Origin of the sequence: Ruminococcus albus 7 = DSM 20455, assembly GCF_000179635.2 — a bacterium.
GTDB lineage: Bacteria > Bacillota > Clostridia > Oscillospirales > Ruminococcaceae > Hominimerdicola > Hominimerdicola alba.
On record NC_014833.1, the window covers coordinates 939042 to 996712 of the forward strand.

The 57671-nt window shown below is 43.8% G+C and carries 40 protein-coding genes (2 of these 40 cut by a window edge); 29 read left to right on the forward strand and 11 right to left on the reverse strand.

All coding sequences use genetic code 11. The features are described from left to right. The 3 genes from RUMAL_RS04310 to RUMAL_RS04320 form a co-directional block, all read left to right on the forward strand. Positions 1 to 462, forward strand: the 3' portion of a protein-coding gene (locus RUMAL_RS04310; RefSeq protein ID WP_013497548.1) for an AraC family transcriptional regulator. 324 nt of this gene lie to the left of the window's left edge; the window shows 462 of its 786 coding nt (coding positions 325–786); its start codon lies off the left edge, out of view; its stop codon occupies positions 460 to 462. Positions 463 to 470: 8 nt separating this feature from the next. Further along, positions 471 to 2315, forward strand: a complete 1845-nt coding sequence (locus RUMAL_RS04315) for a GGDEF domain-containing protein (protein ID WP_013497549.1) — start codon at positions 471 to 473, stop codon at positions 2313 to 2315. Positions 2316 to 2589: 274 nt separating this feature from the next. Further along, positions 2590 to 4182, forward strand: coding sequence for a glycoside hydrolase family 43 protein (locus tag RUMAL_RS04320; RefSeq protein WP_013497550.1), 1593 nt, complete (start codon positions 2590 to 2592; stop codon positions 4180 to 4182). A 448-nt stretch (positions 4183 to 4630) separates the two neighbouring features. Here RUMAL_RS04320 and RUMAL_RS04325 read toward each other — a convergent pair whose 3' ends face one another. The 4 genes from RUMAL_RS04325 to RUMAL_RS04340 form a co-directional block, all read right to left on the reverse strand. Beyond that, positions 4631 to 6070, reverse strand: coding sequence for an MATE family efflux transporter (locus tag RUMAL_RS04325; RefSeq protein ID WP_013497551.1), 1440 nt, complete (start codon positions 6068 to 6070; stop codon positions 4631 to 4633). Positions 6071 to 6156: 86 nt separating this feature from the next. Beyond that, positions 6157 to 6396, reverse strand: a complete 240-nt coding sequence (locus RUMAL_RS04330) for a hypothetical protein (protein WP_013497552.1) — start codon at positions 6394 to 6396, stop codon at positions 6157 to 6159. 126 nt (positions 6397 to 6522) lie between these two features. After that, positions 6523 to 6957, reverse strand: a complete 435-nt coding sequence (locus tag RUMAL_RS04335; RefSeq protein WP_242837769.1) for a hypothetical protein — start codon at positions 6955 to 6957, stop codon at positions 6523 to 6525. A 159-nt stretch (positions 6958 to 7116) separates the two neighbouring features. Then, the gene (locus RUMAL_RS04340) at positions 7117 to 7992 is read right to left on the reverse strand and encodes an IS1595 family transposase (RefSeq protein WP_013483548.1); all 876 of its coding nucleotides are present in this window, start codon (positions 7990 to 7992) and stop codon (positions 7117 to 7119) included. A 167-nt stretch (positions 7993 to 8159) separates the two neighbouring features. On the opposite strand from RUMAL_RS04340, the gene RUMAL_RS22370 reads away from it, so the two are divergent. Both RUMAL_RS22370 and RUMAL_RS04350 read left to right on the forward strand, forming a co-directional pair. Beyond that, complete coding sequence (locus RUMAL_RS22370) at positions 8160 to 9062, forward strand: hypothetical protein (protein WP_242843402.1); 903 nt, start codon at positions 8160 to 8162, stop codon at positions 9060 to 9062. Between the two features lie 172 nt (positions 9063 to 9234). Then, the gene (locus tag RUMAL_RS04350) at positions 9235 to 10806 is read left to right on the forward strand and encodes a WG repeat-containing protein (protein ID WP_013497555.1); all 1572 of its coding nucleotides are present in this window, start codon (positions 9235 to 9237) and stop codon (positions 10804 to 10806) included. Positions 10807 to 10860: 54 nt separating this feature from the next. Here the strand turns inward: RUMAL_RS04350 and RUMAL_RS21660 are convergent, their stop codons facing one another. Together RUMAL_RS21660 and RUMAL_RS04360 are read right to left on the reverse strand one after the other, a co-directional pair. Next, positions 10861 to 11655, reverse strand: a complete 795-nt coding sequence (locus RUMAL_RS21660; RefSeq protein WP_013497556.1) for a ubiquitin-like protein — start codon at positions 11653 to 11655, stop codon at positions 10861 to 10863. Between the two features lie 145 nt (positions 11656 to 11800). Next, on the reverse strand, positions 11801 to 12961 hold the full coding sequence (locus RUMAL_RS04360; protein WP_013497557.1) for a 4-O-beta-D-mannosyl-D-glucose phosphorylase: 1161 nt from the start codon (positions 12959 to 12961) through the stop codon (positions 11801 to 11803). Between the two features lie 982 nt (positions 12962 to 13943). On the opposite strand from RUMAL_RS04360, the gene RUMAL_RS21665 reads away from it, so the two are divergent. Continuing rightward, positions 13944 to 14090: a hypothetical protein gene (locus RUMAL_RS21665; RefSeq protein WP_013497558.1), complete on the forward strand. Its 147-nt coding sequence runs from the start codon at positions 13944 to 13946 to the stop codon at positions 14088 to 14090. Next, on the forward strand, positions 14077 to 15777 hold the full coding sequence (locus RUMAL_RS04365) for an RNA polymerase sigma factor (protein ID WP_013497559.1): 1701 nt from the start codon (positions 14077 to 14079) through the stop codon (positions 15775 to 15777). Before RUMAL_RS21665 ends, RUMAL_RS04365 begins: the two co-directional genes overlap by 14 nt. 33 nt (positions 15778 to 15810) lie before the next feature. Here the strand turns inward: RUMAL_RS04365 and RUMAL_RS04370 are convergent, their stop codons facing one another. After that, complete coding sequence (locus tag RUMAL_RS04370) at positions 15811 to 16344, reverse strand: TetR/AcrR family transcriptional regulator (RefSeq protein WP_013497560.1); 534 nt, start codon at positions 16342 to 16344, stop codon at positions 15811 to 15813. 139 nt (positions 16345 to 16483) lie between these two features. Here RUMAL_RS04370 and RUMAL_RS04375 point away from each other — a divergent pair, with 139 nt between their 5' ends. The 4 genes from RUMAL_RS04375 to RUMAL_RS04390 all read left to right on the forward strand — a co-directional run bounded on the left by RUMAL_RS04375 (position 16484) and on the right by RUMAL_RS04390 (position 20165). Continuing rightward, positions 16484 to 17218 carry a DNA/RNA nuclease SfsA gene (locus tag RUMAL_RS04375; protein WP_013497561.1) on the forward strand — a complete coding sequence of 245 codons (735 nt, stop codon included), beginning with the start codon at positions 16484 to 16486 and terminating at the stop codon, positions 17216 to 17218. Between the two features lie 8 nt (positions 17219 to 17226). Next, on the forward strand, positions 17227 to 17556 hold the full coding sequence (locus RUMAL_RS04380) for a cupin domain-containing protein (protein ID WP_013497562.1): 330 nt from the start codon (positions 17227 to 17229) through the stop codon (positions 17554 to 17556). Between the two features lie 190 nt (positions 17557 to 17746). After that, a complete protein-coding gene (locus tag RUMAL_RS04385; RefSeq protein WP_013497563.1) occupies positions 17747 to 18070 on the forward strand; it encodes a hypothetical protein in 324 nt (107 codons plus the stop codon). A 310-nt stretch (positions 18071 to 18380) separates the two neighbouring features. After that, positions 18381 to 20165: a hypothetical protein gene (locus RUMAL_RS04390; RefSeq protein ID WP_013497564.1), complete on the forward strand. Its 1785-nt coding sequence runs from the start codon at positions 18381 to 18383 to the stop codon at positions 20163 to 20165. A gap of 16 nt (positions 20166 to 20181) precedes the next feature. Here RUMAL_RS04390 and RUMAL_RS04395 read toward each other — a convergent pair whose 3' ends face one another. From RUMAL_RS04395 to RUMAL_RS04405, 3 genes are read right to left on the reverse strand one after another with little or no spacing between them, the layout of a single operon-like run. Next, positions 20182 to 20685, reverse strand: coding sequence for a signal peptidase II (locus RUMAL_RS04395; protein ID WP_013497565.1), 504 nt, complete (start codon positions 20683 to 20685; stop codon positions 20182 to 20184). Position 20686: 1 nt separating this feature from the next. After that, entirely contained in the window at positions 20687 to 20878 is a 192-nt protein-coding gene (locus tag RUMAL_RS04400; RefSeq protein ID WP_013497566.1) for a hypothetical protein, read from the reverse strand. 28 nt (positions 20879 to 20906) lie between these two features. After that, complete coding sequence (locus RUMAL_RS04405) at positions 20907 to 21800, reverse strand: helix-turn-helix domain-containing protein (protein ID WP_013497567.1); 894 nt, start codon at positions 21798 to 21800, stop codon at positions 20907 to 20909. Between the two features lie 246 nt (positions 21801 to 22046). Between RUMAL_RS04405 and RUMAL_RS04410 the strand changes: the two genes are divergently transcribed. Further along, positions 22047 to 23774, forward strand: coding sequence for a glycosyl hydrolase (locus RUMAL_RS04410; protein ID WP_013497568.1), 1728 nt, complete (start codon positions 22047 to 22049; stop codon positions 23772 to 23774). 183 nt (positions 23775 to 23957) lie between these two features. Here RUMAL_RS04410 and RUMAL_RS04415 read toward each other — a convergent pair whose 3' ends face one another. Next, entirely contained in the window at positions 23958 to 25472 is a 1515-nt protein-coding gene (locus RUMAL_RS04415; RefSeq protein ID WP_013497569.1) for a WG repeat-containing protein, read from the reverse strand. A 624-nt stretch (positions 25473 to 26096) separates the two neighbouring features. Between RUMAL_RS04415 and RUMAL_RS04420 the strand changes: the two genes are divergently transcribed. The 17 genes from RUMAL_RS04420 to RUMAL_RS04500 form a co-directional block, all read left to right on the forward strand. After that, positions 26097 to 26867 (forward strand): thioesterase II family protein, encoded by a 771-nt coding sequence (locus RUMAL_RS04420; protein WP_013497570.1) that lies wholly within the window; start codon positions 26097 to 26099, stop codon positions 26865 to 26867. Then, positions 26848 to 27789, forward strand: coding sequence for an ABC transporter ATP-binding protein (locus tag RUMAL_RS04425; RefSeq protein WP_013497571.1), 942 nt, complete (start codon positions 26848 to 26850; stop codon positions 27787 to 27789). The genes RUMAL_RS04420 and RUMAL_RS04425 overlap by 20 nt, the downstream gene beginning before the upstream one ends. Positions 27790 to 27804: 15 nt before the next feature. Then, the gene (locus tag RUMAL_RS04430) at positions 27805 to 28947 is read left to right on the forward strand and encodes an ABC transporter permease (RefSeq protein ID WP_013497572.1); all 1143 of its coding nucleotides are present in this window, start codon (positions 27805 to 27807) and stop codon (positions 28945 to 28947) included. After that, the gene (locus RUMAL_RS04435; protein WP_013497573.1) at positions 28944 to 29972 is read left to right on the forward strand and encodes an ABC transporter permease; all 1029 of its coding nucleotides are present in this window, start codon (positions 28944 to 28946) and stop codon (positions 29970 to 29972) included. Before RUMAL_RS04430 ends, RUMAL_RS04435 begins: the two co-directional genes overlap by 4 nt. A gap of 43 nt (positions 29973 to 30015) precedes the next feature. Then, complete coding sequence (locus RUMAL_RS04440) at positions 30016 to 31593, forward strand: (2,3-dihydroxybenzoyl)adenylate synthase (RefSeq protein ID WP_013497574.1); 1578 nt, start codon at positions 30016 to 30018, stop codon at positions 31591 to 31593. Next, positions 31580 to 39226, forward strand: a complete 7647-nt coding sequence (locus RUMAL_RS04445; protein ID WP_013497575.1) for a non-ribosomal peptide synthetase — start codon at positions 31580 to 31582, stop codon at positions 39224 to 39226. The genes RUMAL_RS04440 and RUMAL_RS04445 overlap by 14 nt, the downstream gene beginning before the upstream one ends. Before the next feature lie 94 nt (positions 39227 to 39320). Continuing rightward, positions 39321 to 39935, forward strand: coding sequence for an MptD family putative ECF transporter S component (locus RUMAL_RS04450; protein WP_013497576.1), 615 nt, complete (start codon positions 39321 to 39323; stop codon positions 39933 to 39935). Between the two features lie 3 nt (positions 39936 to 39938). Beyond that, on the forward strand, positions 39939 to 40640 hold the full coding sequence (locus tag RUMAL_RS04455; RefSeq protein WP_013497577.1) for an energy-coupling factor transporter transmembrane component T family protein: 702 nt from the start codon (positions 39939 to 39941) through the stop codon (positions 40638 to 40640). Between the two features lie 2 nt (positions 40641 to 40642). Next, entirely contained in the window at positions 40643 to 42091 is a 1449-nt protein-coding gene (locus RUMAL_RS04460; RefSeq protein WP_013497578.1) for an ABC transporter ATP-binding protein, read from the forward strand. Positions 42092 to 42134: 43 nt separating this feature from the next. Further along, positions 42135 to 42890, forward strand: coding sequence for a thioesterase II family protein (locus RUMAL_RS04465; RefSeq protein WP_161635452.1), 756 nt, complete (start codon positions 42135 to 42137; stop codon positions 42888 to 42890). Positions 42891 to 42923: 33 nt separating this feature from the next. After that, entirely contained in the window at positions 42924 to 46361 is a 3438-nt protein-coding gene (locus RUMAL_RS20570; protein ID WP_013497580.1) for a beta-ketoacyl synthase N-terminal-like domain-containing protein, read from the forward strand. Between the two features lie 12 nt (positions 46362 to 46373). Then, positions 46374 to 48086, forward strand: coding sequence for a condensation domain-containing protein (locus tag RUMAL_RS04475; RefSeq protein WP_013497581.1), 1713 nt, complete (start codon positions 46374 to 46376; stop codon positions 48084 to 48086). Between the two features lie 50 nt (positions 48087 to 48136). Beyond that, positions 48137 to 51898, forward strand: a complete 3762-nt coding sequence (locus RUMAL_RS04480; RefSeq protein WP_013497582.1) for a condensation domain-containing protein — start codon at positions 48137 to 48139, stop codon at positions 51896 to 51898. A gap of 27 nt (positions 51899 to 51925) precedes the next feature. Beyond that, positions 51926 to 55243, forward strand: a complete 3318-nt coding sequence (locus RUMAL_RS04485; RefSeq protein ID WP_013497583.1) for an AMP-binding protein — start codon at positions 51926 to 51928, stop codon at positions 55241 to 55243. Then, complete coding sequence (locus RUMAL_RS04490; protein ID WP_013497584.1) at positions 55233 to 56807, forward strand: condensation domain-containing protein; 1575 nt, start codon at positions 55233 to 55235, stop codon at positions 56805 to 56807. The genes RUMAL_RS04485 and RUMAL_RS04490 overlap by 11 nt, the downstream gene beginning before the upstream one ends. Positions 56808 to 56863: 56 nt before the next feature. Continuing rightward, on the forward strand, positions 56864 to 57622 hold the full coding sequence (locus tag RUMAL_RS04495) for a thioesterase II family protein (RefSeq protein ID WP_013497585.1): 759 nt from the start codon (positions 56864 to 56866) through the stop codon (positions 57620 to 57622). After that, a protein-coding gene (locus RUMAL_RS04500; protein ID WP_013497586.1) for a non-ribosomal peptide synthetase crosses the window boundary here: on the forward strand, positions 57612 to 57671 show its beginning. The gene runs 2382 nt beyond the window's last position; only the first 60 of its 2442 coding nucleotides appear in the window; it begins with the start codon at positions 57612 to 57614; its stop codon lies beyond the right edge, outside the window. The genes RUMAL_RS04495 and RUMAL_RS04500 overlap by 11 nt, the downstream gene beginning before the upstream one ends.

The following is a 57671-nucleotide window of genomic DNA, read 5'->3' on the forward strand; positions in this document are numbered from 1 at the left end:
ACTGTCAGGGCGATTTCCTTTGAGCATTATTCAATTGAAGAAGGGCATGAGCTGATAGAGGAGCATTTGTTTGAAATACTTATGATAAGGCTCGGCAGAGCAGTGCGGCGAAGCTCTCTAACTGATGTGTCACATTTAGATAAGGTTTCGGCGCTTTTAAAGATCAGGAATATGATATATGCTGTTCCTAATGAGATACTTGATGTGAACAAATTATCTGAGATGGCGGGAATGAGCCGTTCGGGGTTTCAGCATCTGTATAAGAAGGTATTCGGTATAAGTGTATCGGCTGATGTGATCAACGCACGTATGAAGCTTGCACGTGAACTTCTTGTTTCTGCTAATATGTCAATACGGGAGACAGCGCAGAAATGCGGTTATGCAGATGAATACAGCTTTATGAAAAGGTTCAGGAAATACTATGGCATAACTCCTACACAGATGAAAGAAAAGCTGACATAGAGGTATATATGAAAGGTACGATAGGAATATTTATCCCGACTATGCATAGGACGGGCAGACACAGATATATAAGATATTTATCAGACGAGCTGGCATCAGCAGGGTATAAGACCTTCTGCTTCTCATCGTATTCCGACCTGTTCTGGCATGATGTATCAAAAAAAGGCGAAAGCATGGTATATGATCTTTACAGGCGTATTGAGCTTAGCGGTGTTGTTTTATACAGTGAGCTGATAAAGGATAACGAATTATGCAGCAGTATAATATCAGAATGTGAGAAGAGAAATATTCCGGCATTTACTGTTGAGCGCCCGATGGACGGCGCATATAATATAATATACGATCACGGTAAAAGCTTCGGAAAGATCGTTGATCATATAATAGAGAAACATGGTGCAAGAAATATCTTTATGATGAGCGGTATGAGAGGCAACAGCTTCTCTCTTGAACGTAATCAGGCATACAGAGATTCATTGGAAAAGCATGGTATAGAGTATGATGAAACAAAGATCTACTATGGTGATTTCTGGGATCTTCCTACACGCAGTGCAACAGCACAAATGTTTAGCGAGCATAAAGCCCTGCCCGATGCTATCGTGTGTGCTAATGATGTAATGGCGATAACCGTGTGTCTTGTGCTGTCTGAGCGTGGTATAAGAGTCCCTGAGGATATTATCGTTACAGGATTTGATGGTACAGAGCGTGCAAAAGCCTTTTTTCCGACGATCGCAGGTTCCGTTCCCGACTACAAGAGCAGCTGCAGATATATATGCAACGTACTTGAAAGCTACCATGAAGCTGAACATAAACATCCTGGAAATATGCACTTTGGGGGTATATTTATCGAAGGTCAGTCCTGCGGATGTGATGATATTAAAAAACAGCTTACAGGTGTTTTATTTGCCGAGCTTTATGAGCAAAGCATTTCTCAGAAGCTTATCAGGTATGAAAATGATAATCTTATGCTTAGCAATATCGGAAATGGTGATGTCAGAAAACTGTTTGCTAATATGGAGAATACTCTGAGAACTCTGGCACCTGACGGTATAGAGATATACCTTGATCCGCATTATTTCGATGCTTCTGTCAATGATGGAGGTTTTGTTCTTGCTGCATCTGTTATTGCGAAACAACAGAGATTTTCTGTATCATTTTCTCCAATCCGACACGGTGAGATCTGCTCGCAGGCACTTTCTGGAACAGATCAGCCTGTCATTTTTCTCCCTCTTTTTGCTGCAGAGAAAAACTACGGCTATCTGGCAGCATCATTTGACCCTGATGATCTGCTGCGCATAGAAAAACTGTATGATCTTGTTATTCACCTTAATATCCTGCTTTCAAGCTGTGAAACGACTATCAAGCTCAATTTCCAGTATGAACACGATCATCTGACGGGATTGTTAAACAGATATGGGTTTTACCGCAGGGCAGGTGAACTTATTTCAGATGCAGCTGAAAAAGGTCTTGATATTATCATAGTATCAGCAGATATGAATGGGCTCAAGTACATAAATGATACTTTTGGCCACAAAGAGGGTGACTATGCTATCACCTTGGCTGCTAAGATCATTGAAAAGGTTACAGGCAGACAAGGAATATGTGCCAGATTCGGGGGAGATGAATATCTTGCAGTTGTCGTATCAATGACAGAGGATGAATTTATAAGATCTGCCAGAAGTGAGATCGAGCATATTAACCGTATATCCGGCAAACCTTATGGAATATCTGTCAGCATAGGTGTTGAGTCTTCATCTGCTTGTGATGCAATGGATAATCTTGAAGAGATCATTAATGCGGCTGATAAGAAAATGTTTATGTTCAAGGCTCAGAGCCCGCATAAGAGAAGAGACTGATATTATTTGTCGCTTTTCAGTCTTACATATGATTTGTATCTGCATGAGCGCATAGGCTTGAATTTTTTTAGGATCTAATGTTTGTGATCCATTTTATATCACTATCAAAAGCAAAGGCTTATTTCAGCCTTTGCTTTTTGCACGTTGTGACATATATTCCGACATATCAGAACATTGAAAACTGCTTTTCTTTACGATATAATATAACAAGAACTTTTATTCAGTTTGATTAGTCGTGTATACAATAATGACTGTTTGATAAGGAGGATGCTATGTGAGATACATACAAATACTTATTGCAATGGCAGTTTCTTTGCTTATGGGTTCAGTATTTACTTCTTTCCCGAAAGTATTTGCCAAGGAAAAGGAACCGAGAACATACAAAAAAGCAAATGAGAATAATCCCATATCCTCACAGGTATTCTGCGCAGATCCTACGGCGGTTGAATATAATGGCAGGCTTTATGTGTATGGCACAAATGACCATCAGCAATGCAGAGAAAAAGGTGAGGACAAAGATAACACCTATGAGAAAATAAAGTCGTTGGTCATTTTTTCTACTGATGATATGGTAAACTGGACATATCACGGCGAGATAAATGTGGGGGAGATCGCACCATGGATAATGAATTCATGGGCGCCCTCTGTTGTATCGAGAAAAGAAGATGACGGTCTGACACATTTCTATCTCTATTTTTCAAATAGTGGTACCGGTGTGGGCGTGATAACTGCCACAGATCCGCTCGGCCCCTGGACAGATCCTCTTGGAAAGCCGCTTATCAGATATGATACCGAGGGGCTTGAAAACTGCCCTAATCCATTTGATCCGGGAGCGGTCATAGACGATTCGGGTGTAGGCTGGCTCTCATTCGGCGGCGGAAAAGCTTCAGGAAGGACAGACTATATGCCCGGTTCATCGAGGATAGTAAAACTTGGCAGCGATATGCTGTCCTTTGACAGCGATTTTACAGAAATACCCGCGCCGTATTTCTTTGAGGCAAGTGAGTTGAATTTTATCAACGGATATTATGTTTACACCTATTGCTCAGACTGGAGCAAGCATATCGAAAAATGGGAGTATCCAACAGATGTGCCCGGCGGCTGTGCAATGATAAGTATGAAGACCAGAACTCCGCTTGATCCGTCAAGCTGGGAAATGATCGGTGAGGTACTCAAAAATCCAGGTGAAATGGGATTTGATTATTCAAATAATCACACTCATATGCATAAGTATAAGGGCAAATGGTATATGCTTTATCATACCCTTTCACTAAAAAATGCCATGAGAATAAAGGGCGGTTACCGCAGTATCTGTGCAGATGAGATAGAAGTAGACGAAAAAAATGTGACAGCATCGGGTCTTGGAACAAAGGAAGGAATACTTACCCCTTCTGCGGATAGTTCGGTTTTCGCTGAACGCAGCGGCGCACAGATATGCTCTCAAGCGGGGGTGTCATATGATGTGAGTGATCCTGCTGACCCTCATGCCATAAGCGATACATCGGGCGCATGGATAATGTTCAGTCGGGCCGATATGGGTGATGACAGCAATCCTCTCGGGATAACAGCAAAAATACATGGCAGCGGTAATGTCGAGATAAGGCTTGATTCACCTGACGGTACTCTTGTTGCAACTGTTTCTGAAAATGATGATACCTCAGACCTTACACAAAACATCAGCGGTCTGCATGATCTATATTTTGTTTTCAGCGAAAAAGGAATGTATATAGATAGTTGGTGTATCAATAAAATTCCCGAAAAGCAAAAGATTAGTACTGCCGCTGTCGCCGTGATCATTTCAGCTGCAGCAGCCTTGATAGGTGTGACTGTACTGATTATTTTACACTTTAGAAAAAAGAAGAATTGATTTTTGAATTAGCAAGATAATAGATTTTTTCCTTAAATAATGAGCCGGTACGGCAATGACAAGTGCTGAAAACAGTTCTTGATCATTAAAGAAAGGGGTTGTTGCAGCCCCAACAAAGAAAAAGAGCCTGGCACAGACCTGAAAACCGACTTGGAATTTCTCTTTTTGAACTGAAAACGGTATAAAAACAAACAGAACATAACACCCCCGAGCCCTCTTTTTTGAAGAGGGCTTGGGGATGTGCGCTCTGAAACAGCTTATTTCACCAGTTAATATGTTTTTTTACTCTGATGTTCGGATATGGTTAGAGGGTGCTGCGGTTGCAACAGCCTCTTTTAAGTGAACAGATAGCAGATAATAAATGATATCACAAAATAAAGTTCAGAAAACATGAAACTTAAGAAAAGCCATAATTCCTGAGCATTTTTCTATGATCTGATATATCAGGTTATCTAGTACCTGTCCGACATTCCATTTTTATGTCAATTTGAGTTTGCCGAGAACTTAGTTCCTTATATGTTCTTATTATCAGGAACAAAGTGACTGCAAATGTCAGTATATCTGATATAGGCATTGAGTACAACACACCGTCAAGTCCAAAGAAAATGGGGAGAGTAATTGCAAAGCCAACTCCGAATACGATCTCTCTTATCATGGAAAGCGCGGTAGATTCAACTGCCTTACCCATAGCTTGCAGGAAGATGAAGCAAGCCTTGTTCACGCAGGCGAATATCATCATACAGAGATAGATGCGGAAAGCGTGTACCGAAAAATCGGTATAATAACTGCTCTCGTTCGCTGCACCGAATATGCCGATAAGCTGACGTGGGAAGAACTCTACAAAGATCAGGGCTACCGCACCGACAGCCGCTTCTGCTGTCAGAAGCTTGGTGAACAGCTCACGCACACGGCTTTTCAGCCCTGCGCCCATATTGAAGCCGACGATCGGGATACAGCCTGCCGCCATACCTACTACGATAGAAATAACGATCTGGAAGAACTTCATAACGATGCCGACTACCGCCATAGGTATCTGCGCATACTGCTCCTGCCCGAAAATGCTGTCCATTGCGCCGTATTTGCGTATCATATTATTGATTGCTGCCATTGCTGCCACAAGGGAGATCTGCGAGAGAAAGCTCGTAAGTCCAAGCGTCAGCGTTTTGCGGATAATATCACTTTTAGGCTTGAAATCAGCCTTTGCAGGCTTGACGAGCTTCATGTTGCAGAGATACCATATCGCAAGCAACGCCGTCACGATCTGTCCGATAACAGTTGCGATTGCTGCTCCCATCATACCCCATTTGAAAGAGAAGATGAAGATCGGATCAAGTATCATGTTCAGCACCGCACCCGCAAGCGTGGAGATCATAGCAAATTTCGGGCTGCCGTCCGCACGGATAACAGGGTTCATAGCCTGACCGAACATATAGAACGGGATTCCAAGTGATATATATAAGAAGTATTCCTTTGAGTGGCGGAAGGTTTCTTCATTGACCGTACCGCCAAACATAGCGATGAGCCCATCGCTGAATATCAGGTACACCGCACAAAGGATCAGGCTGCTGACTATCGTCATAAGAACAGAGTTACCGACACTTTTCTTAGCTTTATCGGGTTCGCCCTTTCCGAGACTCAGGCTGACAAAGGCACAGCAGCCGTCACCGATCATAACAGCGATAGCAAGAGCTATGACCGTCAGCGGAAATACTACCGTATTTGCGGCATTCCCATAAGAGCCGAGATAGCTTGCATTAGCGATGAATATCTGGTCAACGATGTTGTAAAGTGCGCCAACAAGCAGAGAAATGATACACGGCACAGCGTACTTTTTCATCAGTCTGCTGATAGGCTCACGCCCTAAGAATTGATTTGCGTTTTTTTCCATAGAGATCCTCCTAAAAAATACAGCGTGAGCCATAAGCTGGATTTATGCTTTTGGCTACACGCTGTTTTATTTGATATTCCGTTGTATCAGTCGAGATAAGAGCCGACAGGAGCCGTGTTGTACTGTTTTTTGATCTTGATGATAACAGAGCCGTCCGCCTGTTCTGTTTCTTCAAGGATCTTATACTTGGTCTTGCTATTTTCAAGGCTTTCCTTGTATTTTTTGATCTCATCCCGAACTACCCTTACCGCATAGTCATGACCGACATCTTCCTTGAGCATAAAATGAAGTGTCTGGCAGATACACGCTTCTTTGATCCTTTTCATTACGATCTACCTCCATAAAAAAATAAAACGAGCAGCAATAACCGGACTTACGCAGGATCGCTACTCGTTATGTACTAATTATATCATGCTTTTTGGAATTTTGCAAATTGTGTTTTTTCACAAAGTTTATGCGTTTACTGTTTGTGTTGTTTCGGCTTTTCTTCTGAATACAGCCTTGAAACACGTCCTGATAAACGGCTGGATAAAGAAAAGCTGTGAGAAAAAAGCGAACGGGAAATTAAAGCATACGAGCTTGATCCAGTTGGCAAGCAAAGTAAAAATGTTGAATCCTGCATAGTATGGATAGTAGAGGAAAGCTGCAAGGAAACTCATCGCGGGACACATTATCCCGACAGTCGCGCAGATGATCGCCGTTTCAAAGAGTACAGGGTGTGTTTCTCTCGGGTCAAATACCTTACAGGCGAGCTTAAAGGACATGGGGCTTCCGACTGTGATTTCAAGGGTGTATGCAAGGATGAATTCAATAATTACAACTGTCCAGATCGGCAGATTCCTTACGAGCATATAGACTCCGCCCATTGCATTTACTGCACCGAGCACGCTATTTTCTCCCGTAACGCTCATAAGCGTAGAGCCGTTGACGATTTTGCCGCCGCACGCTCGTGACTTTAGTCATGAGTTAGGCGGCATTTCTTGACACTCTGCCGTATATATGGTATAATATAATATGGTTATCCCCCTGACACACCACAAGTAAGATCACTGCACCAAAGCAGCCAAAAGCCTTAAATACGCACTGTTTCCCAGCTTACGACGGTTGAATTTGTAGCAGTATTCGGCAGCATATAACGCTGTGTGGATCTTTTCGTTTCCGTGGTAAGTTCCCATGATCATTGCTTTGAAGTTTGATATAACTTTATGCATCCAGTTCAGCTGACCGCTTGTCGGATCATATGTTTCAAAAACATGGAAGTATTTCTGTGCCAACGGTTTCTTGTAACTCCGAGCATTATCACTCTCGATCTTCGAGCCTGCGCGGATATTATCCCTGGCAAATCTACCAACAGTTATACCCTTTAAATTCGGCACATCGCTCATTTTAACGTACTCGGGATTTCCTGCTGCGTTCTTCGATAAAGCTACGATCATCTTGACTTTTTCAGTACCTCTGCCGCGCTTTTTACCGTGAGTCGGAGCACCGAGATACGTGTCATCAAGTTCAACGATCCCGTCGAGCAAATAGCGTTCTTCACGGCATTTCATAGCTTTTCTGATGCGGTGAAGGATGTACCATGCAGTCTTGTAGGTCACCCCCAAAGACCTCATCAGTGTAACAGCAGAAACGCTGCATTTGTTGCTCATAATGAGGAATGCGGTGACTATCCACAGCCTCAGCGGAATATGTGTTCTGTGCATAAAAGTTCCGTTTGTGGCGGATATATCAGCTTTACAGAACTTGCAGCGCAGCAGGTGGCGTGACCTTATCCTGCGGTACTCAGAGCCACCGCAAAACGGGCAGGCAAAGCCCTTTTCAAAGCGGATATCAAGCAGAAAATCCTTACAAAAACTTTCATCTGCGAACTTTGAGTATATCCCATCAAGTGTGATCTCAGGTTTAGGAAATCTTTTTGACATAGCGACAGCTCCCTTCGGTTTCTGTCACTATTATACTATATTTTCTGAGTTTTGAGGTCTGTTTATTTGGACAGCATTGTAAATTATCTGTGGTGTGTTAAAGGGATAACCATGTAATATAAATATGGATATAAATACTTTATTTTCAATACCTAAAGATGCTACGTATGGTCGAGGGTATCCGTAATACATGGGACTGGATAACGATAAACCTTAAAAAGTCTGATATGGATTATATATACAGATATTGCAGTTTTCGCAAGAAATGCGCCCCAACACTTCAAAAACGAGGCAAGGAGTGGTTTTTGGACTTTCCGTTTGAGGAAAAGGTCAAACTTGCAGATATATCTGTGTATGAACAGACCATTGTTGCTGTAGATCTTGGTATCAACACTGCCGCTACGGTTTCCGTAATGCGTTCAGATGGCACTATTCTTGGAAGGCATTTTTGTAAGCTTACCAAAGAAACAGACCATCTGATGCATTGTGTTAACCGTATAAAAAAAGCTCAGCAGCATGGTAACTATAAAACACCAAGGCTTTGGGCAAAAGCCAAAGGAATCAATCACGACATTGCCACTAAAACTGCTGCCTGCATCGTAGATATAGCCGTTCTTTATAATGCAGATGTTATTGTATTTGAGCATTTAGACAAGAACGGTAAGGTCCGCAGTTCTAAAAAGCAGAAACTCAATCTGTGGCGCAGTCAGGAAGTACAGTCTATTGTAACGAATAAAGCTCACAGACTAGGTATGAGAGTAAGCCATATCTGTGCATGGAATACGTCACGCCTTGCCTACGATGGCAGTGGTTTTGTACTTCGTGGTAAATTTGGTGGTTTCAATACCTATGAGCTATGCAAATTTCAAAATGGCAAGACCTACAACTGTGATCTATCTGCTTCGTATAATATCGGGGCAAGATACTTCATACGTGAAATATTAAAATCCTTGGATGAGAATTCATGGTTGCTCATTGAGGCAAAAGTACCTCAATGCAGTAAGAGAAGCACCTGCACGTTCTCTACCTTAGTTAACCTGAATGCGGAATTTATTGCTCATACAGCATAATTTTCTGAGTTCAGGCTTTATGGTAGAAACGTAGTCCGCCCACCTAAAGTGGGCGTGTCCGCTAGGACACTATTGGAAGCACGCGACTTTAGTCGTGTGAGGCTTCACAAGTTAAATATATGTGATACAATTAATCTATAAAAAAGCAATGATATATACTGGAGGAATAATTATGAAAAGCAAGAGACTGATTGCTATAACCATTGCGGCATTAATGTCAATAGCAATTACATCATGCGGAGGTAGCAGCAATGAAGAAAAGCCGGAAGAAAGCACACTAGCTGCAACTCAGCCGGAAAGTGGGGAATCCTCAGAGACTGCAACAGAAACGGAAACTGCTTCGACAACTGAACCTACTGAGAAGATAGAGCCTCCCGCTGATGCAAAGCCTCTTGGTGACATAATCTCAGGAATTCCTGCCTCTGATGTTAAGAGCGCCACTCTCACAGAAATAGGCAAAATAGATGACAAGGAGATAAGGAATTACCACAATTTCCTCTATAAAAGTATCACAAACAATAATATACAGTGCGTTGACTACATGGGCAATCTCCTATTTGATGGTAATGTTGACCATATAGCCAGACTGGTAAATGATAATCCCTATGACACTTCTGTATTTCCTGAGAGACCCATAGATCTTGACCTTTATGTTTACTATCTGGTGGCTGACGGCGATTTCAAATACTGTGGACTTATGGACAAGGAAGGCAATGTTATACTCGATGCCAATGAAAAAGCTGGCGCTTTTGAGGCGATCAATGAACGCTTTATCAAGGTGTATTTTCCAGAAGCTCTTACAGAAGACTTAAATGAGATCCTTTTCAAGGCTGATATAGACACATTCACTATCATGACATATAACAACACCGCGAAATATTCCGGAACAGTCAAGGTTTACGATCTTCAGCAGCGCAAGTTCCTTGAGAATACTGCAAGAAAGACTGATACCGAATACAGCGTAAGTGATAATATAGTCACATTCAATGATGATGACTACAAGCTGATCGCAGTTACTACTGATGATAAGATCATCGAGCTGGAACCTCAGGAGGACATAGCAGGCGACTTTATAGTTAAGTATGCAAATGGCGTTACTCCTGTTTTAGACAAAGACAGGAATAAGCTGTTCTCTACCAATTATGGTGTTGAAAAAATGAGCGGCACTAATGAGTACTACCGCATCTACGATTCAGATATCGGAAAGCGTGGTCTGATGCACAAAAGCGGTACTGTTATAATAGAGCCTAAGTTCGGCAATATCATGTACCTTAATGACGGTATGTTCAGCTATTGCAACGATCAGTCAAGCAAAAACGGACTTTTATCCATTGACGGAACTGTGCTGACTGATGCAGTTTACAATGAACTGACATATACAGGTATCCCCGGACTTTTCTGCGGAAATGAAAACTATAAGTACGACCTGATCGACGAAAAGGGCAACATCATCATCAATGATGCTCAGATGTCTTTTAAGGAGGATTTTTACTTCTACCACGAGGGCGATGTTTACAATTACCTGGTAATCAGCAAGCCCGATAAGCCGCTGGAATTCAAGTCAATGGGCATTTATATGGGAAATCATCTTATCTTGAACAAAGATGAAATGGCTATCTATGATCTTGTTACCGGCGAAAAGGTACTTGAGGGCTTTGACAATGCTTATACTGCATACGATAACATCTACACAGTCAAAGATGACGAGATAACTATCTACCGTGCAGAGACATCTGCTGAATAAGAGCATTATAAAAGGCGGCACCGATTTGATGCCGCCTGAAATTATTGTATCACGTTATTCTTCGTCTTCACTGCCTTTATTTCTTGCGATACCGATAGCTGCAAGCAGGACCGCTGTGCCTAACGACACACCGCCTGCAACACCTGTTGCGGGGTTAGCATTGCTAGCATTTGGCTTGGGGCTGTATGCTGAAACAGTTTCAGCCTTTTTTGAACTGCTTTCGGATCTGCCTGCATAGGTCGCGCCCGTTGCTTTGGAGAATTCCAGTGCCTTGGACTGTTCGCCTGTACCGCTAGCGAACTCTGCAACTGTGCCGCCTACCGAAACGTTGGTATTACCTGACTTTATGGTATAATTCGCGGTGGAATCGCCTATCTTTGCGTTGAAGGTATCTCCGCTTTCAGTATTGCTTGCGCTGTCAATGGTGACAACTATCTTCGCGTTCTGGGCTAGTCTGACATCTGTGGCAGTTATCTGTCTGGTAGTTTCTGCAGTGTCGGAAAGCGACACACTTGCGGGGATAACTACCGAGTATGTGGGTGATACATCATAGGATACTTCCATACCTGCGGTTGAAGGTTTGGGGGTTGGCATATTTTCGGGATCGGGAACTATCTCGATATCCCAGTTCGCTCTTAAAACAAGATGCAGGGTGCTTTCTTTCTGGATATTGTAATCGGCAAGAGTTCTGTCATCTTCAAGCTGTTTGCCTGCAAATATCAGTCTCTGTTTGTTGGGTGCAATACTCTCTTTATCCTGTATTTTTGCCTTTACGTTTTCAATAGTATCGCTGGGTTCAACCTCAAGAGTGATAGTCTTGCCTGTCAGAGTCTTGACGAATATCTGCATTGCGTTTGCGGTCAGTTTTTTACGACGCTTTCACCTTAACAAAATAAAGAATCTATCCTTGACAAGATACGTTCACTTTTGGATGACATTTTTGGAGAGCGGTGACAGTCAAGTATGATATCTGATATCTCATAGATTACATTGATCATAAAAGTTCAATATTGCGCTTTATGAGATCACAGCGCTGTTTTACGCATTCTGCTGTACGAAGCGCATCAGCGGGAGTGTTGAAGGCATAATCCAGCAGTTTGTCTATTGATGATACCGCAACGTGAAGTCGTGTATCAGAAGAAGCGTAATAAATGTATACATCACCGTTATCATCGACGATAGCACCATTTGTGAATACAACGTTCGATACATCGCCCACTCTTTCGTCTTTAAATGGTGCTATAAGATAACCACCGGGCTCGGCAATTACTTTCCAGGGCTCGCTGAGGTCTGTAACAAAACAGTATATAACATACCTGAGACCTGCTGCTGTGTTTCTTACTCCGTGTGCAATATTCAGCCATCCGCGCTCTGTCTTTATGGGAGTCGCACCTGCACCGTTCTTGCTTTCGGTTATAGTGTGGTAACGTCTTATACTGGTCATACGTTCCTCGTCGATCACTGCGTGAGTGATATCATCGGCAAGTCCGAATCCTATGCCTCCGCCTGAGCCTGTTTCAATAAATCCATCCATTGGACGGGTATAGAATGCATACTTGCCGTCAACAAATTCGGGCAGAAGTGTTACATTACGCTGCTGCGGACTGCGAAGAGTAACAAGGTCTGGAAGACGCTCCCAGTTTGTCAGATCCTTTGTACGAGCGATGCCGGCTGAAGCAACTGCTTCTGAAAGATCAGCGGTACCTGCACTTTTTTCTACACAGAATACGCCGTATATCCAACCGTCCTCATGCTGTGTAAGGCGCATATCATATACATTTGTTTCATCATCAGTAAGAGCCGGCAGACACACTGGATATTGACGGAAACGGAATCCTTCGGTGCCTTTATCGCTTTCAGCTACGGCGAAAAAGCTCTTGCGGTCATTGCCTTCAACGCGGGCTACAAGACAGTAGCGATCGTTTAGCTTTATAGCTCCGGCATTGAATACTGCGTTTATACCTAAACGTTCCTGAAAGAAAGGATTTGTTTCCTTGTTAAGGTCATATCTCCAGTGAAGCGGTATATGCTCTCTTGTAAGTACGGGATGCTCGTAACGGTCATAGATACCGTTGTAAAATGAAGTTTTAGTATTTTTGCGAGAAAGAAGTGCTTCCTGTTCATTTCGCATTTCGGTGTATTTTTCGTGTATCATACTTCGCTCCTCCTTAGAATTTCAAGACACATCCTGCCCAAATGATGTGAACATTCAATTCGCTCACTATATGGGATATTGTTTTCATGCTGCAGTACTCACGTACTGACCTGAACATTTTACTTGCTATGGAAACGGATAATACTCATATTTATCCGAATATTTGCTCTGTGGGCATTCAAAGTCAGTACAGCGATCTTCTTGATAACCATTCTACACTATTTGATTAATTAAGTCAAGCACATTCAGAAAAATTAATCAGTCTTTCAGAAAAATCGGCTATGATTACAATTATTGCTTGTTAAGCTTGGTTAATTTTATTTAACTTAGCAGTCGTTGCCTGTACCCGAGAGATGATCGCCATAACAGATTTTTGCTATGCTATTGATATATGAAACAAAACTAAGTTTTTACCGTTGTTTTATCATTCTGTATATGATCTGACAGCAGCACAGAAATCTATAGAATGTGATCGTAAATATCTATCCATACATATAGTGATCACGCGAAATTCTATGAATACATCGATTAAATTTTAACGAATAAACACTTTAACATTTAATGAGAGCTGGTGCGGTGCTTTCTGACAAAAAACGATTCAGACCCCGGAAAGATAGTGCCAAAATCTTCTTCTTGTGGTATAATATAGTTGATAAAACAATAAATCAACGAAAGGATTATACTATATAAATGAGAAATTGTCAAGTGCGAATGAATATGGATCAAGATCTATATATCGAGGAAAACACAGCTCAGATCGATGAACGATATAATCACAGATCGTCATATCGTAAAATACCTGAAATGTTTAAGGATAAAGATAATTGAATTTAGATAATATGTTATTACATTCAAAAAAAATTTTCAAAAAAAGTGTAACCTTTCATGTTCTGCTTCCGTCTAATTAACAGAAAGACATAGAAATACCGATCGGTAAATGGTACAATGGAAATAAACAAAGAAACTGAAAAGAGAGGTCAGAATGGATATCACAATAGATGAGATGTTCAGAAGATTACTAACACAGATGCAGAATGATACTGCACTTTCAGACGATGAAAAAAAAAGGATATTGGAAAAACTGGAAAAAGTTCTCAACAAGGAGGAGAGCACAGATGAAAAGAAATGAGCTCATAAAGATAGTGGAACAGGCAAAAAACGGAAACAAGGAAGCGTTTAGATGCCTTTATGAGGAATATTATGACAGGCTTTATTTCTTTATACTGAAAAATGTTGACAGCAAGGAAGCGGCTGAAGATATAACACATGATACATTTTTAAAATCTATGGAAAAGATAAACACATTGGAAAAACCTGAAAATTATGTGACATGGCTACATTCCATAGCGTACAACAAATGTACTGATATGTTCCGCAGCAGAAAATGCAATGTATACTTTGATAACGATGAAGATATGGAAAATGCTATGGACAATCTCAGCTTAAATGAGCCCATAATGGTACCTGAGGACTATGCAACTGATAATGACAGAGCAAGACAGCTGAAATCAATGATAGACAGCCTTAAGCCTGATATGAAGTCAGCACTGGTACTGTACTATTATAATGATATGAGTATTTCAGACGTAGCAAAGACGATGGGAATAACCGAGAACAATGTCAAGCAAAAGCTTCTGCGTGCCCGCAAAAAGCTGAAAAGCAAGATAGAGGAGTTGGGCGGTAAGGGAATCATGCTCTCAGCTGTACCGATGAATGAGTTACTTCACAGGACTGTATCACCAAAAAAGGCAGCAGCTATGGCAGCTGCAAAGTCAGGCACAGCGTTCGCCTCTATCCCGCTGATGGGCAAGATAGCAGGAATATCAGCAGCTGCTGCGATATCAGTCGGCGTGCCCATGACCTTGAGCCACATGAATAAAAATGCAGACATAGCGGGGAATGTAAGGGTGCATGACAGCAGTGTTGTTGTGGAAGCAGATGCTTCAAGCACAGCTGATATTACAGTGGAAGAACTGACAGTATCATCATCAGCAGCATCCGATGTCAGTGTTCCCGAAAAAACTGATAACAGCACCGTTGACGGTACAGATATCCCGAAAGAAAACTTCGCTCCGGCTGCACCCGGCTCAAATGCGATAGATGTGACACCTGCCGTAACCATTTCTGCATCTGCTGCTCCTGCCGAGTCTGCATCCGAAACAATAAGTGCTCCCGAAGAAAAGAAAGAAACTCAGCCTGTAGAAATGACTGCTGAAAAGCTGTTCTCAATGACCAATTCAGAACTTAGAGAGCTTTCAAACAATGATTTTAAAGTGGTGGATGAACCGGGCTTCAATTTCGCTGATTCCGGATCCATAATATTTGGCATCAAATGCAACGCTTTTCCCAACTACATCTACTTTGTTGACTACCGTAATGAGGAAGGTCAGCCCAGCGGACCTCTTGATGCACCCGACAGATGGCACGGAGATCAGAAGGTAGTGCTCGACAGTGAGGAAGTTCGTGAACTGATAGTACAGGGCAACGAATCCCTCGGCGAAGGTATCAGCGTTGGCATGACATACAGCCAGATAAAAGAAGCAAACGGCAGCCTGCATTTATATAACGACAGATTTGCTCATCCGTGGATAAACGGCAAGGTATGGGGTCTTCACTTCGTATTAACAGCTGAAGAAAAGGCTCTCATAAATCAGAAGTTCGATGAGATAGCACTTGAAAACGAGGGTTCCAATGATATCCCCATGATAGACCTCACCGAACTCGGCATCGACCCTGTTTGCGATTACGCATATATATATAACACATACAATGGCGTAAGAGTAAGCTCTGCCGGAACTATTTTTGTAGATCAATGATAAAAACATACCGCAGGGGCTGTTGCAGCCCCTTTACTGTCTGAACAGTGATACATCACTTGGTATCTGGAACTTTAAAGTATAGCGCACCATTTCCTCGGCTGTTTCCGTCATGCCATGAGAGAACCAAAGCAGCAGATCATTATAGATTCCGCCGATATGGTAAGCCGTTCGGAAGCGGTCGGCAGTGTCTGAAATGTCACTGACCGAAAAATGCTTGTTCAGCACATCTATCAGCAGATAGGAGAGCTGTTCACGGTGTATCAGCAGTAGGTTGTCCTTGTTCTGCATAAATTCCGAAAACATGATGCCGAGATAGCCCTCTATCGTCTGTTCACCGCTGTCACGGAATTTCAGAAGATAGCTATTCATGATACCGTCGAGATAGTACCTGATAATATCCTCTTTGGTGTAGAAATGGCGGTAGTAGGTGGAGCGGTTGACTCCTGCCTTTTCGCAAATATCCGAAACGCTGATCTTTGCATACGGCTTGTCGCTCATCAGTTTCAGCAAGCCCTCAGCGATATAGTTCATCATCATTTCCGATGTAATATTCTTCCTTCGCATAAAGCAACATATCCTCCTCTTTTGTTGCAGTTTTAGTCTGTGATATTGAAATCACGACGAAAAAGTGATATGATAAATAAAGCGACAGTTGTCTCTTAAATCATAACATAAGAGCTGTTTTTTGTCAAGGAGTGAGGATATGACAGCTTTCAGATTTGCAGAGCCTTTGTGCGAGGGTATCATAGAAAAGCGGAAAAGCCAGTTTACAATGGTCATTCAATATGAGGGGCAGACCTATAATGCCCATTGTCCCACAACGGGCAGAGTGGGAAATCTAGATCTTTCGGGCAGACCTTGTTTAATGAGCAAAAGCAGTGATCCCAAACGGAAAATGCCCTTTACCGTAGAAGCGGTATCGCTGAACCGTCCCGAAGATACGGACAAATCGTGGATCGGCATCAACCAGAACGCAGCAAACCGCTATGTGGAGCATTTTCTGACAAACGGCGGTTTTGCGGATATGGTCGGCACAGGAAATGAGGTACACAGAGAGCAGTTCCTCGGTATCTCAAAGCTGGATTTTCTTGTGGGCAATACCTATCTTGAGGTCAAAACGCCCTTGCAGCATTTACAGCTCGACATTCCCGACTATGTGAAAACGAAAAAGCAGACTCCTTTTTCTTCGACCGACAGAATGGTGAAGCATTTTCAGGAGCTTGCAGGCAGCCTTGCCGAACATCAGAGAGCGATCCTGCTGACCTGTTTTATCTATGACAACCCCGGTTTTCAGGTCATTGAGAGAAGCACGAACTACGATGAGGTCAGACAGATCGTCGATGACTGCGTGGCAAAGGGCGTGGAAACATGGCAGGCAAATTTCAAGCTGACACCGACAGAGGTCGCCCTTGAAAAGTATTTCCCGATAAGATTGTGAGGTATGGTATGCTGATAGATTTTAACAATATGCAGGAGATTGAGATCGAACATCTTGACGGCGGTGAAGGTACTATCCTTGCGAAAATGTTTATGAATGAGTATGGAAAAGTCATAGTGAGCAGGATACCGCCGAAATGCTCCATCGGTCTGCATAGTCACAAATCAAGCAATGACATAAACTTCGTCATAAGCGGAACAGGCAGAGCTATATGCGACGGCAAGGAGGAAGTGCTGACAGCAGGAACTTGTCATTATTGCAAGATCGAACAGGAGCATAGTATCATAAATGATGGTGATGAGGACTTGGTGCTTTATACTGTGGTGCAGAATAGATAAAGAACTTTGAACCCAGTCTGGATTCAAAGTGTCAAACAAGTGGCTGTTGCAGCCGCAGCCCCCATCTAACCATATCCGAACATCAAAGTAAAAAAACATAATTTCTGGTGAAATAAGCTGTTTCAGAGCGCACACCCCCAAGCCCTCTTCAAAAAAGAGGACTCGGGGGTGTTATGTTCTGCTGGTTTTTATGCCGTTTTCAGTTCAAAAGCTGAAGTTCGGGGTAGAATGCAATGGTGAACCTGTAAATATAGAGATCAGTCCGATTAGGGCATGGATCTCTGGTGATGGATATAATGCTCCGTTTGGAGATAAAAAGCCCGAACTGATCCTGAATTATAAGGATGGAGAAACAGTCGAACTCGAATTTGATGAAACCAGCGGCTTGAGTTGGGGCTCAGCCGATGACTGGCATCAATACTGGCGGACTGAAGGTAAAACCAATGAACCGATAGATATAGATAACATCGAAAGCATTGTTTTTGAGGGCATGACTATAAGTGTAGATAAATAAAATGTTCGGCGTACCTTCGGGTGCGCCGAAATTCTTGAAATCATTAGTGTTATATAGAAACTTGAAATACTTGGCGGTCATTATATGGTCAACTTGACCCGTGGTCGCATATTGTATAATGTAAAAAATAAGATATTGCCGTCATGCTTGTATAACGTCTCAAAATATGTTATAATAAAAGTGTTATACTGAAAGAGCCGCCCGAAAACACCTGTAGATCAGGTATAGTGAAATCAATACGAGGTATGTCTATTGATGAATACATAAAGGATCGGTACATAAGTTAAAACTGAAAATACAGGAGACAATTATGAAAAAACATATATTGATACTAACAGCGTTCAGCCTTCTGCTTACAGGCTGTGGAAAGATAAATACCGGAAATGCAGACAGATCCGGCAGGCAAGACAGTGAGAGTCTTATTACGGATAGTAAAAAAACAAGCGAAAGAAATGATATTTCTGTAGTTGAAAATGTTCAGGCAAGGACATCATCAAAGAACCTGTTCGGTGATGATCTTTGCTGCAGGATCCCTGATGCAAAAGAGCTTTATGCCTTTGTGACAGGGGTGATGGATGATTCAGAAAAGTTCGATGCCGCGGCAAATGATAAAATACTTTCTGTAGGCTTTAAGACCGCAGAAGGAGAGTATCTGCTCTCTTATTCTGCCGATGATGTTTTTGCATGGGCGGAGCGCTCGACATCTGAGGCAACATATTTTAAGCCTGATGACGATACTGCGGTACAGCTTCGGGATATGATGATCGCATATTCGGCACTGGGATATATCTTTGAGGATGCTGAATACACAGTCGGTACGGAGCATATCAAGACAAGCTATATTACAGATATCGCAGGATCACTGCCCGACCCTTACTGCGAGACTCGGTACTATTATCTTGATGATCGTCGGACCACTGCGTTTATTATCCAAACAGACGGCGACGCATTGTTTTATCTGCAAACGACAAGTAGGCGGACTGATGCTGTGATCGATGACTCGCCATACTATCAGGATGAGGAATTCTATGAGTATTTCACCGATGGCAAAGGCAAGGATTTTTATCGTCCCGAAGGATATGATGTGTTCTATCCTGCCGAAGAATTTAATGGTGATGTATCGCCGATACCCTTTCCGAAGAGCATTATCGAAAGTGACGAGTATATGTACAGCTTCAATATAGGATCAGACAGCGATGATCTTACTGTCGAGGTATGGGAAGGTGATGACACAACAGATTATCTTCTTATCTGTAACGGTGAACTGAGGGCGGCATGGAATTTCCGTGAGGGTGCGGGCATGACCTTTATGAAAGCATATCGCACAGAACAGGTCGCAAGCGGTGAGATAACCGAGATCATCGAGCACGCCGAGCAGCATATGGCAGGTGATGAAGGAACTAAGCAGGAAAAGAAGCCAAAGGATAACATGGAATGGCTGAAATATGATACTGAAAAGTACGGACTGTTCGATTTGAACGAAGGTGTCAAGATCGGTCAGGATGTTGAGCCGACTGGTATTGTTGAAGAATGGAGAAACTATATCAGCAGTGCTGATAAACCCTTTACGCTGGAATTCCGCTGGGCAGGTTCCGGCAGGAACGAGCATCAGATAAGCACCACAGACGGCAATGATTATTACTATCGCAACGATATGGAGATCCATGACGGCGAAGATGACCTGGGCGGCGAGGAATGGATGGTTGACAACAGATATTTTCAGTCTGTTTATAAAACTAAGGAATATCCTGTGCGTGAAGTGACCGAGTATCCGCTTAGTGATTACGGAGATAGTCAGCCTAAGCTTGTTACAGATCTGCTTTTTCAGAATGAAAAATACAATGAAGATTACACAGGCAAATGTGAACGTGCCTATGAGGTGACGATCGCTGATGAAAAGTATATCTGCGAGGAATGGTCACTGTATCTGGGCAGGCTGTGGAAGGTATATATCAAGGACGGAAATATCGTTGCATGGGAAGGCGACTTCTACGATGAGCCTATTGTAAATACCGTCATCAGGCTTGAAAAAGCGGCTGACAGCAAACTGATACAGGTACCAAAGGACGCAAAACTCCACGGTTTGGATGATTAATTTATGATCTGTCGAGTCATTCCGCCTGACTTTGTTTATTTGCTTTGCCTTTCTTGTCCTCAATGTCCTGCCTTATCATGAATACTATAATCAGTACACCGCCTGCCAGCAGATAAATATCTTTCAGATCACTTATCTGCCTGAAAAACAGAATATAATCAAGACTTCCACCCCAAAAGATCTTGTCTATAAGTGAACAGACTACACCCGATGTGAACATGATCATGGCAGGATCAACCAATTTATTATCATTATACTTTCTTTTAAGATATATATAGAAAGCTATCATCACGATCAGAACAATGATATTTATAACATTAAGTACTCCGATCCCCAGACCAAGTCCGAGTTCGTTATTGAATATAGAAAGCTGCTGTGTATTAAGCTTTGGGTGAAATCCGAAAATGTGCTCTATTTCAAGTCTTGATCTCATAAGCCATTTATCGATCACTATTTTGATGGTTTGGTCAATAATACATAATCCGCTGATCATGCCAACTCGTTTTAAATTTGTCATCATTTCACTTCTCTCTTTTGAATTTGATAGCGTTCTTGATATTTACTGTACCCGATACCAGACAGCCGATACAAAACATTATCATAACAGGCTTTGGTACAGGTATATCCCTAATGCCTGCAGCAATAAACCAGATGCCGCTTATGATCGTACATATACCGCAGATAAGAATAAGTATTTTTATCGTCGTTTTCATAACTTACCTCCCTATTGATGTTTCTTTATTATTCGTCATCTTTCCATCCATGAACATCTGGAAGATCATTTTTTATAAGTCCTGTTTCATCTTTGAATACACCGAATGAGTATACATCATAAGAAGGATCCCACGAACTGAAATAGTTGCATACACTTTGTGCAAGTGTCAGTATCATAGGCAGAGCCTGATTGTGCGTATAACCGTACATAATTGTCTCACCTTCATCAAGATCAACACTTACTCTCCATACTATCCCAAGTCTGTCAAGACGGTCTATTATGCTTTGTACCTTTTCTTCGGGGAGATCAAGGCGTTTGGACATAACGTTGACAGAATGCATTTTGTTCCGTCTTCCGCTTCCAAGGTAACTGATGATACGTATGGCATCTTCATCAGCCAGTGTTTTCAAAAGACGAGCCATATTCTTTGGTGTAGTAAAATATCCGTTTACTCCGTTTTCGGGATTTTCAAGGTATATGAAATATCGCAGGTCAGAGTTAAGGCGTGCAAGTGCTATATCCTGATCAGTCTTTACGCCTGCGTAAGTTTCTTTGTCGTATTTACTGTGCATACGTCCTGCTTGGTGAAATGAAGGATTATAGGCATATATGATCGAATATAACATCTGCATTACAAATTCGGAGCGCTTTTCAGGTGCAACAGTCTGCACACGGTCATGGATAAGCTGAAGTATATCTGTTTCCGGATCACTGTTTTTTGATCCGAAAAGAGAGTCGATCGATGTACCGAGTGCCTTGGCAAGCATGGGAAGTAATTCAGAATCGGGATAACTTGAATTTTCCCATTTTGATACAGCTTGTGCAGATACATTGAGTTTCTGGGCAAGCATATCCTGTGTAAGTCCAAGTTCTTTTCTGCGTTTAACAAGATTTTTCCGAAAAACATTTTTTTCATCCATAAACTTACCTCCTGAAGCTTTTTATATATACATTATAACATATATAAAACTCTGTTTCAATATTTATTTATGTACAACTGTCAGTTTAGTTTGTTCTACATACAGTTGATATCTATATATAATCGCTCAATTGAACTCAACTATACAGTATGATACAATCAAATCATAGGGAGTTAATTGAAGGTGAACTGCGCATTAATGTGCAATATCACCCGGATCAATTCAATTGAGAAAGAGGGTATTTTTATGTGGAAAAAGACTTTAGCGTTTACAGCCGCACTCGGAATTCTGTTTCAGACTATTCCATTTTGCACAGCAACAGCTGCTGAAATAAGATATGAAGCAGAAGATGCTGCTCTGACCGGTAAGCTTGAGTGTATTTCTGAAAGCAGTGCTTCAGGCGGCAAGGTGGTAGGAAAATTTGCTAACAGCGATGATGTGATTACTTTTACGGTGAATATTCCGGCTGATGGAGCTTACGATCTTATCATCAATTCAATGGGCTATGGCGGAGACAAAACGAATAAGATCTCCATCGACGGAACTTATGTAGGCACTTTTGTAACAAAGGCTGAAGTATATAATGATGCTGTACTCAGTCGTGTTATCATGAAAGCAGGCACACATAAGATTTCTATCACTAAATCATGGGGATGGATCGCAGTGGACTATTTAAAGATCATACCTGCCGAAACGATCCCTGATTCCGCATATCAGGTAAGCAAAACGCTCAGTGATCCTAATGCCACAGCAGAAACAAAAGCACTTTTTTCCTATCTCTGTGACGGTTACGGAAAACAGGTGCTTTCGGGACAGGTGGCTGATGACGGACTTGACAGTAATGAGTTTAAGGCTATATATGAAGTTACAGGCAAAAAGCCTGCCATACTCGGACTTGACATGATGAGATATACTCCGTCAAGAAATGCTTTCGGAGACCCTAATTTCAAAGCAGTTGAACGTGCAGTTGATTTTCATAATGAAAACGGCATAGTTACATTCTGCTGGCACTGGAATTCTCCGGGAATGTATCTTAAAAGCGGAAATGATGAAGAAAATGGAAATCCGCGCTGGTGGGGCGGCTTTTATACAAGGAATACTACGATTGATATTGAGGCGATCATGAACGGAAAGGACAAAAAGGGACTGGAGGCCATTGATGCTGATATTGCAGGGATAGCAAAACAGCTTCTTCGTTTGCAGGATGCAGGTGTACCGGTACTCTGGAGACCGCTTCACGAAGCATCAGGCGGTTGGTTCTGGTGGGGAGCGAAAGGTGCAGAGGCATATAAAAAACTCTACATTTACCTCTATGATCAGCTTACAAATAAATACGGATGTCATAATCTTATCTGGGTATGGAACGGTCAGAATCCGAACTGGTATCCGGGAGATAAATACGTTGATGTTATCGGTGAAGATCTATACCTTGACAAGCATTCATATTCTGCCAGTGCTTCAAAGTTCTCTGAGATCCTCGAGTACTCCAAGGGCAAGAAGATGATAGCCCTGAGTGAAAACGGTGTAGTATTTGATATTGATAATGTGATCGCATCGGGTACAAAGTGGGCTTGGTTTGGCACATGGAACGGAAACTTTATTACAAAAAACGGCAAGTTCTCGGATGAATACACAGAAGCCTATGTTCTTAAAAAGACTTATCAGAGTAAGTATGTTATCACTCTTGACGAACTTCCGGACTGGAGTACTTATTCAGCAGGCACAACTCCAATGAGTTATTATATTGCAGGTGATGCAAATTGTGATGGTACAGTAGATCTTGCTGATGTAGTTCTAGTACTTAAGGTGATATCTGATCCCGGTAAATACGGTGAAAAGGGAACAAACGCAACTCATATCACTGTTCAGGGTGCAAAAAATGCAGATGTTTACGAAAGAGGCTCAGGACTTACCTCTCAGGATGAAATTGAGATACAGAGATACCTGCTGAAGATGGTTCATTCTTTAAAATAATACTTATGATAAAGGTGCAACAGCTTCGGATTGTAACAATTGTTGATTTTTTTCCTATTTCAGCTTAATTTCAACTTGGCATAGATCACCCAGATAATGCATTTAAGACAGTTTAAATACACCACAAAAAGAGCGTCCGGCACTGCCATTACAGTGTGCCGAACGCTCTGATTTTACCATCTATTACTTTACGTTGTATACAGTGACCTTTCCGTCCTTTACTATGCAAAGACGTCCGTAAGCCATTGATGCTTTGTCGATATCCTCGAACAGCTTTTCGCCTGTTACCAGATCGTATACAACATGATCCTGGTATACGTAAAGCATATTTTTTCCAAGATATGTTCCCGAATTTTTCAGCTTCAGGGAGAATTCACCTGTACCGAGTATAAGATAGTTGTATTCGCCGTTGCTGAGATAATAGGGAGTATCTAAGGTGTACAGACTGTCATCACCGGATTCGGTGTACAGTACCTTACCTGTCCTGTCAACAAGGGAGCTAACATTGTCCTTGGTACGGCAGGTGAAGAATCCGGGTACGGGCTCGCTGATAATGTGATAGTCTGCAGGAGTAAGCTCGGTGCCGTCAGCCTTCAGGATACCGTAGTTTTCACCTGTGTTGTACTGGAAGTATCCTTCACTGAGATTATATATCTGATCGTACTTAGGCTCGATGATAGTTCTGCCTTTTTCGCTCATTATGCCGGATTTTGAGTTCTCATAATCCCTGATGATGTAGTAATAGTCACTATTATCAAGATTGTTTACATTATAGTCGGTGGCAATTATCTCATTCATGCTGTGATCTGCTACAACGTATTTGCCGTCCTTGGAACCGATAAGGAAGTCTTCACCTACGGGAACGAAGTCTGAGTCAAATTCCAGCACCTCATCATCTGCATTTACATATACGGTGTTGTTGTCTGCATCGTAGAAGCTTATGATATCGCCGTACACGGTAACCCTGGGATCGAAAGTGCAAGCGGTGTTTTCAAGGAACTTCTTGTTCTCAAGGTCGTATATCTTTACGGTGCCCTTGTAGAATGTATCGTTATTGCCGGGTGTTATGCTGAACTGGTTTGGTGTAACGTAGTATATAGCCTCGTCTTCGTTGGTGGTAGCACCTTCGGGGATATATGCCTTTACAAAACGTTTGTTGATGGATTCAAAAGTACCTACGTGTTCATCTATGGAAAGTATCTCATTTCCGTCTGCATCCATAAGACCTTCGTATGTCATATCGCCCTCAAATTTGGTGAAGGTATATACATCCTCAGTATATTTGAGCTGTGTTACCAGCTTTACGCCGCCGCCCAGCAGCTTTTTGCCATTGATATCGTAAACATCGATGTTATCGTTGCTGTCACCAGTGTATATGCAGGTATTGTTGTAGAAATTGAGCTTTCCGAGATCGAACTCGTTTGCCTTCTCGAGAACAGGGCTCTTTATCTCATATTCTGCGGGTGGATCTTCAGGTTCAAGCTCCTTTGGAGGTTCTGTCTCTGCCTCAGAATCAGAATCTTCGGGAGCAGTGGTCTCGTTCTCACCGTCGTTGGAAGTTGCTTTTTCGGTGGTGGTCACAGCAGACTTGTCGCTGTTATCGTCCTTATCATCGTCTGAATTTGAGCAGGCTGAAAGACTTATAGTCATAGCCGCTGCAAGAAGTACAGCCAGTTTCTTATCAAAGCTGTTTTTCATGTTTGTTTCCTCCGTTTCATAAATACAATCAAATCTATTACATTTTTATATCTTATCACATCGCGTTATCGAAGTCAATAAAATACGTTCTTGTTTGGCGTTTTAACTGTCGGAACTCAATGAACAGAGTGTGATTTTGTTGTATATTGCTATTTTATTAGATGCGATAAATCAATATATCTGCAAGGTATCATTAAAGTGCTGATACGATACGATGAAAGGAACATGGATCACCACTTATCATTGATAACCTGTGTTTTCAGAGGAAAGACGTAGAATGGAGGTTTACACCGAATTATAATTTGTTCATTATGCTGACAAAAAAACTATTGACAGACGCTGTGAAATATAGTATAATTATTACCGTTGATTTATCATGTGTTAGAGTTAGTTAAGTCTAACTGACATTCTGAAATGCGGCTCGGCTTGGTGGATCTCATGGTCGGGACAGGAAACTGACAAAAGATGCTGTATGGAAATGTATCACTCGGTCACGGTATGTGGGGGTAAAATATGAGGTTTTTGATCTCTGCCATTGAGCCGCTTGTGTCGTAGGTTCAGCAGATGCGCTAGTTAGTTAATACTAACCAAATCTATAGCCAAAAAGGAGTGGATATCGGTTCAATGGATCAAAACATAAAAAAATGGTTTCCGTTTTCTACATACGACATTACAGACGATCACAGGGAGAAACTGATCTGCTTTCACTATGCAGGAGGGAGTGCTTCTGTTTTCAGGCAGTGGACGCTTGAGCCGCATGGTTTTAATGTTCTCTGTGCCGAGCTGCCCGGAAAGGGAACGAGAACAGGCGAAGCATTTGTAACTGATATAAAGGACTTGTTGGAACCGCTTTGCGCTGCGGTAGATGCAGTTGTGGAAAATGGAAAGTACACGCTGTTCGGACATAGTATGGGTGCGGCGATCGGATTCTATGTGGCAGACCGCATGACAAAAAATTACGGAAAACAGCCTTCGTGTCTTATCGTTGCCGGAAGACAGGCACCCGATACAGAAAACGAAGGAGAGTTCAAAAGCTGGATGAGCGATGATGCTTTGATAAAGGAGATGCGGATGTACGGGGGAACACCGGATGATGTCCTTGAAAACAAGGAACTGATGGATATTCTGATCCCGCGGATACGCAAGGACTACGAATTGAACGATACGCTCATTTATCATGGTGAGAAGCTGCATATTCCTATTGTGGCACATTCAGCTTTGGAAGACAAAGGAGCGACTCCGGATATCATGGAACACTGGAGTGCCATGACAACAGGCAAATTCTCGATCAGGAGTTTTGAGGGACGGCATTTCTGGGTCACGGACGATGAAACTTATTTTCTGCAAATTCTGAAAGAATTGGAAGGGACGAATCATGGAAATTCTGAAAATTGATCATCTAAAAAAAGAATTCAAGGATATGACAGCTGTCAACGGGCTGGATCTTACTATCCAGGAGAAGGATGTTCACGGTATACTTGGACCGAATGGTGCCGGAAAAAGTACAACGATCAACTGTATACTTGGATTATTGGGGTATGAGGAAGGATCTGTGACATTTGCAGGTGGAGAATCTATTCGTAAATGGGGAAAGAATATAGGATATGTACCGCAGGATCTGGCGATCTATCCCGATCTTACTCCTACCGAAAATATTCGTTTTTTCTGTTCACTTTACGGATTCAAGGGTAAAGAACTGGAAGAACGTGTTACAAAGGCTTTGGATTTTGTAGGGCTTACAGATGTCAAGGATAAAAAATCAGGCGAGTTTTCGGGGGGCATGAAAAGACGTCTGAATATGGCGTGCGGTATTGCACACAGTCCGAAACTGATCATAATGGATGAACCGACAGTCGGCATTGATCCTCAGTCTAGAAACCGTATACTTGAAAATGTCCGCACGCTGAATGAACAAGGTGCAACTATTCTTTATACGACGCATTATATGCCTGAGATCGAGGAGATCTGTAATCGTATCACGGTCATTGATCATGGCGCACTGGTAGCAACAGGAACCAAAGAAGAAATAATGAACCGTATGGGAACAGATCAGATGATGAATCTTTCCTTTGCTGAGGGTAAAGGAGATATGGATGCGTTTGTTGCTGAAGCTTCTCAGATCGATGGGATCCACCAGACCGATCCTGATGGCTGGAACTGCAAGATCCGCCATGATAAAAAGACTGTTGTTCTCAATAAGGTGATCGATGCTGCGATACGCAGCGGTCTGGAAATTGAACATATCACGAATGAAGAACCGTCACTGGAAGAGATATTCCTTATGCTGACGGGCAAGGAACTCAGAGATCAGAAATAAGGTAGGCGATGTAATATGTTCTGGCTGTTATGGAAAAAAGAAATAAAAGTATTCTTTACTAATAAAGGAAATCTCGTATTTATGATCCTCCTTCCGATCCTGCTGATCTCGATATTCAGCTTTGCACTCGGTGACTATATCAAGGGGGATTATGGCACATTTAAAAATGGTCAGGTGTTTTACTTGCAGGATGGTGCCACGGATCAGATGAACAGCCGATTTGATGCGATTTCCAAAAAGATCACGGAACAGACTGGTGTTTCGTTTACGGAAGTGACAGATGCTGAGCAGGCGAAGAAGGATGTGGAATCAAGCAAAGCTTATGGTCTGATCACGATCGGCAGTGAGTCGTTCTCCTATTTCCGTTCATCGTTCAATGAACCTCAGGGCGGACAACTGGTAAGGACTTTGTTCACGGAGCTTGCCAGGGACGGTGTGACATCTGTAGAAACAACATCGGGAAACGCTCCGTCTATCAAACGTACTGTGATTGAAGGCAGTCATCTGGATTCAAAAGTGTATTACACTTTTGCGGCACTGACGTTTTCAATACTTTTCATGGGTGTTCTTGTCGGACATTCTGTCTTTGACGAAAAAGAACTTGGTACGCTCACAAGGATAAGGATGTCCAAAGCAGGTGTCAGAATTGTTGTTGTTGTCAAGATCCTGACCGGTATCCTGTGTGGAGCTGGGCAGATCCTTTCTGCGTTTGTCTTTTCTAATCTTGTGCTTAAAGTAGATTGGGGGGATAAGCTGCCGCTGATACTGCTGGTATTGCTTTGCCTGGTGACACTCAGTTCAACATTCGGAGCAGTAGTGGGTAGTTTTGCACCTAACAAATCCATGTGTCAGAGTACTGTCATGATGACAACCATGCTCTGCGGATATCTGGGCGGAGCTATCACTCCGTTGTATCTTCTTGAGAATATGCCGATCCTTGGTTATATTGTTAAGATCAGTCCGCTTTACTGGACTAACCAATCTATGACCTACCTGTACAACGGTGTTGTTAACAGCAAATTCGGTATTACGATTAGTGTGCTTCTGGGTCTGACAGCTCTGCTTCTGATCGTGTATGCAATATTCACAGCTAAGTTATCGGTCAATGTAAGTACACCTGTTGCTAAAACAGTGAAAAAGGAGGGAAAGACGGCATGAAAAATATTATCCGTAATACTGTGCTGATCTTTCGGAAGAATAAGGAGTTTATCTATCTTATTACGATTCAGCCGGTCATGATCTTTCTGCTGATGTCCTTTCTGCTGCCGTATTCCACAGCGCACAATATCGCTGTCATAAATACAGACGGCGGTGCGGCGAGCGCTGCGATAGAGGAATCTGTAAAACGTCTGGAGGGTGTAGAATTTCAGAACGTTAAGTTGGAGGATGCTGCAGAAAAACTGCTTTCCTCTAATATTGAACTGGCGGTGGTTATACGTGAGGGTACTGATGCTGATGATCCACAGGTAGAGATAATGAGCCTTGGAAATTCCGAAGTCGAACGTTCTGTGACGCTTTGTGTGGAGCAGGCACGTGAAGAAAATCCTGACAGCAGTTTGACAGAAGTCAATTCTGTTAAAAAGAAGGGCATGACAGTTGCTAATTCTCTGGGATTCATGATCTTCAAGACGCTGACGTCTGCGAATCTGCTGGCAGCCCTTATTATTCAGGAGCGCAACCGTCGTATGCGTGACCGTATTCTTTTGAGCAAGACCACAACAGGCGTCTACCTCGGCGGTATGGCAATGGTCTATCTGTTCTTTATGATGATCGGATCGGTAGTATATTATCTGGCAGGTCTGTTATTCCGATTTGATTTCGGTATGAGGCATTCGATCGGATTCCTGCTGGTATTGTTTACGGCTAATGTATTATCGGTCACACTTTATCTTTTTGCATCGACACTGGTCAAGAAAGAGGATTCACTCTGGCCGCTGGCATCATTTGTGATCTTGCCTATGTCACTGTTTTCGGGCGTTCTGTTTCCGTATGAATTTATGCCGAAGGCGATGAAGGCAGTTGGTGCATTTATGCCGCAGCGATGGATCGCACACGGGATAGAGTCGATCCAGGAAACTGGTTCTATAGCAGCAGGTATCCCGGATATGGCTTTGGTGCTGGGACTTTCGGCACTCCTGTACATTGTGGCTGTTATCCGTACAAAGCGGATCCAGCCTTCCTGATATATTTGATAAACAAGGTTCCTATGATCGGAGGAGGTCATTAATGGTTAAAGATTATGAAGCAGCAGGCTATTGGGAAAAGAAGACCCTCTGGGACAGACTTGAGGAGTGGAAAAACAGCTATGCAGATAGATGTGCATTGGTGGATGAAGATATCCGTATCAGCTATCAGCAATTGTATGACCACGCACTGCAGTATGCTGCAGCATTTGCGGCAGACGGTATACACGAAGGAGATACTGTTGCGGTACAGCTTCCTAATTGCGCAGCGTTTGTGGAAATGGTGTTCGGCTTGTTCCGGATAGGTGCAGTTCCTATCTTTGTTTTGCCGGCGCACCGTGAAAAAGAGATAACAGGTATTTTTAATGCGGCTTCTCCGAAGGCATACATAACTGCGAGAACTTTTTTGGGCTTTGATTATACAGCTATGGCAGAACGAATCCTGAAAGAGCGTTCTGATCAGCAGATAAGATACTATGTTGCGGATGAACTGCAAAACACAGCAAAGCTCGCTGATGTGACAACACTTTCCTCTGACGGACCTTGCTACAGGGATACAGCATTTCTGCTGTTATCAGGTGGAACAACAAATACCCCTAAACTGATCCCCAGGACGCATTGTGACTATGCGTATAATTTCCGTATGGCTGCAGAGAAAAGCTGGCTGGATTCGGACAGTGTCTATCTGGTGACACTTCCGATCGAGCATAATTTCCCGTGGGGAATGCCGGGTGTACTGGGAACCCTTTCTGTAGGCGGCAAAGTAGTTATCGCCAAAACATCGAGCTTTGACGAAGTTTTTCCGCTGATAGAGGAGGAGAAGGTAACTATCACCGCAGCTGTACCGGCTGTCCTTCAGACCTGGCTGGAAGCACTGGAATGGGAAGATTCCTATGATCTGGGATCGCTGCGACTGATCCAGGTGGGAGGTGCAAAGCTTCTCGATTCGATAGCAAGAAAAGTCAGACCTGCTTTTAATTGTACCTTACAGCAGGTGTTTGGCATCGCTGAGGGGCTGATCACTTTTACATCTCCCGATGATACGGAGGATATAATCACCACCTGCCAGGGCAAACCGTTGAGTGAAGGCGATGAGATACGAATTGTTGATGAGCAGGAGCAGGATGTTGAAGATGGTGAATTCGGACAGCTTCTTATGAAAGGGCCTTACACTATACGCGGCTATTACGGATGCCCTGAATTCCAATCGGATATTTTTACTGAGGACGGATTTTTCCGTACAGGTGACAAGGCGTGTATCACTAAAGAAGGGAACCTGCTGGTGGACGGTCGTATTACTGATCAGATCAACCGCGGAGGAGAAAAGGTAATGCCCACGGAGATCGAGGAACTTCTGCTGGAGCATGAAGCTGTACAGGAAGCGATCGTTGTCCCTGTCCCTGACGAACAGTTCGGTCAGAAAAGCTTTGCTTTTCTGAAATGCAGCCGTGAAGTATCTTTTGCAGAGGTGTATGAATTTTTAAAGTCCAGAAGACTTGCAAGATACAAATATCCTGACTATATCCGCTTTTTGGACAGGATACCTCTTACCAATATGGGAAAAACCAATCGCGCAGAATTAAAGAAAATGGCAGTGGAGGACATAAATGAAAGAACTTGAAGCCAAACAATATCTGTTGGATCTGTTGCCTGCGCATACAGAGATAACTGACGACACAAACCTCATAGAAGCAGGACTGGATTCGCTGAGTATCATGAAGCTTAACAGCATCTGGCGCAAAGCAGGTTCAAAAGTATCATTTGCAAAGCTTATCTCTGATCCGTTTTGGAGTGCCTGGAGAAGCTATCTTAACTTTGAGTCAGATACCTCATCGGCAGATCAGTCTCTACAGTCTGCATCTTCCGAGGTAAATGATCCGTCCGCTCCGTTTCCTCTTACACAAGTGCAGTATGCATACTGGGCAGGCAGACAAAAACATCAGATCCTTGGGGGATTTGGGTGTCATTGTTATGTCGAACTGGATGGTACGGATATCGACACGCAGCGTCTGGCAAAGGCATGGTCACTGCTGTTGATGCGGCATCCGATGCTGAGGGTGAGATTTTTAGATGACGGTACCCAGCAGTATATGTCTGAGCCATACAATAAGGATATTACTATATATGATCTTCGTGATTGTGATCCTGATCAGGCAGAGCAGGAATTGATTTCGATCCGTTCAGGTCTCAGTCACAGACAGTTCAGGATAGAACTTGGTGAAGTTGCGGGTCTTGGTATAGCACTCCTTCACAATAACAGACATCGTATTTTCTTTGATGTTGATCTGCTTGTGGCGGATGTGCATTCTTTCCAGATCATTCTGAATGATCTTGGCAGACTATACCGTGAACCGATAAATACCATATCTGACTTTCATTTTGGAACGTATCTCCGTAAGGAAGCAGAGCAAAATCGAAGTGCATTGGAAAATGACCGCAATTACTGGATGCAGAAGATTGATACTATGCCTCTGGCACCGGTGCTTCCGCTTGCAAAAGAGCCGTCATCGGTCAAGGATGCCTATTTTACAGCGAGAAAACACAAACTTCCGGAAAAAGTATGGAAGTGCCTTAAAGCTCAGGCATCGAAGTACGGTGTGACGCCTTCGATGGTATTGCTTTGTGTCTACGGGTTAGGTATAGCTAACTATTCGGAACAGCCTGATTTTCTGATCAATATCCCGACTTTTAATCGTAATACCGAGATCAGTGGTATCGAGGATGTTGTTGCAGATTTTACAAGACTGAGCTTGCTGCCTTTTCATAAGAAGGATGGTGAGAGTTTTGCGGAAACTGTCAGAAGAACAGCAGCAGATTTCTATGAGATCATGGAACATCCCGCATACTCAGGTGTAGAGATAATTCGAGAACTGAATAGGAAATACGGTCAGGAAATGCCTGTTGCACCTGTAGTATTTGCCTGCAATATTGAAACATCACTTACAGATCATATTGTTGAAACGACCCTTGGAACGTGGAATTATATCATCTCTCAGACACCTCAGGTATGGCTCGATTTTCAGATGTATGAGGATCACGGTTCACTGCTGCTGAAATGGGATAGTGTACGTGAATTATTTGATCCGGAATTCCTGGATCTGATGTTTGCAGATCTGACGGCATTCCTGGAGAAAGCAGCTGAATGCGACTGGAACAGTGAGATACTGTGCAGAAGGCATGATCTGCTGCAGGTGGACATCCCACAGGATGCAAATATCTACAGCGACTATGAGATACATGAAGGATTTTTTGAAACAGCCGTAAACGATCCCGATCTGCCAGCACTTATCAATGCTGTAACAGGTGAGGAACTGTCCTATGGACAGGCAGCAAAAGCGGCTCTCGGTATCGCACACGAACTGCAGGAGCGGGGATTCTGCGGAGAAAAGATCGCGGTCATGATGCCGCGTGGTATACGTCAGATAATTGCGATACTTGGCATAGTTGCATCAGGAAACTGTTATGTTCCTGTAAATCCGGAATATCCCCATGATAGGCAGGCGTATATTTTTGAGAAGGCTTCAATACAGTATGCGCTTACGTCAGAGATCTGCAAGGATAATATCAGCGACAAGGTGCAGGCTCTGATCACCGATAATATCGAACCTGCCGAAGAGATCGCAGACTGGAAACACTCTTCTCCCGACAGTTCGGCATATATTATTTTTACCTCCGGTTCTACAGGTAATCCCAAAGGAGTGGAGATCAGCCATCGCAGTGCTGTAAATACGATCCGTACGATCAATGAACAATATGGTATAGAGAAGAATGACAGGGTACTTGCTGTTTCGGCAGTGGATTTCGATCTTTCTGTATACGATATCTTCGGGACATTGAGTGCTGGAGCAGGTCTGGTCATACTTGATGATGCACATAAAAAAGATGCATTGTTCTGGCATCAGACAGTGACACGCTTTGGTGTTACGTTCTGGAATTCTGTACCTGCTTTTGTGGAAATGCTCTGTATTGTTACCAAAGAGCAGGATCGTCCTCTGGATAGTCTGCGGCATATTCTTATGTCCGGTGACTGGATAGCTGTTGATCTTCCCGAACGCTTGCAGAAGGTTGCGCCGAATGCGAAAGTAGTATCACTTGGCGGAGCAACAGAAGCTGCTATATGGTCGAATTTCTTCGATGTTAAGCTTCCGATCCCTTCAGGCTGGCGGTCTATTCCTTATGGAAGTGCTCTAAAGTATCAGAAATACCGTGTAGTTGATGAAAAAATGCACGATTGCCCTCCTTATAAAAAGGGAGAATTACTGATCGGCGGCATTGGTCTGGCTATTGGATATGTAGGAGATGAAAAACTCACAGCAGAACGTTTTATATACGATCAGGGTGAACGCTGGTATAGAACAGGTGACTTTGGACGTTACTGGGCAGACGGAACTATCGAATTTCTTGGCAGAAATGACGATCAGGTAAAACTTAACGGCTACAGGATCGAACTTGGCGAGATAGAACAGCATCTCAGCCGCTATAAAGGGATCCGTGAAGCCAAAGCTGTTGTGATCACCAGAAATGCAGGTCAGAGTCTGACGGTATTTATTTGTCCTGAAAATCCTGATGATACACCCGATGAAGCTGAATTACGTTCTTATCTTCAGAAAAAAATACCACATTATATGATACCGAACCGCTTTGTGACCGTATCGGAATTGCCGCTGAACAGGAACGGAAAGGTCGATGTCAAGGCTCTGAGATCTATGGAAACAGCGATCGGTGAAGAACGGAAGCTGGAATTGCCTCATCCGGGAATGGAGTCAGAAATTGCAGAGGAATGGATAGCTATTCTGCAGATCGGAAGGGTGGATAGGAATACGTCGTTCTTTGAACTGGGCGGCGATTCACTGACTGCGACATCTCTTTGTATGCGGCTCAGAAAAAAGATTGATATTGCTATACCTCTTGAAAAGATGTTTGAGTGGAAAACGATACGTCTTCAAGCGGAAGGGATCGAAAAGATGCAGAAGAGTGCTGCACAGCGTCCGGAACATCTTCCCAAGGTGGAGCATGAAGAAAAGAAACGTTTTGAGAAATTTGAATTGTCGGATATTCAGACCGCGTACTGGCTCGGGAAAACAGGTGACTATGCACTAAGCGGCATCAGTACTGTGTTCTATTATGAGCTAGAAACCGGCATATTGGAACCTGACCGCCTGCAGCAGGCACTCAGAAAACTCATTTACCGACATGATATGATGCGCACTGTATTGATCAAAGGCGAGGCAATGCAGCAGGTACTGGCAACCGTACCTGAATATACGATACCCGTCACGGATCTGACGGTCTCGGGTCAGACACCCGAACAACTCCGTGAGGAGATGTCACATCCTGTTTTTGATGAAAGTGTTTGGCCGCTGTTCAAGATGCATCTGGTCAGAATATCTGAAAGTACTATGCGTCTTATGATGTGCTTTAACAATATAATCTACGATGGTTACAGTATTGCTATACTTCTGGATGAGCTGGGAACATTTTACCGTGAACCTGAACGCCCTGTGACCCGTGAATCTATAACATTCCGCGATTATCTTGAAACGATGCGAAATTGGAAACGCGGTAAGGAATATGAGGCAGACAGAGAGTACTGGATGCAACGTGCAGAAACTATGCTGCCTGCTCCCGAACTGCCTGTTGTGCAGGGATCCGATAGAATTGCAGGGGAGCGGCTTTCACATATTGAAGCACGTTTGAGTGCTGCACAGTACGAGCGTTTGCGAAGCAAGGCTGCTGCTCTGGATATTACACCGACAGCTGTGCTGCTGTCTGCTTATGGGGCAGTGCTGGCAGGCTGGAGCAAAACCAGACATTTTACCCTTAATCTGACCAGATTCAATCGTATTCCGTTCAGTGATGAGATACATCAGGTGGTTGGAGATTTTACTTCGCTGGTGCTGGCAGATATTGACTGCAGACCTGAACTTTCCATTACAGAATTTATGCAGGAAACCCAGAAGAAACTGGCAGAAGATCTTTCACATCCCTATTACAGCGGTGTGGATGTCTTGAGGGAATATGCCAGAAGAAACGAGATAGTCGGCAAGGAAAGTATGCCGATCGTATTTACAAGCGCATTGGGATTTGCGGGAAAAGTTACCCGTGAACACGCACTTGGACGTCGTGTGTATAATTCCTCGCAGACACCGCAGGTGTGGCTGGATCATCAAGTGATGGATGATGAAAATGAACTGATACTATCATGGGATTATGTCGAAAAACTGTTTACGAACGGCATGATCGAAGATATGTTTAATACTTATGTACAACTACTAGAAGAACTTGCAAAGGATGATGAGATATGGGATAAAAAACGCGATTATCTTCACATTCCTTATATGGAGGAACGTCAGCTTGCAAATTGTACCGATGCACCTGTTTCAGAACTGACGTTGTTGGATCTGTTTGCACAGAATCTGCCTGACGGAGAAAAACGTATTGCGATACGTACAACGGATCGGGATCTTACCTACGGTGAAATAGATAAGATATCATCGTGTATCGCTGAAACACTGATCAACAACGGTGTGAAGCCGAATACACTGGTCGCTGTTGTTATGGACAAGGGCTGGGAACAGATCGCTGCAGCGGTTGCAGCACATAAAAGCGGTGCTGCCTACTATCCGATAGATATCAACTTCCCGTCCGAACGCATACAGGAACTTTTGGAGATGGGAGAAGTTACAGTCGTTCTTACGCAGTCGTCTGCCGTACGGAAATGGGATACCACACGGTATCTGACCATTGATGTGGATCTGGCAGACAGCAGCAGTAAGATAGAAGCGACGGTACACGTATCACCTGATGATCTTGCCTATGTCATCTGCACATCAGGAACGACAGGAACACCCAAGGGTGTAGAGATCACGCACAGAGGCGCAGTAAATACGATCCTGGACGTAAATCGAAGGTTCAGTATCATCGCTCAGGACAGCACGATCGCTCTTTCAAATCTGAATTTCGATCTTTCAGTGTATGATATTTTTGGAATGTTTCAGGTCGGTGGAACTATCGTTGTTCCGGATGCCGAAAAAAGAAAAGAACCTAAGCATTGGATACACCTGATCGAAGATCTTGGAGTGACTGTCTGGAACACTGTTCCGATGTATATGGAGATGCTGGTGACATATGCTGAGAATACAGCTCCGTTTCACTGCGGGCTGCAAAAGGTTCTGCTGAGCGGAGACTGGATCGCGCCTACTCTGCCTGACAGAATGCGAAAACTATGGGGTGATATGGATATCATTAGTCTGGGTGGCGCAACAGAAGCATCGATCTGGTCGAATTATTATGTAACACATGGAATCTGCGGCGAAATGAGGAGCATCCCTTATGGCAGACCGCTGACGAATCAGAGATTCTATGTTTTGGATGATTGTATGCAGGATCGTCCTGTGCTTGTACCCGGAAAGCTGTACATCGGCGGACTTGGACTTGCACGCGGCTATTGGAAACAAGCTGAGAAGACCCGTGAAAAATTTGTTGCCAATCCTGTGACGGGAGAGCGGCTGTATGATACGGGAGATATGGGACGTTACCTGCCCGGCGGAGAGATAGAATTTCTTGGAAGAAGCGATCATCAGGTAAAGATAGGCGGATACCGTATCGAACTAGGAGAGATCGAGAACGTTCTTGAACGTATCGAAGGGATAAGGAATGCTGTTGTGACGGTTGTTGAACAGAACAATTCCAGACAGTTAGGCTGTCATCTTATACTGGATGAAAACGGAAAGAGATCCTTAATGCTTCCTGATGAAAACAGTACAACAGTACTTCCTATCAGACAAGATTTCTTTGAAAAAACGGTCATTCCTAAGGAGGACATCGATCAGATACAGATATTCCATCAGGCGATGGATGCGGTTTCGATGGAGCTCGTTCTTTCTTTTATCGGAAGAGGAACATTTGATGCGCATAGTATACGTCAGAGCATTGCTCCGGAATATGTACATATGACAGAGCAGTGGTGTGAATATCTCTGTGCTGACGGATTGCTGGAACAGCAGGGCGATGGTTACATCTGGAAACAGGATCCGTTTGAATATTATAAAGATCAGGCATCGGGGAACGAACTGCGTAATGATCAGTATCGTATGTGGCTCGGTGAGATCCGTGAAAGGCTTGAAAAATATCAGACTGCGTACAGCGATGTACTGAAAGGACACAAGGAAGCGATCTCATTCTATCTTGAAGATGACGGCGGACTGACACCAAAGGTATTCGGAAAATATGCGGTGTATGACGGAAAAGCAGCTTCAGCAGTAAATGAACTTGTGACAGAATGGTGCAGGGAGGCAAAGCAGCCGCTTCAGATACTCGAACTTGGTACACGAGTACAACCTCTGCTGGAAAAACTGTATCCGTTGGTTGAAACGTATCATGCTGAGTATACCTACATGGATGAATCAGACACATTCCTGAAGCAGGCAGAAAAGCTCATTACAGAACACGACCATTTGCATCTGCTTGAAAAGGATATTGAACAGATCTGTGAGATCGGAGAAAATGATCTGCTTGCCGATGTTATTTTAGCAAACAATACACTTCACAGACGCTGTAATCTTGACAAGGTCATGGATAATGTCAGCGGATCATTGAAAACAGGCGGAATGCTTATTATGATCGAACAGGTACAGATACGCAGGTTTGTACGGAATGTGATCGGTATCTATGAAACAGAGGAACCGGATCGTCAGCTTTTCCTGAACGATACGCAGTGGTGCTCTGTACTTGAACGGCATGGGTTCCGTATCGAAGGAATATTGCCTGTCGGTGAGACACATATAATATCTGCAAGCTATCAGGGAATCCACAGGCATACTGATGTGGAGAAGCTACGCACACTTGCGGGAACACTTCTGCCGGATTATATGGTACCGCGCTATTACAAGGTATTTGAAAACTATCCTGTGAGCAGTAATGGCAAGGTGGATCGCAAGCAGCTGGCTAAACTTCTGGAGGTGATAGAAGAACCGCAGGAGCAGAGAATGACAGCCCCTGAGAATGAGACTGAACAGCTTTTGCAGGAGATCTGGAAAAAGTGTCTGGATCAGGAGAATATAAGTACAGAGGACACTTTCTTTATGCTTGGCGGTGATTCGCTAAAAGCGATCCGGTGCATCAACGAGATACAGAAGCAATTCAGCATTACCCTGAGTCTCAAGCAGATTTTTCAGAACCAGACTATCCGTGCACTGGCAGCCATTATCGATAAGCAGCGTGATGATGGCAATGACGAGATCGGAGAGATCTGATTCGATACCGATCATAACCCGACAAAAAATAAGATGCGCTGCTGTCTTTTGCAGCGCATCAGTTTAAAATTTATATTATAAAGGAAGTATTTTTATGAGTATTTCAAAAACAAATCACAGAAAGACAATTGGATTCAAGGATGTAGTTACTGTTGTACTGTTTTCAGTACTTACTTTTATTGTCAGCTTAGTGACAGCTATCCCGTTTTCGGGCAGTGTATATGGAATGTTGTTTGGCGGCTATGCGCTGATGGCACTCATCTGCGGTCCGATCTATCAGATCATGATCAACAAAGCTCCCAGAATAGGTACACAGATCTTGTTCTTTTCAGTAAAGGCACTGTATATGCTGATCTGTGGTCAGCTGCTGACAGCTGCGGTATTCTTTGTCGGAGGTCTGATCTGTGAGGCGATCTGTCTTGGCGACGGCTACAGAAACATGGTAAAAAGTACCGCAGCCTATGCTCTTCACACGACCCTGTACGGCTTTGGTTCATTCTTCCCGGCAATATTCCTGACAGAGTCATACTCAGCAAGGATGACTGCAGCAGGAGCATCTCCCGAGTCCGTTGCCGCAACTATCGGTGTTTATCATCAGCCGCTGACAATGCTGGGTGTAGCAGTGGTTCTGATAGCGTTTTCTATTATTGGCGTATTAATTGGTACAAAGATGTTCCGTAAGCACTTTGCACCTGCTGGCATCGCCTGAGTGATGAAAAAAACGGATATTGATACCCGTGTTGCTTTCATTGTTATGGTGGCAGCAGCGTGTCTGATCTTTGCACTTAAAACAGAAGCAGCATTGGTAAGTCTTATGGTGATACTGGTACTCTGGCTTGTTGTTTCAGGTTATCCGAAGGAGGCGCTGAAAAATGCGGTATTGTTTGCGGTACTATGGGGTCTGGTGTTCCCTCTGAGCCGTAACCCGCATCTTGGCAGCCTGGCGATGATCTGTATTTATGCCAGAAGAATGCTGCTGCCATTCATGGCGGCAGTGCCAATAAGCCGCGGTTCTACTGGAAAACTGATCGCGACACTTTCAAGGATACGTGTACCGCGGATAGTCACGTTGTCGATCTCGATCATGTTCAGGTTTCTGCCTACGATAGGGACAGAGTACCGTCTGATCCGTGATTCACAGAAATTCCGCGGCATAGGGACAAATATACTGACAGTGGTCATTCATCCGTACCGCACACTGGAATACATACTGGTACCGTTGCTGATCCGCACCAGTAAAGTGGCAGATGAATTATCTGCAGCGGCAATGGTCAGAGGGATGAGCCTGAATGGAACGATGAATCCTTATACAGAAGTCAGATGGAAGAAAACAGATACGCTCCTGACTCTTTTGTATGGAGCCGCAGTCAGTGGGAGCATCGTTCTTGACAGAACATTACAGGGAGTAGGATAAGGTTGCTGGAATTAAACGATATATCTTTTCGGTATGGTCTTGCTGAAGAAGAAAAGGAGAAAGATCTTCAGGATATCGATCTGAAGATCTATGACGGTCAGTTCATAGTGTTTGCAGGAGAGAGCGGATGCGGAAAGACGACTCTCTCAAGGATAATGAATGGCTTATGCCCCTCATTTTATGAGGGCGATTTGTCAGGAAGCTACTTTATTGACGGAGAAAATGCAGAAAATAAGACTATTGATCAGATCGGACTTAATATAGGCAGTGTTTTTCAGGACCCGCGAAGTCAGTTTTTTGCTACAAATTCTACGGATGAGATCGTACTTGCTATGGAGAACCGTGCATACGATCGGGATGTTATGCGTACACGTCTGAAGGAAGTATCACAACGGATGGATATGGGATCTCTGCTCGATAAGTGTATGTTCATGATGTCAAGCGGTGAAAAGCAAAAGATAGCCATCGCATCCGTATGCACAGTGAAACCAAAGGTGATCATGCTGGATGAACCGTCTGCAAATCTTGACCCGGAAGCTATGGAGAATCTTGCAGGGATGCTGGAAGAACTAAAGCAGGAAGGTTATACGATACTGGTACTGGAACACAGACTGTATTATCTTCGGAAACTCATGGATAGGCTGATAGTGCTCAGCGGCGGTCGCATAATACGGGATATTGACAGTACAGCGATCGCTAAGCTGACCGGAAAGCAGATGGAATCACTCGGTCTGCGTGTACTGGAGGAGACAAGACTGCAATATTCACCTCTGGCGGCTGAGGATGACTCACCGTTTGTTGAAATGAAACATATAAGCTACAAAGTCAAGCGCAAAGAGATACTGAGTGATATCAATATCCGCGTTCAGAAAGGTGAGATCCTTGCACTGACAGGTCAAAACGGTGCAGGTAAATCCACAACCTGCCGCATACTTTCAGGACTTGTTAAGGAGTCAGGCGGTGAAGTATATATCAACGGACAAAAATGCAGTAAAGGAAAGCGGATAAGACACAATTTCTTTGTGCAGCAGGATTCGGATTATCAGCTGTATGCTTCAACGGTCTACGAGGAGATCACTCTCGGTATCCGTTCAAGGAATATTGACCGTGATGAAGTTATCGGGCTGCTGGAACGTCTGCATCTGAGGCAGTATGTAAACAGGCACCCCGGTTCACTGTCCGGAGGACAGAAACAGCGCGTTCTGATCGCAGCTTCCATTCTCAAGAAGAAGGAACTTCTGATCCTTGATGAGCCTACCAGCGGATTGGATGGAAAGCATATGCGAGAACTTGCTGTGCTGCTTCGGGATATTGCAGGAAAGGGGACAACTATACTGCTGATCACGCATGATATGGAATTTATTTCTCTCGTTGCAGACAGCACTGTTGAATTGGCAAACGGCAAGACTTCCGAAAAACGGAAGATACTGCGCCGTATTCCACAAGAATAAGGAGAAAACGCAGAAAATGTTTCTGCGTCTTAAAAAATTGGATATGAATAAATGGATTAATCACATAGTAGATCACAAGGAAAGCAGGATAAATTTGTTCTGCTTTCCTCATGCCGGTGCCAGTTCCGCATTTTTTGCAAAATGGGGATCTTATTTTACGGAGCAGATCAATCTCCGAACGATCCAGTACCCGATGAGGGATCTGCGATATCAGGAGCCAATGCCCGGATCTATTCAGGAAATGGCACAGAATCTTGCGATGGAAGGCGCAGAACTTTTCTGTGAACCTTTCGCTTTTCTCGGACATTGTGCAGGCGGGATCATAGCCTATGAAACGGCAGCCGCACTGAAACGTTACTTTAATATTGAACCTGCATACCTGGTGATATCTTCGGCGATCTCTCCGGGAACAACGCATCTTGTATCTACCGCTGCCATGAGCGATGAAGAATTCTGTCGACACTACAGTGTGACGGAGGATATGTTCGGCGGGAATGAGGATCTGATGCGATTTTTTCTGCCGATCATGCGTGCCGACTATGAATTGTGTGAGCGTTATGAAAGCGGTATAGCAGAACGTCTGGAATGCCCCATATTCGCTGTGTGCGGAGCACAGGATCCACAGATCGAACGTATCGAAGATGTTGAGGATTGGCAGAATTATACTGACGGTCCATTTGAACTATGCCTGACAAAAGGAGATCACTTCTATTTTCAGAATGATCCCGGAACTATTTGCAGGAAGATCGAAGAGAAACTGCTTGCCTGCAATGCAGGATATGAGATCGACGAAATTTAAGGAATGTCAAACCCAATCGAAAGGAGTTATAGAATGAATCAGCAGGTCGTGCGTGATATGGATATTGCTGTCATCGGAATGGCTGGACGTTTTCCACATGCTGCGAACATAGAGGAATACTGGAAAAATATCAGCGAGGGAAAGGACTGCATCGATCGTACCGGCGTGAAGAAAGAAAATTTCGTGGACGCTTACGGACAGCTCGATGATATGTATTTTTTTGATGCAGAATTTTTTGGTGTGAATCACAGTGATGCAGTTTGCATGGATCCGCAGTTCCGTATCGTAATGGAATGTGTTTATCACGGTTTGGAGGATGCAGGTTATGCACAGGATACAGGAGATCGTGAGATCGGACTGTTTCTGGGAGCAGATGAAAACTATTATGTCTGGAATCATTACTATAGCAAGAAGTACAGTGGGCAAACTTTTGACCGTGTATCAATGTTTCTGCAGAATACACTGGCAAGCAGCATTTCCTATAAGCTGGATCTGCAAGGTCCGTCGATGGTGATGCGTGCTGCTTGTGCCACATCACTTGCTACAGTTCATTACGGCATACAGAGTCTGCTGAACTATGAATGCAATCTGGTTGTTGCAGGCGGTGTGAATATCCGTGAATATGATGAAGGATACCAGATAGTTGACGGAGTTTCCTCCTCCAGCGGTGCACTGAGGGCGTATGATGAAAATGGGGACGGTTATGTTCCGGGTAATGGTATGGGAGTTTTGGTAATGAAGCGGGCAGAAGATGCTATCCGCGACGGAGATCATATCTACGCACTGCTTAAATCCAGCGCATTGGTCAACGATGGAAGCAGGAAAGCAGGATATCATGCCTCCAGTGTGCAGGGAGAAGCAGAAGCGATGGTGAAGGCTCTGGAACTGTCAGGTGTTTCTCCTGAGGACATACAGTATATTGAAGGCCACGGTACAGCAACCCCACTTGGAGATCGTGTGGAGATCCAGGCGATCGACCGTGCTTATGGATCATTTACAGGAAACTATCAGGTGGAGATCGGTTCAGTGAAATCCAACATAGGGCATCTTAATGTTGCTGCAGGTATCGCCGGGCTGATAAAAACGATCCTCTGTGTTGAAAAGGGTATGATCCCGCCAACTATCAATTTTGCAAAAGAAAACCCTGAACTTCTGAAATATCAAGGAAAGATCAGTGTCAGTACATCGCTGCATCCGTGGAAGAAAAACGGAGTCAGACGTGCTGCTGTCAGCTCATTCGGATTTGGCGGATCTGATGCTCATGTTATAGTAGAACAAGCACCGGAAGTACATAAATCGGCACCACAGGCTATGGATCATTTCTTAGTTCCTGTCAGCGGTATCACGGAAGCAGCTCTTGAACGGAATATTGAGCTTCTGAAAGCCTTTATTGCCAAGCATCATGATATGACGGCAGAGATTGCCTATACCTATCAGGTCGGGAAACGGCATTGTAGGTGCCGCAGTTACCTGATACTGGATGCACACGGGGAGATCGTCACTGAATCCGTGAACGATATGTTCTTACGTCTGAAATCACTGGGAGAACGTTATGTCGGCGGAGAGGATATTGACTGGAATGCTGAATGGGAACAGAAACCTTCAAGGATACCGACAACCGGATATGCGTTTGAAAGAACGGAATACAAACATCCGGAAACCGAGTTCGTATCAGCACAGAGAACATCTGTCAAAAAGCGTGTACTGATCCAGGATGGTCTTTCGGACAGCCGATATGCATTAAGTTCGTATATTGCTAAACGTCCGGAGGTCAAACTCTATCTTGCAGAAAGAGAGGATCGTAACCGTAGTTTTGTGATCGGTGATCCGTCGGAAGTATGGCAGAAAACCTCCCAAAATGCAGAAAGATTGTGTGAGGCTTCACAGATCCACCTCATAGGAGCTGATAGTTCGGCAAAACAGGATATGGAACAGTTGTGCCGTTTAGGTGCAGCATATTTTCTTAGTGTATGCCGTTTTTCAGGATCGCATCTTACTATGCATCAATGGATGGCAGATAATGAATTTCTCACTGAGAATGTGCATTTTCTGAGGTTCATTATCGGACTGATCAGGGATGCTTCCATTCTGATAACAAAGGATGACAGGCTCACACTACTGAATGCTGAGAAGATGAAGGAGATGGGCGGAGCATTTGATGCAGCTGTCATTACATTCTGTAAGGATCATCCTGAATTTGCAGATATTGCAGAACTTCTGGCAGAAAGTGTGCATCACTACATGGAATTTGCACAGGGCAAGAGAAACGGTAATGATATTCTGCGTCAAGGCGGCAGCATCAACAGTTTACAGAACGTAGGACAGACCGCTACAACAGAAACTGTTTATTGCAAACTTCTGGCACAGATCCTGAAGCAGGGCAAACAGAGCGGCAGCGAATTGTCTGTAATGGAGATAGGCGGCGGTACCGGTCAGCTGACAGGAGAGATCGTTAAACAGCTTGGCTCTGAACAGCTGCGCTACCTGTTCACTGATGTTGGCAAGGGATTCGTGCAGAATCAGAGATTGTCAGCTAAGCAGAATCAATGGGATTTTATGGAGTTCTCGGTCGTGGATGCAATGGAAGATCTCACAATGCAGGGTATTGCCAAGGACAGTTTGGATGTTATGGTAGAAGATAATATGCTGCATCTGCTAAAGGATCTGCCTGCTGGACTTAAAAATATCCGTCAGGTACTAAAACCGGGAGGATATCTGGCGGCTGTCCAGGTAATTCTCACTTACGATGTACAGGAATGTGTATTTGGTATACTTCCCGGCTGGTGGAATTATAAAGATTCAGTTCCTGCACGTGAACGGCCTTACTTGAGTATAGAGGAATGGAAACGCTGCTTCCGCGAAGCAGGCTTTGAATTGGTGCTGTCTTTTCCCGAAACCGATGCACCTGAATTGACAAATACGGCGATCTTCCTGTTGCGAAAACCTGAAAATGCTGAAGGAACACTGGATGTGGTCAGAGAGGAACGCCTTGCGTCCCTGCAGAAAAATGCAGGTTCTGCGCAGGTCATGTTCTATAGGAATGAAGATGAACTTGCTCAGATCTGCAATAGTCTTTTTGATGCTGAACAGCTTCTTTGCGAAGATACGTGTAAGATAACAGCAGTGGATACTGTACAGAAAAAGAGTGCAGAAACAACGCTTCTGGATGAATTGAAAACCATCGCTACTGAGATCCTGAATATTGATGATATCGCGGTCGATGAAGATATTATGGACTATGAATTTGATTCACTTTCTGTCCTTATACTTAATGCTAATATCAAGGAGAAATATCACACAGATATTGGGATAGCTTCTTTGTATGAACTTGGTTCACTTCGTAATATATCGGAATATCTTGAAAACAGGATGTCACAGGAAAGTGAAGGCGGCATGGATCATGGAGATCAGTCAGCTGCTGAAGAGGAAAAATACAGTCCTGAGGATCTTCTGGATGAATTGTTTGAATGAGGTAAAGTGATAATGAGCTTTTTGAAAAGAGTGGCGCAGTTAACGCCGGAACAGCAGAGGGTACTCAAGGAAAAGGCTGAAACAGACGGTGCACGGTACGGTTTGTATCCGCTTTCTCCGGAACAACGCAATATGTGGTTTATCTATCAGTATCAGAAGCAGGATATTAGCTATGTCAGCCGCTATCAGATCTCATTTGAGGGGCATTATAGCATTGATATCATTGAGAGATCTTTCCGCTGCCTGTTAAAAAAGCACAAGATCCTGCGTACGGTTTATCCGGTCATAGCCGGTAAGCCTTTCCAGATGGTTCAGGATGCAGACAGTGTACCACATCGGGTCGTACATCTGTCAGGCAGAGCGGATGAGGATGCAAAGCAAATCGAGTCAGAAGCGACAACGGTTTTCGATCTTGCTGCAGAGATCCCGCTTCGTTACACACTGTTTATCAGAAGTGATACATCTGCAATGCTTCTGCTGTCTATACATCATATTGCACACGATGGCTGGTCACTGAGTATTCTGCGGGATGAATTATTTTCGGTATACAGAACGCTGGCAGCCGGAGAAATTCCCGAATTGGAGCCTGAACCTTTCAGCTATCTTGATTATGTGTGCTACACTAATTCAGAAGCGGCAGATTATGCAGAGGAGCGTGCATACTGGAATACTCATTTTGATCCGGAAATCTGTGAGATACCGTTTCAGGAAAGTGGATATCCGGCAGAAAACGGAAATGTCATAAAGCAGCTTAGTTTCCCTATGTATCAGAAGCTTAAAACCTATGCGTCTGAAAACAAGCTCACGCTCAGTGAGATATGTTTTACCGCTTTGGGAGAGTTGTTGTGCAAGGGAAGCGGATGCGGGAAGATAAACATCGGGATGCCCGTCCTGAACCGCGAAAAGAAGTATCTGAACACTGTTGGATATTTCTCAAATACGACCGTATTTCAATATGATCAGCAGCCGGAAACCGATGCCGATGAACTGCTGCGGCGAGTACATCTCCAGATGGCTGATGTACTTAATGCTTCACGCATACCTCTGGAGGAACTGGTAAAGGACGTTGCTGTTAAACGCACGACCAAAAAACGGCTGTTCAATGTCATTTATAGTTTTCAGGGAAAGAATTATTACGGCGGTCAGCGTAAGGAACAACTTCCGGATGCACAGGCAGAATTCTGTATTTTCTACAGTGAACGAAAGGCATCCACCGATTTTGCTATGACTTTTCATGTCATTGAAGAGGAAAACGGTATTCGATTCGGTATAGGATATCAAGGTATCTACATTTCAGGGGATACAGCAGAAAAAATGTTGGAACAGTATGTTAGTATATTGAGTGCGCTTTTGAAGAATGAACGGCTCTGTGCGGAAGATGTACGTCAGAATGTTCATCTGCGCCTTGCTGTTCCGGAACTCAATAAGCATACCGAAACCTCGGAAAATACCGCAACTATGCAGAAAATATACAGAATATGGGTTAAGGTACTGGGTGAGATCCCTTACGAACCTGAAAAACCGTTCTTTTCGCTGGGCGGAACATCCTTCCAGAGTTTTCAGGTTCTGGAGGAGCTCAATGCAGATTTCGGGATTCAGCTGTCTATAGCAGATTTCTTTCAATACAGTTCGATCGCTGAACTTGCCAATCTTGTCGATACACGCATCGGAACGACTTCTGACGGTTCTGATGCTTCAGATGAGATGGAGAGCCTTATGTTCTGATCGGATCTAAACCGAATATACAAATCCACAATATGTAGGAGAAAAAGGATATGTTATATCAAGATAAAATCGCAGTGATCGGGATGGGCGGAGTATTTCCCGGTGCTGATGGATTAGAAGAATTTCAAACCCAACTGGAAAAAGGAGTGGATTGCATCCGTCCTATACCCCGGACAAGACTGGATCTTGTCGGACTGCACGACCCGTCGCTATATGTTGAGCGCGGATATATAGATGACATCGCATCGTTTGATCATGAGTTCTTTGGTTATTCTAAAGGTGAAGCGGTCCTGCTAAATCCGTCTCACCGTATTGCGCTGCAAACTGCAGTCCACACAATGGAATATGCCGGTTACACCAGAAAGAAACTGCGTGATTCCAATACAGGTGTGATACTGGCTGTTGGGAATAACAGCTATCTGCAAACGTTGGGCGATACTTCCGGTGCTGCTTATAATGCCAATGAAGCAGGCATGGCAGCTGCACGTATTTCCGATTTTTACAAACTGCGCGGCAAGTCATATACGCTTGATACCACCTGTTCATCTTCCCTGATGGCTATACACCAGGGTGTTATGGAACTGGAATCCGGAGAGTGTGATCTTATCCTCTGCGGTGGTGTCAATATACAGATCGAACCATATACCAAAAAAGAATTTGAGAATACATCCTTTGGCATAATTGCAGATTCTTACCGAAGCAAGTCATTTGATTCACAGGCATCGGGCACAGGTGTGGGAGAAGGCTGCGCGATGGTACTGCTCAAACGAATGGAAGATGCTGTGCGGGACGGAGATCATATCTATGGTGTGATCCTTGGATCGGCTGCCAATCATAACGGCGGCAGATGCAACAGCCTTATTGCTCCGAGTTCTTCAGCACAGACCGAGTGTATCATACGTGCATGGGAACGCAGCGGCATTGATCCTGCGAAGATAGGCATGGCAGAAGCCCATGGTACCGGAACGAAGATCGGAGATCCCATCGAAATGAAAGGTTTGCAGGATGCCTTTGCTCATTTTGGGGTGATGAAAGAGCATAGCTGCGCCCTTACCGCAGTCAAAAGTAATATCGGACATCTTGGCATGGCAGCAGGAGCTGCTTCATTTATCAAAGCACTCATTGCCATATATGCTGAGAAGAAATATCCGCTGGTGCATTTTAAGCAGGGAAATCCTCAGATCGCATGGGAGCATTCAGTTGTTTATCCGTGCAGACAAACGGAGAAATGGAACGATGCGGAACGATATGCGTGTGTCAATTCATTGGGATTATGCGGTACGAATGTCCATATGGTCATAGGTAACGCACCAGAAAAACTTGAAAAGCCAAAACATCTCACAGAGAATATACTGAAACTAAGTGCATCATCACCTGAAACTCTGCGTGATTATGCAGCGGCATATGCAGGATTCATTGACACTCATCCTGATATATGTCCGACTTCATTGGCATTCTCAGCAAATACAGGACGGGATGATGCAAACTTCCGTACGGCATTTTCTTTCAGAGATCTGGAACAGCTTCGTAAAAAACTGTCAGAAGATATCGGAGGCTCCAAAACATCATTCAGTCAGTTTTATCTGCTTGTTGATGGCAGTGTTTCAGAAATGACGGTACTTGAACATCTTGCCGCGTGTGTACCGCAGATGGCACATCAGTTTGACTTGCTTAAAAAGGCACACAGCAGTCTGACACCTGACGGGACACAGCTGCTTCTGTATACGGCACTTGTGAACAGTTTCAAGGTAATGGGACTTAACTGTCGCGGTATCGTGGGAATACGCGGAGGACAGGCGATCGTGAATCTCATCAATGGCAAGATCACACCGGAACAGGCTGCAGATGGCGTTCGGGATATGTCAAAAAGCGATTTTGACCGCGAGAAATTTATGGCATTCGCTGAAAAAAAGACTGATGCACTGCTGATCGGATTTGGAAAAGACAGTGAGATGATGCGCCTTCTGGAAGGACATGAACGAATATTGCAAGTCACACAGGATGATCCGCTTTTACTGTTTGAAACGCTGTACTGCGGAGGCTTATATATCGACTGGGATGCATTTTATCACGAAAAATTGGAAAGAACATCAGTGCCGGCATATCCGTTTGCAAAGAAAAAATGCTGGCAGTATGTGAAAGCAGAAACTGTACAGTCAGCATCACTTGCAGAGGCAGAAGTTATGCAGAAAAGTAAAGATCCTGTAGAACAGTATGTGTACAGGCTTTTTATTGAAAACCTGAAACTGGATGATGTAGGACTTGAGGATGATTTCTTTGAACTTGGCGGAAATTCTATCATGTCACTTAAAATCATCCAGAAACTCAAGGAACGCTATGGCGATACCATAGAATTGGATGATCTTTATGAATACGCCACCATACGGGAGATCGCCGAACTTATAAAGGAACAGTCTGATGTATCGGTGCAGGCAGATGGCAAAGCACCTTCCGTCAATGATCCCTATCAAATGAAAAAAGCACCTGATATGGAGTATTATCCGGTATCGGATGCCCAGAAGCGTATGTGGATCATGACTATGACCAACAGCAGTGATACCGCTTACAATATGCCTGCTTGCATGGAGATCAATGGTAAACTGGATGTCAAGAGGTTCGTGGATGCTTTTGAACGTATCGCACAGATACATGAGAGTTTCCGTACAACATTTCATCAGGTGGAGGGCAGTGTTTTACAGAAGATCGAGGATTCAGCACATTTCAAGGTGGAACTTCTCGATGATCCTGAACTGGATGTCCGTACACTAATCCGACCGTTTGATCTTGAGCATGGTCCGTTGATGCGTGTTGTGCTTATCAGGCGTGGGCAAGATAGGTATACAGCATTTCTGGACATTCATCATATCATAGGTGACGGGACTTCTATGGGGATCATGTTGAGGGATTTCCTGGATCTGTATCAAGGACATGAGGTGAAAGAACCTCCATACAATTACCGCGACTTTACCCTCTGGCAAAATGAATTCAAACAGTCCGCATTCAAGCTGAAACAGGATGATTACTGGAGAGAAGAACTGCGGGATATAGTTAATTTTGAGTCTACACTGCCATTGGATTTCGATCGTCCGAAAGTTCGTACAAATGAAGGTGATCTCTATGAGATGGTATTTGATGCAGAGTTTACGAGAAGGCTCAAGCAATTTGCAGGTGATCAGAAATGCACTCTGAATATTCTGCTGTTGTCCGCGCTGTTTCTGGTGCTGGGCAGATGCAATCATCAGGATACTGTTGTGATAGGTATGCCTATCTCAGGCAGACACGGTGATGATCAGCATCGTATAATCGGAATGTTTGTGAATATGCTCATTATCAAGATTCATCTGGATCCGGATATGTCATATCTTCAAATGCTGGATTCACTTAAAAGGAAAGCATTCCGTGCATACGAGAATCAGGATTCACAATTCAATGATGTAACAGAGATGATGGAATTTGAGCGCGAAGCCAACAAAAATCCATTCTTTGATCTGGTATTTGCATTGCAGGAGATCGATATCCCGCGTCTGGAATTGCCTGAACTGACATTCACTTCACAAAATCTGGATATGTCCTCGAAATTTGATCTGGTTTGTACCGCTTATGGAATGGGCGATGAGATCAGACTTTCGATGCGCTACTGGATCCGTATTTTCAAGGAGGAGACCGTTAAGCAGATCATGCAGGATTTCCGAGAAATCCTCGGTGAGATCCTGGATTCACCGGACAGAAAACTGTCCGTGATCGGAATGCGGAGCATGGAGAAGCTGCAGAAGGACACCACTTTTGATGAGATCAATTTTTCATTTGATTAAACCATTCAAATGATCCGGAGGTATTACATGAAACATTTATATGAACAAGAGGTACTGCTTTCTGATCCCGGCCTTCAGGATGAGATCAGTTTCTGGGAAGAGCAGTTTAAAGGTGAATGGGAACTGTCGGAGATAAGGGCAGAAGCAAACGAAAACGAAATGGGTTTCCGTGAGATCCGTTTTGAACTTGAAGCGAAAGCTGCTCAGCGTCTTCACGAGATATGCAGAGGATCGGCACAGGCAGAATATATTGTTTTTCTGAGTATTGTATCTGTGCTGGTTTCACGCTATACAGCGCTCCCGGATGCGGCATTCAGTGTCCCTCTGATGACACATGATCCAGATCAGATAAACGATTATCTGCTGCTGCATACGGAGATCGATCCCACGGATACGCTTAAATCACTGCTTAAACGCGTCACAGCCAATATTAAAGAGCTGTACGCACATCAGAATGCACCACTGCTGGCACTTCTGAAAAGAAACGGACGCATCAGCAGCAGCGAATATGTTATGAAGATCTGTGTGTGCAGTGAATTGCTGCAGGATAAAGGGATCTTTGAAAAACATGGATGCGGGGTAGGTTTTTCGATACTGACGAAGGATCATAATACGACAGCGGGTATCACTTATCGCAAGGATTTGTATCCTCAGTCCATGATGGATACAATGGCAGATGTTTTGCAGGATCTTTGCTGTGAGATGATCATGCATCCTGATCAGCGTGTGAAGGATCTCCGACTGCTGGGAGATGAAAAAATCACAGACAGTATGTTCTGGGGTGAGCAGTTTCAGTATGAACCTGTCGGATTTTTGCAAAAATTCCGTGAACACGTACAGGCACATCCAGAAAAAAATGCTTTGATAGACGATACCTGCAGCTATACATACGAAAAGTTGGACCGATTTTCAAATCAGATCGCTCATTTTGTTAAAAACTATGCTTCGGGACAAACGGAGGAGCGCGTTGGTATACTGATAGAAAACTCCGTGCTGCAGGCGGCTGCTGTACTGGGTGTCATGAAATCCGGATGCGTATATGTGCCGATCGATGTCAAGCTGCCTTTTGACCGTATAAGAGTCATGCTGGAGGATGCATCGATCTCTGTAGTCCTTACTACCTCACGCTATCTGGATATGGTGAATAAACTTCAGTGGGAGTGCAGTACGTTCCGTACGTATGCTTGCCTTGACCGCGATGATCTGTACGAACTGGAGGAGATCCACTCCAATCCGCTTATGAACAAGAACATATGGAATATAGTTGCCCGCAGTGCACAGGACAGCATAGGGCAAGGCGGATGGACAAGTTCCTACACAGGTGAATTGTTCTCCGAACAGGAGATGAACGAATACAGTGAGAATACTGTACGAAAACTGATCCCTTATCTCACAAAGGATACCCGTGTGCTTGAGATCGGCTGTGCATCAGGACTGACAATGTTCCGTATCGCTCCGTATGTCTGCTATTATTACGGTACTGATCTTTCGGAAGAAACCATTCGTAAAAATCTTGAATATATCGAACAGGAGAAAATATCCAATATCGGGCTGGAAGCAGTGCCTGCTGATCTTATCGGTCAGATAGCGCAGAAGGACTTTGATATAGTGATCATCAACAGTGTGATCCAGTGTTTCAATGGATATAATTATCTGCGAAAGGTTTTGAAACAAGCTGTTTCCCGCATGAAACCCAAGGGGATACTGTATCTGGGAGACTTGATGGATCAGGACAGAAAGGCGGCGCTGATAGACTCTCTGAAAGCATATCAGAAGATCGATCCGAGTGCGAAGACCGACTGGTCGGAGGAACTGTTTATATCAGCCGATTTTCTGCGTGATCTTCGTTTTGAGATGCCTGTCATCACACAGGTGGATACATCTGATAAATACTACACTATTGAGAACGAACTGACTATGTTCCGGTTTGATGCTATACTGCATATCGATCAGAATAACACAAGCATCCCCGCAGGGACAAAAACCAGAAATCAATTCGGTATCGGGGAGATCCTCTCCGAGGATCCAATGGCGCCCGAAACGTTGCCGGAACTGGATGCCACTGCATATATGATATATACCAGTGGCACCACCGGACTTCCCAAGGGTGTTATGCTTTCGCACCGTTCTTTGGAGAATCTCTGCGTATACAGCCGTGAAGCTTTTGCGATGCATGAAGACAACAGAATGACACGCTATGCGAATTTTGCATTCGATGCATCAGTCTGGGAACTGTTACCATCACTGTATGCAGGCGGTACGGTATTTGTATTGCCGGATTCACTGCGTTATGATATGAAACGTCTTTCTGCATTCTTTGCAGATCATCAGATCACCCATTCATTCCTGCCGACACAGGTCGCTGAGCAGTTTATGGAACTGGATCATACATCGCTTCAATGCCTGTTGGTGGGCGGTGATAAGCTCACAAATATCCATCGTGTTCCATATCGCGTGTTCAATAATTATGGCCCTGCTGAAAATACAGTAGTATCTACCACTTATCGTATCCGAGGAGATGAGCAGATCATTCCGATCGGCAGACCTATATTCAACACAGGTGTGATCGTGACTGACTGTTTCGGGCATCTTCTGCCGATGGGCGCAGTTGGTGAACTTTGCTGCCTTGGCAGAGGTGTAGCTAAGGGATATCTGAACAACGAAACGGAAATGAAAAAGCGATTTGTTCGCTGGAATTCAAGCGATATGATATGCTACAAAACAGGTGACAGAGGACGATACCTCTCTGACGGTAATCTGGAGTTTCTCGGACGCATTGATCGTCAGGTCAAGATACGCGGTTATCGCATCGAGATGGAGGAGATCCCGTCCACACTTCAAAAAAGCGGATATGTCAAGGATATTGTTGTTAAGGCTCTGGAGGATCAGACACATAATACTTATCTGGCTGCTTACTATGTCTTGAAGGAAAGCTGCAGGGATATGGATGCAGAATTGCTGAAGGCTTATCTGCTGGAACATCTGCCGCATTATATGGTACCTGAAGTATGGGTGAAAATGGATGAGATCCCTCTGACAGCCAATGGAAAGGTTAATTATCAGGCTTTGCCACGTCCTGAAGTGACACGGAAATTATCTCAGGACAAACCGCGAAATGAAGAAGAAGCATACCTTTGCGCTGTGTGGAAAAAGATACTGGAACGTGAGGATATCGGTATTTATGACAATTTCTTTGATCTGGGCGGAAATTCCCTGAAAGCGATCATGTCCATTTCGGAAATGTCGGATCACTGTGATCTGGAGATCGGAGATCTGTTCCTTTACCAGACTATCAGCGAACTGGCTGCATTTCTGAAGAAAGAAGGAAAGATCTATGGAGCATAAGATCGAGAAGCTGATCTGTGAGATCCTGGGAATATCGGAATTCGGTGAACAGGACGATTTCTTCCTGAAAGGCGGCGGATCTCTTGAAGCGATTAAGCTTCGGAACTGTATACGGACAGAGCTTGGCTGCGATATCTCATTGGCGGAGATCTTTCGCCATGCCGATCTTTCTTCAATAGCTTCAGCGTGCCGACCTCTTGAAGTGCAGCAGCCTGAAGAAGGAACAATTCCTGTTCGTGCTGGAGAGCTTTCCCTGGAACAGGAAGGTATCTGGATGTATGAAAAAATGTATCCGTCAGATTATTTCCGACTGACAGCTATACAGGAAGTACAGGGAGAGATCGATGTTGAAAGATTACAGCTGGCGATCAAGCAGACCGTTCAAAATCATGAGATGCTTCGTGCTGAGGTGCGTCTGGGTAAAGACGGCTTGCCGATGATACAGATACAAGAGTCATTTTCACGAACGCTTGAGATCCTCAACTGGTCGAAAATGCCATTCGTCAGTGATAAGTCGGTGCACGATGCTGTAAAAATGATCGCCTTATCACTGGATATGGAAAAAATCGAAAAAACAGCGCGGTTTGTTCTGATCAAGCTGCCGCAGCACCGTTCATTCCTTACTATAGGGATACATCATCTTTACAGTGATGAAGCTTCTTTTCAGGTGATCTTCCGCGAGATATGGGATCGTTACCAAAATCGGACTGTACGTGATGCCGATCGTTATACAACGTATATTATGGAGGAACGACGTACCGGTAAATTACAGGTGCGCTCAGAAAAAAGAGAGAGACTTGAACGTCTGGCAGAACAGCTGTATCTGGAAATACCTTGTTCAGGAACAGTTAAGCCTGGAGAATTTTCGACATTTGTTAAGGATGTACGGATATCAGATACGTATCTGCAAGATTTGCAGCTGATGGCACGCAGCCGAAATCTGACGATGCATACTCTGTTTCTCGGGGCATTTCAAATTCTGCTGCATCAACTGACGGGTGCTGATCTGATCAGTGTCGGGATTCCGGTCAACAGCCGAATGGATGATCGTTTTTCAGATACCTGTGGTCTGTTTGTGCGTGAGACCCTGATCATACAGGAGATCTCAGAAGCGGATAGCTTTATTACGTTTTGCGGTAAGTTGCAACTAACTGTCGTGGATCAGATCATGGATGCTTCTGTGCCATTTGAACGTCTTATCCGAGATCTGAAACACGAAAAACTGCTGCGTACTCTTCCTAATCATCTGCATTTCAATTATATAGAGGAAACTTGTCGGAAAGATACTAAGAATGGATCACCGCATATCAGTGCGATACGATTTGCGGAAACAGGACATCTTTGTGACTTAGGCCTTATTGTTGAACGTCAGGAGTCTCGCTGTAGGATCGCACTGGTCGCAAATAAGAACTATCTCAGCGAAAGTCTGCTGGAAGGGTATGCCGATCAATTCATGACACTTCTGCAAACCATTGTCGAAGGCGGTATGGATCGACCCATTTCAGAACTTTGTCACGTTCACAGTTCTGATGAAGATGAGATCGAAGCAGACTTTTCCTTTTGATAGCCGGTACGGTATATTTATAAGTCAGAATCAGCTTAACATCTGGAGGAGAAACTATGTTAAAGCATTGGTTTAAATACGAAACAGAATACGAGCAGAAAAATGTAAATCTCATTTGTTTTTCCCACGCCGGAGGGAGTGCAAGAGCATATATTCCTTGGAAACAGTACCTCCCCATAGAAGTCGGACTGCTGCCTGTGCAGCTTCCGATGCGTGAAAACCGCATTAGGGATAAGATGCCGGAAAACATCCAGAGCATTGTAAAACAGATCGTTGATGAAAATACTGAAGTCTTCAAAAAGCCCTTTGCACTTTTCGGACACAGTCTGGGCTCATTCTTCGCCTTTGAAACGGCTGTCTATTGTCAGGAAAATCTTGGAGTAGAACCTGAGGCGATGTTCGTTTCAGGGACGGTCGACCCTGCGCATTCAAAGGAAAAAGGAAAGATGCTGGATCTGGATGACGGTAAACTGCTGCGTACTCTCCTGAACTTCGACGGAACGGAGCAGCAGCTTCTGGAAAACAAAAGCTTCCGTGATTACCTGCTGCCGATCCTCAGAACAGATTTCAGACTGTTCAGGGAATACAAGAACACAGCGCAGCAAGTCCATTGTCCTATTTACAGTTACAGTGGCTCGCGAGATCCGTTTGCTATGACAGGAGAAGTTGAGAAATGGCGAAATTTTACCAATGCCCAGTATAGCCATAAGGAATTCACAGGAGGGCATTTCTATATGAACCAGCATACGGAGGAGCTTTGTCATGATATTCTCCGCAAGCTGAAACTGACAGGAGGGATCCGAAATGCAGTCTGAACAGCAATGGCTGCCGTCTGATGCTGAACATATATCCGGCAGCACGATA

Excerpts from the sequence above, each read along its gene's own strand:
- RUMAL_RS04315 (WP_013497549.1), top strand. The coding sequence starts at position 471 with ATGAAAGGTACGATAGGAATATTTATCCCGACTATGCATAGGACGGGC.
- RUMAL_RS04325 (WP_013497551.1), bottom strand. The coding sequence starts at position 6,070 with ATGGAAAAAAACGCAAATCAATTCTTAGGGCGTGAGCCTATCAGCAGA.
- RUMAL_RS04330 (WP_013497552.1), bottom strand. The coding sequence starts at position 6,396 with ATGAAAAGGATCAAAGAAGCGTGTATCTGCCAGACACTTCATTTTATG.
- RUMAL_RS04340 (WP_013483548.1), bottom strand. The coding sequence starts at position 7,992 with ATGTCAAAAAGATTTCCTAAACCTGAGATCACACTTGATGGGATATAC.
- RUMAL_RS22370 (WP_242843402.1), top strand. The coding sequence starts at position 8,160 with ATGGTCGAGGGTATCCGTAATACATGGGACTGGATAACGATAAACCTT.
- RUMAL_RS04350 (WP_013497555.1), top strand. The coding sequence starts at position 9,235 with ATGAAAAGCAAGAGACTGATTGCTATAACCATTGCGGCATTAATGTCA.
- RUMAL_RS21660 (WP_013497556.1), bottom strand. The coding sequence starts at position 11,655 with ATGCAGATATTCGTCAAGACTCTGACAGGCAAGACTATCACTCTTGAG.
- RUMAL_RS04360 (WP_013497557.1), bottom strand. The coding sequence starts at position 12,961 with ATGATACACGAAAAATACACCGAAATGCGAAATGAACAGGAAGCACTT.
- RUMAL_RS21665 (WP_013497558.1), top strand. The coding sequence starts at position 13,944 with ATGGATATCACAATAGATGAGATGTTCAGAAGATTACTAACACAGATG.
- RUMAL_RS04365 (WP_013497559.1), top strand. The coding sequence starts at position 14,077 with ATGAAAAGAAATGAGCTCATAAAGATAGTGGAACAGGCAAAAAACGGA.
- RUMAL_RS04370 (WP_013497560.1), bottom strand. The coding sequence starts at position 16,344 with ATGCGAAGGAAGAATATTACATCGGAAATGATGATGAACTATATCGCT.
- RUMAL_RS04375 (WP_013497561.1), top strand. The coding sequence starts at position 16,484 with ATGACAGCTTTCAGATTTGCAGAGCCTTTGTGCGAGGGTATCATAGAA.
- RUMAL_RS04380 (WP_013497562.1), top strand. The coding sequence starts at position 17,227 with ATGCTGATAGATTTTAACAATATGCAGGAGATTGAGATCGAACATCTT.
- RUMAL_RS04385 (WP_013497563.1), top strand. The coding sequence starts at position 17,747 with ATGCCGTTTTCAGTTCAAAAGCTGAAGTTCGGGGTAGAATGCAATGGT.
- RUMAL_RS04390 (WP_013497564.1), top strand. The coding sequence starts at position 18,381 with ATGAAAAAACATATATTGATACTAACAGCGTTCAGCCTTCTGCTTACA.
- RUMAL_RS04395 (WP_013497565.1), bottom strand. The coding sequence starts at position 20,685 with ATGATGACAAATTTAAAACGAGTTGGCATGATCAGCGGATTATGTATT.
- RUMAL_RS04400 (WP_013497566.1), bottom strand. The coding sequence starts at position 20,878 with ATGAAAACGACGATAAAAATACTTATTCTTATCTGCGGTATATGTACG.
- RUMAL_RS04405 (WP_013497567.1), bottom strand. The coding sequence starts at position 21,800 with ATGGATGAAAAAAATGTTTTTCGGAAAAATCTTGTTAAACGCAGAAAA.
- RUMAL_RS04410 (WP_013497568.1), top strand. The coding sequence starts at position 22,047 with ATGTGGAAAAAGACTTTAGCGTTTACAGCCGCACTCGGAATTCTGTTT.
- RUMAL_RS04415 (WP_013497569.1), bottom strand. The coding sequence starts at position 25,472 with ATGAAAAACAGCTTTGATAAGAAACTGGCTGTACTTCTTGCAGCGGCT.
- RUMAL_RS04420 (WP_013497570.1), top strand. The coding sequence starts at position 26,097 with ATGGATCAAAACATAAAAAAATGGTTTCCGTTTTCTACATACGACATT.
- RUMAL_RS04425 (WP_013497571.1), top strand. The coding sequence starts at position 26,848 with ATGGAAATTCTGAAAATTGATCATCTAAAAAAAGAATTCAAGGATATG.
- RUMAL_RS04430 (WP_013497572.1), top strand. The coding sequence starts at position 27,805 with ATGTTCTGGCTGTTATGGAAAAAAGAAATAAAAGTATTCTTTACTAAT.
- RUMAL_RS04435 (WP_013497573.1), top strand. The coding sequence starts at position 28,944 with ATGAAAAATATTATCCGTAATACTGTGCTGATCTTTCGGAAGAATAAG.
- RUMAL_RS04440 (WP_013497574.1), top strand. The coding sequence starts at position 30,016 with ATGGTTAAAGATTATGAAGCAGCAGGCTATTGGGAAAAGAAGACCCTC.
- RUMAL_RS04445 (WP_013497575.1), top strand. The coding sequence starts at position 31,580 with ATGAAAGAACTTGAAGCCAAACAATATCTGTTGGATCTGTTGCCTGCG.
- RUMAL_RS04450 (WP_013497576.1), top strand. The coding sequence starts at position 39,321 with ATGAGTATTTCAAAAACAAATCACAGAAAGACAATTGGATTCAAGGAT.
- RUMAL_RS04455 (WP_013497577.1), top strand. The coding sequence starts at position 39,939 with ATGAAAAAAACGGATATTGATACCCGTGTTGCTTTCATTGTTATGGTG.
- RUMAL_RS04465 (WP_161635452.1), top strand. The coding sequence starts at position 42,135 with ATGAATAAATGGATTAATCACATAGTAGATCACAAGGAAAGCAGGATA.
- RUMAL_RS20570 (WP_013497580.1), top strand. The coding sequence starts at position 42,924 with ATGAATCAGCAGGTCGTGCGTGATATGGATATTGCTGTCATCGGAATG.
- RUMAL_RS04475 (WP_013497581.1), top strand. The coding sequence starts at position 46,374 with ATGAGCTTTTTGAAAAGAGTGGCGCAGTTAACGCCGGAACAGCAGAGG.
- RUMAL_RS04480 (WP_013497582.1), top strand. The coding sequence starts at position 48,137 with ATGTTATATCAAGATAAAATCGCAGTGATCGGGATGGGCGGAGTATTT.
- RUMAL_RS04485 (WP_013497583.1), top strand. The coding sequence starts at position 51,926 with ATGAAACATTTATATGAACAAGAGGTACTGCTTTCTGATCCCGGCCTT.
- RUMAL_RS04490 (WP_013497584.1), top strand. The coding sequence starts at position 55,233 with ATGGAGCATAAGATCGAGAAGCTGATCTGTGAGATCCTGGGAATATCG.
- RUMAL_RS04495 (WP_013497585.1), top strand. The coding sequence starts at position 56,864 with ATGTTAAAGCATTGGTTTAAATACGAAACAGAATACGAGCAGAAAAAT.